Consider the following 57,671-nt stretch of genomic DNA (forward strand, 5'->3'; position numbering starts at 1 on the left):
CGAGCGGGTCGTCCGTCATGGCGGCGGAGCCTAGCCGACGCTTTGACGGAAGAAAACCGTATCCGCCGTCGATCTGCCGGTTGAGCCTCGTCGCTACGCTTGCAGAACATTGCATATTCATCAGGAAGGACAGGCATATGCGTCAGGTGACGGTTATCGGGGCAGGCAAGATCGGCGCGACCATGGCGTCGTTCCTGCAGGGGAGCGGCAATTATCGCGTGACGCTGATGGACCGCGACGCTGCGGCTCTGGACCGTCTCGACCTGTCGCCGGAGATCGAGCGTGCGGTCGTGGATATCGGTCAGGGCCTGGCCGCCGATCGACTGGGCGGGCAGTTCGCCGTGCTGTCGGCCGCGCCGTTCCAGCTGACGCGCACGGTCGCCCGGGCCGCGGCCGAGGCCGGTGTGCATTACCTGGATCTGACGGAAGATGTGGCGTCCACGCGCGATGTGCGGGCGCTGGCCGATGGTGCTCCGACGGCCTTCATCCCGCAATGCGGCCTGGCGCCGGGCTTCGTGTCGATCGCGGCGCACGATATTGCGCAGCGCTTCGACAGTCTCGACACGATCCGCCTGCGTGTCGGCGCGTTACCGCTCTTTCCGGCAAATGCGTTGGGCTACAACCTGACATGGAGCACGGATGGGCTCATCAATGAATATATCGAGCCCTGCGAGGCGATCGTGGGCGGCAGGCGCGCCACGGTGCCCGCGATGGACGGTTACGAGACGCTGGGCGTGCATGGCGTGACGTATGAGGCGTTCAACACCTCCGGCGGTTTGGGGTCGCTGTGCGAGACCTATGACGGCAAGGTGCGCGAACTGAACTACCGCACCATGCGCTATCCGGGTCATGCGGCGATCATGAAGGTGCTGCTCTCCGATCTGCGCCTGGCGGAGCGGCGGCATATCCTGCACGACATCTTCACCCATGCGCTGCCGACCACGCCGCAGGACGTGGTCGTGATTTCGGTGATCGTCACGGGGCATCGCAACGGACGCTCGGAGCAGGAGACGCTGGCGCGCAGCATCCCGGCGCAGGAGTTCATGGGCGCGCATCGCACGGCGATCCAGCTCACGACCGCGGGTGCGATCTGCGCAACGCTCGATCTTCTGGGGGAAGGCAAGATTCCCAATCATGGCTTTGTCCGGCAGGAGGACATTTCACTGGAAGCGTTCCTGGCCAACCGCTTCGGGCGCGTTTATCGCGCGAACTAACGCCCGCGTCGCGCATTACTGAATTGTTCGATATTTTTCGAAGCGGGGCCATGGTCAGTGGCCCCGTTGCAATTCGGGAGAGCGCTCGTGAAAATCGGTTTTGTCGGTCTTGGCGCCATGGGCGAGGCGATGGCCATGTGCCTTCTGAAGGCGGGTCACGAACTGGCTGTCTACAACCGATCGCCGCAGAAGGCGGACAGGCTCGTCGAAGAAGGTGCGCAACGGGCAGACAGCCCTTCGGAGGCAGCGCGTGGACGCGATATCGTGTTCTCCATGCTGCTGGACGACGATGCGGTTGCGTCGTCGACCTTCGACGAGAACGGTATTATGGACGGTCTGTCGAAAGACGCCGTTCATGTCGGCTGTTCCACGATATCGCATGCCTTGGCGATCCGTCTGCGTGACGAGCACGCCGCGCGCGGACAGACCTATGCGAGTGCGACCGTGCTCGGCCGTCCACCGGCGGCGCAGGCGGGCGAACTCTTCGTCATTCTGGCCGGGGCCGCGGCGGCACGGGAGAAGGTGCGACCTGCGCTCGACGCTTTCAGTCAGCGCATTTTCGAGGTTGGCAGCGATCCGGCCCATGCGAATATCGTCAAGCTTTCGCTGAATTTCATGATCTTTTCGACCATTCAGCAGATGGCGGAGGTCTTCTCGATCAACGAGAAGGCCGGTATCGAACCGAAAGCGATATTCGAGATTCTGACCAATAGTTTCTACACGGCGCCGGTGCACAGGAACTACGGGAAGATCATGGTGGAAAAGGACTATGACAAGCCCGGTGCGCCCATGTCGCTCGGTCTGAAGGATGCCGAGCTGTTTCTGGCGGCTGGCGGCGATCTGCGCGTACCATTGCCGACGGCCTCGCTCATCCGGGATCGTTTTCTCACGGCCCTGGCCGCGGGCGATGACCGACGTGACTTTTCGGCCCTGTTCGAATATGCGCGGCGCGACGCCGGGTTGACGGACTGATCGGGAGCGGCGCTGTCAGCCCTGCGCCCAGTGGGCGATGGCAACGGCAACCTCGCGCAGGACGGCTTCCTGCGCCGCCGTCGTCATGCCGGGCGCGTCATAATAGACGGTGGCCATGATGGTGCGACCGTCCGGCAGATGGGCGAAGGCGCAGTCGTTGCAAAATCCGTCTCCGGTGCCGGTGCGGTCGCCGACTGTCCAGTCGGGCGGGAAGCCGGCGCGAAGGCGGCGTGCGCCGACCTGGTTGCCCTGCATCCAGTCCGCCAGCTGAATGCGGGACGACGGTTGCAGGGTCGGACCCCAGAGAAGGGTCTCCAGCGTATGGGTCATAGCGTGCGGCGTGGTCGTGTCCTTGTCGCCGTCACGGTGTCCGGATTCCGTTTCGTAACGGTCGAAACGCGTTGTGCTGTCGCGGACGCGTCGGACGAAATCCGTCAGTGCAGGCGGTCCGCCGCAATGCGCGAGGAGAATATTGGCGGCGGCATTGTCGCTGAAAGCCATGATGGCATGGCACAACGCGCCGATCGGGAGCGCGCCTTCCCTGAGATGCGCCGTCGTGACGGGCGAGGCCGGACGCAGGTCGGCGGCGCGATAGGGCAGCATGGCGGCGAGCGTGTCCTGCCCATGGTCCACCCGGTCGAGCACCATGGCGGCCAGTATGGCCTTGAAGGTGCTGCACAGCATGAAACGTTCGTCGGCACGCTGGGCGATATGTCGACCGGATGCGAGGTCGCGCACATAAACGCCAAGCCGCCCGCCATGTCGGCGCTCGATCGTCGCCATGGGCGTGCGTTCCTCAGCCTGCGCCAGCGAGGGAATCGGCAGGCAGGACATGCCGCCGAGGAGAAAATGACGACGATCGATGACGGGCATGGATGCGGTTCGACTTGCCGGAAGTTGAGGCGTCACGCTGGCATGCCTGCCGCTGAACGGCAATATGACGGGATCGCATGACACGCCTGTAACGCACCCGATCGAAAGATCGCGCGTATATCCGTGTCATGAACGCATCGACCGATACCCAGGGCATGATCCGTGTGCGTGGCGCACGGGAGCATAATCTCAAGAACATCGACGTCGCCCTGCCGCGCGATCGTTTTGTGGTCGTCACGGGGGTCTCGGGTTCCGGCAAGTCGTCGCTGGCATTCGGCACGCTCTATGCCGAGGCGCAGCGGCGTTATCTCGAATCCGTGTCGCCCTATGCCCGGCGCCTGTTCCATCAGATGCCGGCGCCCAAGGTGGATGCCATCGACGGATTGCCGCCCGCCGTCGCCTTGCAACAGCAACGGGGTGGCGGTAGCGGGCGTTCGTCGGTCGGCAGTCTGACGACACTCTCGAACCTGCTGCGCATGTTGTATTCGCGAGCCGGGACTTATCCGGCGGATGTCGGACATCTGGAGGCGGAATCCTTCTCGCCTAATACGCCGATGGGTGCCTGTCCGCGCTGTCATGGCATGGGGCGCGTCTATGATGTGACGGAAAAGACGCTGGTGCCCGATGACAGTCTGACGATCCGGCAGCGGGCGGTCGCGGCCTGGCCGACGGCATGGCAGGGGCAGAATTTTCGCGACATCCTGATTACGCGCGGCGTGGATGTGGACGTGCCCTGGCGTGACCTGCCGAAAGCGACACGGGACTGGATTCTTTTCACGGATGAAACGCCCACCGAGCCGGTCTATCCGGGCCGGAATCATGCGGAGGTCGTGGCTGCGATCAAGCGCGGCGATACGCCGGATTACAACGGCACGTTCAGCGGTGCCCGGCGCTATATCCTGCACACGTTCGGCCAGTCGCAGAGTGCCAGGATGCGTGCGCGGGCAGCGTCCTTCATGGTGAGCGGGCCATGCCCGGTCTGTCACGGGCAGCGCCTGAACCCGGATGCGCTGAAAGTCACGATCGACGGGCGGAACATCGCGGAACTGGCGGCCTTGCCGCTGGCGCGCATCGTCGAGGTGCTGCGCGATGCCGCCGAGACGCGGCAGGGCAAGGATGCGACCAGTGTCGCGGCGCGCGGCATGATCGAGGCGGCGATCGAACGGATCGGGACGTTGCTGGACCTTGGGCTTGGTTATCTGCAACTGGATCGCGGCGTGCAGACGTTGTCGCCGGGGGAATATCAGCGCCTGCGGCTCGGAACCCAGATCCGTTCCAACCTGTTCGGCGTGGTGTACGTGCTGGATGAGCCCAGTTCTGGCCTGCATCCCGCCGATACGCAGGCGCTGCTGCGCGCGCTGGACGGGCTGTTGCAGGCCGGCAATTCGCTGATCGTGGTCGAGCATAATCCCGATGTCATCCGCCGGGCGCAGTGGCTGGTGGATGTCGGGCCGGATGCGGGCGAGCGCGGCGGGCGCATCGTCTATAGCGGCATGCCGGATGGACTGCGCGATATCGCTGGATCGCGCACGCGGCCTTATCTTTTCGAGCCGCCGAAAAAGCGGAAAGGGCCGCCGCGCGCTCCGACAGGCTGGCTGAAGCTGGCACGGTTGACGTGGAACAACCTGCAGGACCTGTCGCTCGCGGTGCCGTTGGGTGTCATGACGGCGGTGACGGGCGTGTCCGGCTCCGGCAAATCGAGCCTTGTCGGACAGGCGCTGGTGAGCGTGGTGGCCTCGGCACTCGGGCAGAAGGTCGAGATCGAGACCGACACAGCCGAGGATGACGTGTTGCCGCCGCTGGAAACCGGTGCGCCGCAGGGACGCGTGATCGAGGGGCTGAAATCGGTGCGGCGGCTGGTGACGATCGACCAGAAGCCGATTGGGCGGACGCCGCGTTCCAATCTGGCGACCTATAGCGGCCTCTTCGATACGATACGGCAGCGCTTCGCCGAAACGCCTGCCGCGCGGCAGCGTCGTTTCGATGCCGGCTGGTTCTCGTTCAACGTGGCGAAAGGGCGTTGTCCGAAATGCGAAGGCGTCGGCTCGGTCATGGTGGAGCTGCTGTTCCTGCCCAGCGTTTTCGCGCCTTGTCCCGAATGCCATGGCACGCGCTACAAGCCGGAGGTGTTGGCGGTTACGCTACGCGACCGATCGATTGCCGACGTGTTGGGCATGAGCGTGGATGAAGCCCGTGATTTCTTCCGCGATGATCCTGGTCTGGCGCGTGGCTTCGAGACGTTGCGGCAGGGCGGGCTGGGCTACCTGCGGCTGGGGCAGCCGGCAACGGAGCTGTCCGGTGGCGAGGCGCAGCGTATCAAGCTGGCGACGGAACTGCAGAAGCAGCGCCACGGCCACACGCTGTATGTCCTGGATGAGCCGACGACCGGTCTGCATCCCGCCGATGTGGATTTGCTGACGGCCCAGTTGCGAACGCTGGTCGAGCAGGGAAACAGCGTGGTGCTGGCGGAACACGACATGCGCGTGGCGGCGCAGTGCGACTGGCTGATCGATATGGGGCCGGGGGCGGGGGAGCAGGGCGGGCGGATCGTCGCGGCCGGTGTGCCCGCGGACGTTGCGCGTTCGGGCGAGAGCCGTACGGCACCATTTCTGGCGCCCTACCTCTAGCCGGCGATGCGACTGGTTGGGCCTCTGTTGCTCTTGTTGCTTGCGGTCGCGGTGGCAGGCCACCGGTTCTGGTTATCGCCCGCCTGGGACCCGACGCAGCCCTTCGATTTCCGTGCTCGTCCGACGCCGGTCACGCGCCTGAAGATCATGTTGCTGAACCGTGACGAGGCCTTGTGCCGTGCGGCCCTGACGACAGCGCCGCTGGCACTGCATCCGGCGCCTGTCAGCGGTGCTTGCCCCGTGCCGGACGCCGTGCGCGTCACGAATGGCGTCGTGCCGACGCGGCCGGGGAGTTTTCTGGCATCCTGCCGTTTGGCGGTGGACTGGGCGCTGTTCGAGCGTGATGTCGTGGTGCCGGAAACACGTGCGTTCTATGGTGCGGCCCCGCAGGCCGTGACGCATGTCGGCAGTTACGATTGCCGCGACGTGCGTGACAGGCCCGGTCGTCTCAGTGCCCATGCGCGGGCGGATGCCATCGATGTATCGGGCATTGTCCTGGCAAACGGGCGCAATATTCTGGTCTCGGCATGGCATGGGCCGGATAGTGCGTTCCTGCATCGTTTGCGCGATGGGGCATGCCGCTTCTTCGGCATTGTGTTGTCACCTGATTACAATGCGCTTCATGCAGCACATCTGCATCTGGAAGCTTCCGGCTGGGGCATGTGCCGCTGATGCCGCCGGAAAGTGAGCAGGACGCGGACGCCCATGGCGACAAGGCCTGCGAAAACAGGTTGGAAAACAGAAAACCCGGCCTTTCGGCCGGGTTCTGCAAGGATCAGACGGAGTAATACATTTCGAATTCCGCCGGATGCGGCGTGTGTTCGAACTTGTAGACTTCCTTCCACTTGATCTCGATGTAGCTTTCGATCTGGTCCTTGGTGAAGACGCCGCCTTCAAGCAGGAAAGCATGATCGGCTTCCAGCGCCTGAAGCGCTTCGCGGAGCGAACCGCAGACGGTCGGGATCTGCGCCAGTTCGTCTTTCGGCAACTCATACAGATCCTTGTCCATGGCGTCGCCCGGGTGGATCTTGTTGCGGATGCCGTCCAGTCCGGCCATCAGCATTGCGGAGAATGCCAGATAGGGGTTGGCGGTCGGGTCCGGGAAGCGGACTTCCACGCGCTTGGCCTTCGGGCTGTTCGCATAAGGGATGCGACAGGACGCGGAGCGGTTGGCGGCCGAGTAAGCCAGCAGGACCGGCGCTTCGAAACCCGGGATCAGGCGCTTGTAGGAGTTGGTCGACGGGTTGGTGAAGGCGTTCAGCGCCTTGGCATGTTTGATGATGCCGCCGATGTAGAACAGCGCCTCTTCCGACAGGCCCGCGTATCTGTCACCAGCGAAGGCCGGCTTGCCGTCGCGCCAGATCGACTGATGGACATGCATGCCCGAGCCATTGTCGCCCGCGATGGGCTTCGGCATGAACGTGGCCGTCTTGCCATAGGAATGGGCGACGTTATGCACGCAGTATTTGTAGATCTGCATGAAGTCGGCCGATTTCACCAGCGTGGCGAACTTGGTGCCGAGTTCGTGCTGCGACTGCGCCACTTCGTGATGGTGCTTCTCGATCGGCAGGCCCATTTCGCCCATCGTCGAAAGCATCTCGGCGCGCAGGTCGCCTTCGCTGTCGACCGGGGCGACCGGGAAGTAGCCGCCCTTGACGGTCGGGCGATGGCCCATGTTGCCTTCCGGATAGTCGAGCAGGGACGCGCCGGGGCCTTCGATGCTGTCGAGCTGATAGATGCCGAAGTTCGGGCCGGTACCGAACTTGACATTATCGAACACGAAAAATTCCGCTTCCGGGCCGAAGAATGCCGTGTCGCCAAAACCGGCGTTCTTCAGATAAGCCTCGGCCAGCTTGGCGGTCGAGCGCGGATCGCGGTTGTAGTAGCCGCCCGTGCGCGGATCGATGATGTCGCAGACGAGGATGAGCTGCGGCTTGGCCGAGAACGGGTCCATGACCGCCGTGGCCGGGTCCGGCAGCAGTACCATGTCGGACTCGTTGATGGCCTTCCATCCCTGGATGGAGGAGCCGTCGAACATGAAGCCTTCCGTGAAGGTATCGTCCTCGATGGTCGTGACCCACTGCGTCGTGTGGTGCCACTTGCCCTTGGGATCGGTGAAGCGCAGGTCGACCAGTTCGACGGCGTGTTCCTGGATCAGTTCGAAAACGCGCGCGACGGCAGCGGCATCCGGCGTGCCGGGGCGCGAGGCGTCGATCGTCTCGACGACCTTGGCGGTTTTCGCGCGCGAGGGGGTTTTGGCCGTTGCTTTCGGGGCTTTCGCCGGAGTTTTGGGGGCCGGAGCTTTTCTCGCCATCTGGGGACTACCTGTTCTGCCTGTAACCTGAGTTCGCCTAACCGCAGCCGTATTTAATCGGCTGCAAAACGATTAAGGGAGGACGGAAGCGTTGTCGAGTGCGTGATGCTTCATAAAAGAAAACCCCGCCGTGATGGGCGGGGTTTCCGGTGCGCGGTCTCCTGAGTGTAGTGATCAGAAGGTTGCGTGCATGGTGAAGAGCACCGTCGCGGGTTGCCCCGCCAGGCCATCGGCGAACAGCGAGCCGCAACCGTAGTTGCTTTTCGCCAGTCCCGCCCAGGAAGACGATCCGCTTGGCAAGCCCGCATTGCTGAAGCCCGCCGGCGTTCCGGTGAACTTGCCGCACGATCCGGGTGTAATCTGGCGATATTTGTACTGCCAGTAGAACGTGTTGAAGAGGTTCTGGATGTTGATGTCGAAGTTCAGCTTCTTCAGGGGGCCGAGATTCTTGATGGGTAGCGTGTAGTTCATGTCCAGATTGAAGATCACGTAAGGCGCGATCCCGCCGTTACGGTCGAAGACGGTCTGGCCGGTGACGAAGTTGTAGTAATTGTAGGTGCCGTAGGCGCCGCGTGCCGCTGAAATGGGGCCGAGATTGCTGTAGAGGCCGCCGACATCCGTCGTCGTGTATTGGTGGCCGGTATAATAGCCCTGGAACCGGATGTTCAGGTCGTCGTGCGGGGTGAAGGCGCTGCGATGATGATAGTCCACGCCGAACTGCGCCGTCCATTGCGGAACACCTGTGACGGGGGTGCCGCGTTGCGCCAGGCCGAACTGGTCTTCCTGCACTGTGACACTGGCCGGGTTGGTTGCGAGGTAACGCGAGCGGTTATGCGAGAAGTTGCCGAACAACTGCCATTCATGCGTCATCTGGTAAGTGACGGAGACTTCCTGGCCCTGCATCTGGCGCTTGCCGAGATTGTTGTAGTCGGACAGCCCGGCATAGGGGCCGCTCTGATATGAGAAGTATCCGAAATCGTGATCGATTTTCTGATAGTAGTAATCGGCCGAGACGGCCCAGCGGCCGGTATTGTACTTCACGCCGCCTTCAGCCATGTGGACGATCGATGCGTTCGGCGGTTCGGCCGAGACGGCTTGCGGTGTGAAGTCGGTAACGGGCGCATAGAGCGCGGACTCGCCGAAGCTGCCGTAGAGCGAAACGCCGCGCAGGGCAGGCAGCACCTTGTCGAGATCATAGGTCGCATTGACGAAAGGAAGGTAGTTCTCGTCCCATTTGCGAGCATGATAATGCCCGACGCCGCAGGAATATTGTTGGCAATATGCCGTTGCCATATCCGCCGCCGTCGGTGTGCCGCCGACGATTCCGCTGCCGGTTATGCTGGAATTCGTGCCCTGCACCGTGACGCCCGGCGTGATATGCAGCGTGTTGTGCAGCAGGTCGATCTTGTCCTGGAAATATCCCATGAAGATCGTGCGCTGCGTGCCGCCGTTATAGCCGGAAACAAGGTTTTCCGCCGTTCGTGGCACGTATTTGTCGCCACCATACCAGGTTGGCGTCGCGTTTTGCGTTTCGCGGGCGAACAGGCCGCCGATATGGATCGTGTTGCGAATGCCGAAGATATCGGGCGGTGTGATCGACAGGCGCGGCTGGATGCCGATCGTGTCGTTGTGGGTATATGAAACGTAGGAGTTGTAGCCGCAGGGCGTGGCGGAGCCGGCATTATGCCATGCCTGCACCAGCGAGGACGGGCAGTTGCCGGTGTTATTGTATTGAGCGTTGCCGTTATACGGATACATCGTTGGCGAGTAGAAATAGCCGCCGCCATAAGGATCGCTGGCCGGCATGTAGTAGCTCTGCTCACCGAACGAGGCTGCCGACTGGTTGAACGGGTTGGCGCCGTTCAGCGTGTAGGGCGTGGTGCCGCCGTTGATCGGATAGATCGACGGATCGCTCCACTGCGATGTGGTGGAATCGCTGTAACGCCAGAAGCCGGTCAGGCCGGCAGTAAGATAATCGTTGATATACGTTTCGTTCTTCAGGATCAGCGTGAAGTAATCGTTCTTCTGGCGTGTCGATTCGAGATCCGTCGGGAAATTATAATATTTGCCGTATTTCTGGAGATACGACATCGGGATCGGCTCTGGCGTGATCAGGGCATTGCCCGTGTTGTAGATGGCCGTGGCCTGGAACAGCGATTGGCCTTCGTCGTAAGGCTTGTCGAACGCGCCCTCGAAGCTGTTGTAACGCGACGGCGTATGCTCGATGTAGCCGCTGTTCTGCATGTTGTCGTATTGCACCATCAGCTTCGGTGCATCGACGCCATGCCCCAGCATGCCGTCCATCTGGCCGGTATCGGCGCGCATGCCTTCCTGCCACGTATTGTAGTTGCCGACCGCACCGAAAACGTCGAGCTGGCGTTTGTCGTTCGGGCGGGCGGTTGTGTAGGCGACCGTGCCGCCGATCGTGCCGAAGGTATTGTGGTCGGGATAGGCGACGCCGGGATAGAGCGAGACGCCATTGATCTGCGTCATGTTGAACGGGCCGCCGGCGATGTTCTGAAGGTAGCCGCCTGCGCCGCCGTTCAGCAGGTCCTGCATCGGCACGCCGTCGAGCGTGGAGGCGGTTTCCGACCCGCGCGCGCCGCGGATGGACATCACCGGTTCATTATTGCCGAGACCCTGCTGGTAGACATAGACGGAAGGCGCGTTGCGAAGCAGCGAGACCACGCTGCCGGTGGCGCCGGTCTGTCGGATTTGCGCCGCGCCGATTTCCGTAACGGCTGATGGGCTGTCCTTTTCGCGCAGCAGGCGACGCATGGCGCGGACCTGGATGCTTTCGCTACCGCCACTGACCGACCCGATGCTGGTCGATGCCTGAGCGGTGGGCGCCAGCGCCGCTGAAGCATTGGCAGGGCCGGCATTTTTATTGGCCGGCGCCGTGCCTGACGTGGCGGGGTGATGCGTTGTGTGACGATTCGTATGCTTGTGTGTGCTGGTGGTCGTCTGCGCCTGCGCTGTTGTGAATGCGGCCAGGACGGTCGCACCGAGGAGGGAGGGGCGCATGTATGAGCGTGAGTGTCGTCGCGCTCGAAGGCATTCAGAAAAGGCCAAGGGCTTTCCCTTTATGTCATGAATTTTCGGATCTCTCTCCGGAATGGCAGCGAAAATGCTGAAGCAGGACATATTCTGCAATACTACAAACATGTAACGAAATGTGTACGGTTTTCTTTGTTGCGCACTTGTCACATAAAGTGGTTTTTTCGGATTGGATGCCGTGCCAATGGTTGCTTCAGGATTGGGGGACGAGGGGCTTGGCGTCGAGGCTCGAGGCAGGGCATCATGGCGGTCTGCCGACAGACCGAGGACTGCTCATGAAATCGCCCAATAATTATCTTGCAGGTTTGCCGACGACGATCTTCACGGTCATGTCGCAACTGGCGGTCGAGCATGATGCCGTCAACCTGGGGCAGGGCTTTCCGGATACCGAAGGACCGGCGGCGTTGATCGATGCCGCGGCAGATGCCCTGCGGGACAATCGCAATCAATATGCGCCGCTGACCGGTTTGCCCGAATTGCGGGAAGCTGTTGCCCGCAGCAATGCGCGTTCCTATGGGCTGTCGGTCGATCCGGATCGGGAGGTCGTTGTCACCTCGGGCGCGACGGAGGCGATCGCGGCGTGCCTGATGGCCGTGGTCGAGTCGGGTGACGAGGTCGTGCTCATCGAGCCGCTTTACGATACTTATCTGCCGGTCCTGCGGATGATCGGCGCGACGCCGCGTTGCGTGCGGCTGCATCCGCCCGAATGGACGCTGGTGGCGGATGAACTGCGCGCGGCGTTCGGCACGAAGACAAAGGCGATTTTGCTGAACTCGCCGATGAATCCGAGCGGCAAGGTGTTCAGTGTCGCGGAGCTGGACCTGATTGCCGATCTGGTGCGGGAGTTCGATGCCTATGCCGTTTGCGACGAAGTTTACGAACATCTGACGTTCGGCGTGGCGCATGTGCCGCTGATGACACGTCCCGGCATGCGTGAACGTTGCATGCGGATCGGCAGCGCGGGCAAGAGCTTCTCGCTGACCGGCTGGAAGGTCGGGTATGTGACGGCGCCCCCGGCACTGGCGGCGCTGGTGGCGAAGGCGCACCAGTTGCTGGTCTTCGCAACCGCGCCCAATCTCCAGCGCGCCGTGGCGGTGGGATTGAATCTGGAGGAGGATTACTTCCACGAACTGGCAGACGACCTGCGGCGCAAGCGGGATCTGCTGGCCACGGGGCTGCACGCATTGGGTTTTCCCACCCTTCCGGCGGATGGAAGTTATTTCGTGGTGGCCGATATCAGTCGGCATGCCGAAGGACGGGACGACGTGGCGTTCTGTCGCGATCTGGTGCGGACGGCACGCGTCGCCGCAATTCCGGTATCCGCCTTCTATGCGCCGGATGGCCCTGAGCCGCCCCGCCATCTCATCCGTTTCGCTTTCTGCAAGCGTGAGGCGGTGTTGCAGGAAGCCCTGTCGCGTCTGGGTGGTGTGTTTCGCGGGTGATCGTGGTGAATGACGAGCCGGGGTCGTTCTGGCGGCTCCTGCTGTTCTCATACGCGACGAATGTCGTGGTCCTGGCCGTCTATATCCTGATCGCGCATGCGTTCGACGGTTTCGTCTATTCCGCCTGCCGGTGGGATTGCGGCTGGTATCTCGGTATTGCATCGCAGGGCTATGACACGGCGTTACGCTCCGGTCCGACGGATAACGGACAGGCGAACTGGGCCTTTTTCCCGGCTTTTCCCTTGCTGCTCCACGCTATCGAGGCATTGACGGGCTGGCCCGGGCAACGCTGTGGGGTCCTGCTGAACAATGCGCTTTTGCCGCTGATGGCGGCGCTGATTGCGCGGTATGCCTGGCGGCGGGCGGCGGTGGATCAGTGTCTGACGGTCCTGATCGCCGCCATGTTTCCATACAGCCTGTATTTCCGCGTTCCCTATACCGAGACGCTCTATGGGACGTTACTGATCGGCCTTTTGTTGTTGTTGCGCGCGAACCGGTTGGGCTGGGCTGCGGTCTGCGCGGCATGCTTCACCGCGACGCGCCCGACCGGCGCGCCGATCCTCGCATTGATAGGCATTGCGAAATGCTGGCAACAGGGTGTGCCGTTTTTTCCGCTGTCGAAGCATGCGCGCAGGAGCATGGCTACCATCGGGCGTTGTGTCGTGCTGGGAGCGGCCGGCGGAATCGGGCTGCTGGCGTATATGACGTATCTGCATGTGCATGTCGGTGATGCCTGGGCGTTCAAGCACATCGAGGCGGCATGGGGACGACATGGCGGCAACCCGGTCGGCAATATCCTGCAAGGCCTGCGTGCAAACGATCTGACGATACGCGCCTTCCTGCCGGGACGGGAGATGAGCCAGCGTTATCTGGCTCTCTGTTGTATTGCCGGATGTGTGCTGGTGGCGTGGGGAATTCTGACGCGCCTCTGGCTTGAGGCCGGAATTGTCCTGACAACCATGTTGCTTGCGACATCGACCTGCTTGTGGTCGTCCGCGCGGTATCTTTTCGCCAACCCTGCCATGCTGGTTCTGGTTGCCGCCGCCGCGCAGCGCCTTTCGGCGCAATGGCGTGCTGTATTCCTGTGTTTTTGCGCAATGATCCAGGTATTGTTCGTCGTTCTCTGGTATCAGGGCGCACGTTTTCTGATGTAGATCTCTGATTGCCGCATTAAGGGAAGTTATGACAGCTTATCGTCTGGATGTCGTGATCCCGTGTTTCAACGAGGACGACAACCTTCCCGTTACCCTGCCGCGGATCGTGTCCTTTCTCGATGAAGTGCAGGCCGATCCGCAAATTGAGATGACGCAATGGCGGGTTATTCTGGTCGATGATGGCAGTACGGATAAGACATGGGACTGTATTCTGGCGCACTGCGTGCCGGGGCGGATCAGCGGCATTAAGCTCTCGCGGAATTTCGGGCATCAGAGTGCCATGCTGGCGGGTCTGACGCATGCCGATGCGGATGCGGTGATTACCATGGATTCGGACCTTCAGGACGATATTCTGGTGGTTCGCGACATGCTGCTGGCATTTCAGAACGGTTTCGATCTGGCGCTTGGCGTGCGTTCGGCCCGGGATACGGATACCGCTTTCAAGCGTGGTACGGCCCGCCTGTATTATCGCCTGCTGAATGCCATGGGCACCGATGCCGTCGAGGATCACGCGGATTACCGCCTGATGTCGCAGCGTGCGCTACGCGCCTTGCTGGCGCATGATGAGGTCAACCTGTTCATCAGGGGCCTCATCCCGGCGATCGGCTTCAGGGTTTCCATCATTCCGTATGTGCGTCAGGCACGGGAAATCGGCGAGAGCAAATACACGCTGCGGAAGATGCTTCTTCTCGCCATTGATGGGATCACGTCTTTTTCCGTCATGCCGCTGCGGCTGATCGCGCTGATCGGCGTCGTCGTGTTCATGTTTGCGCTGGCGACGGGCGGTGCCGTTCTGGTGGAGCGGCTTTTCTTCGCCAATCGTGTCGTGCCCGGCTGGGCGTCGATACTCTTGCCCTTGCTGGCGTTGGGTGGGGTGCAGCTTCTTTCCCTCGGTGTGTTGGGGGAATATGTCGGCAAGATCTATCTGGAGACGAAGCGCCGGCCGCGCTTCATTATCGAGACAGTTCATGACGACACGTCGGCAGGAGACGGCGATCAGCGCCGCTGAGAATGCACCTGCGCGAAGACCGCGCCGCCTGTGGGGTTTTCCAGAGGTCTGGGCGATGTCGATCCGGCCTGCCGCTGGCATGACGGATCGAGGATTCGCATAAGGTCCTGGGCGCGGTGACGATGGAGATCGTCCGAAAAACGATAGAGCACGGTGCGTGAGGCGCGTGATGTCGTCAGCACGCCAGCCCGTCGCAATTCGCCGAGTTGCTGGCTGAGCGTGGGTTGCCGGATGCCACTGCGCGTTTCGATATCGCTGACGGGCAGTGCGCCATCGAGCAGGAGCGAAAGGATCAGCAGGCGTTGCGGCTGCGCGTAGAGCCGGAGTTGTTCGGTCAGGTCGCGGGCGCGCTCGGGTGTGATCATGGCGCGTCGTTTCGCAATTGATGGAACCATGGAGCGTTGTCGCCGGGCATGGCGTCTTGCGACAGTATGCCGGGAGAGAGAACGGGATTGCCTGGCTGCCAGCCTTCCGGGGTGAGCGCATCGCCCGGCGCCACCCGCTGCAAGGCCCGCAGGGTGCGCAGAATCTCCGAAACGGCGCGGCCGACGGTCATGGGATACCAGAAGATTGCCTGGATGATTCCGTCAGGGTCGAGGATGTATGTGGCCCGCACCGTGGCGCTGTCCCGTGCCTGGCTGTCCAGCATCCCGTAGGCGCGTGCGATGGCCATGGAAGGGTCCTCGATCACCGGAAAGGGTATCCGGACGTCCATCTGTGTGCGGATGGCATCGATCCAGGCGAGATGTGATGGCAGGCTGTCGATCGACAGGCCAATCAATGTGGCGCCGCAGGCTTCGAAGTCCGGGGCGGCGCGCGAGAAAGCAACGAATTCGCTGGTGCAGACCGGTGTGAAATCGGCAGGGTGCGAAAAGAATATGACCCAACGGCCGCGCAACGCCGATAATGATATCTGACCCTTTGTCGAGCGGGCCGTGAAGTCGGGCGCCTCGTCGCCGATCCGGAGCGTCATGGGCGTGGCAGGCATATTCGAAATGGAATCGGACATGGCGGATGTCTGTCTTTCCTTGACGCAATCGACATACAAACTTATAGAAACTCGTTAATTGATAGTTTCATAAAACATGAAACAATGGAGTGCAAGCGATGAGCGACGCCAATCTGGCCGCCGCAACGGCACAGATCGAGGCGGTGCGACGCGGTGATAAACCGGCGCCGATGATCCGCAGTTTCTTCGACGAACCCACGAATACTGCGACGCATGTCGTGCATGATCCGGCAACGCTGGAAGCGGCCGTGATCGACAGTGTCCTGGATTATGAAGCGGCGTCCGGCCGGACGTCCCACTCCACGGCGCAGCAGGTCGTGGATTACGCGCGCGGGCATGGATTGAACGTTGTCTGGCAACTCGAAACGCATGCGCATGCCGATCATCTTTCGGCGGCTCCGTGGTTGCAGGAGCAGCTGGGCGGCAAGCTGGCGATCGGCGCGGGCATCGTGGTCGTGCAGGATGTGTTCGGCAAGATTTTCAATGCGGGCACCGCGTTTCAGCGCGACGGTTCGCAGTTCGACCGGCTTTTCAACGATGGCGATCGTTTCTCCATCGGCGGGATCGAGGCGATTGCCCTGCACGTGCCCGGCCATACCCCGGCGGACATGGCCTATGTGATCGGCGATGTCGCGTTCGTCGGCGATACGATGTTCATGCCGGATTATGGCACGGCGCGCGCGGATTTTCCCGGTGGCGATGCGCGGGAGCTCTATCGTTCGATCCGCCGCCTGCTGTCCCTGCCGCGCGAGACGAAGCTGTTTCTCTGCCATGACTACAAGGCGCCGGGGCGTGACTATTACGCCTGGGAGACGACGGTCGGCGCGGAGCGCGATGGCAATCTCCACGTGCATGACGGGGTGAGTGAAAACGATTTCGTTGCGATGCGCACGTCGCGCGACGCGACGCTGTCATTGCCGAAGCTGATCATGCCGTCGGTTCAGGTCAACATGCGTGGTGGCCACCTGCCGGAAGCCGAGGATAACGGCGTTCAATACATCAAGATTCCGGTCAATCGTCTCTGATTGCTTTGTTCTGCTCTTTTCAAAAAAGGTATTGATAACAATGAAGCCTCGCTTTCTTTCCGAACGTTACGCGGTTGCCGGCCAGTTGACGCTGGCCGATGTCGAGGCGGCAAAGGCCGAAGGCTTCCGCGGGATTGTCTGCCTTCGTCCGGATGGTGAGGAGGCCGGCCAGCCAACGGCGGCGGAAATCGGCGTTGCGGCGGAAAAGGCGGGGCTGGAGTTTGTCTATATTCCGGTGCGTTCCGGCACGACGCCGAATGCCGATGGTGTGAACGCGATGCGCCGGGCGCTGGATACGATTCAGGGCAAGGTTCTGGGCTATTGCCGGTCGGGAAAGCGTGCCGAGGATATTTACGAATTGGCAAAGGCATCCCGGCCTGAGGCGCCGAAGACGCGCCGTTTCGATGTGGTGATCGCGGGCGGCGGCGCGGCGGGTATATCGACGGCGGCCAGTCTGCTGAAGCGTCGGCCGGGCACGACCGTGGCCATCATCGACCCGGCGAATGAGCATTATTACCAGCCGGGATGGACGCTGGTGGGAGCGGGCGTGTTCACGCCGGAGCAGACGCGCAGGACCGAGGTTTCCGTCATCCCGAAGGCGGCGAACTGGATTCGTGAGACGGTGACGGGTTTCGATCCGGATCATCGTCAGGTGTTGCTGGGCGATGGGTCGTCGGTCGAATACAGCGTGCTGGTGGTGGCGCTCGGGCTCAAGCTCGACTGGAACGGTATCGAAGGACTGGCGGAGACGTTGGGCAAGAACGGTGTGACGTCCAACTATCGCTACGACCTGGCGCCCTATACCTGGAAACTGGTGCAGGAGTTGCGTCAGGGCACGGCGCTGTTCACGCAGCCGCCGATGCCGATCAAATGCGCGGGTGCGCCGCAGAAGGCCATGTATCTGTCGTGCGACGAATGGACGCGGCGCGGCGTCAAGGGCGCGATCGAGGTCGAGTTCGATACCTGCACGCCGGGTTTGTTCGGCGTGGCGGATTATGTGCCGGCGCTGATGGAATACATCAGGCGGTACAATATCGCGCTGCATACGAAGTCCCGTCTGGTCAAGGTGGATGGCGCGAAGCGGATCGCGACATTCGAGCGCACGAGCGACACGGGCACGACGATCATCGAGCGGGCGTTCGACATGCTGCATGTCGTGCCGCCGCAAACCGCGCCGGACGTGGTGCGCGAGAGTGTGCTGGCTGGTGACGGCGGTTGGGTCTCCGTTGACCCGGCCACGTTGCGGCATACGCGTTATGACGATGTCTTTGCGTTGGGCGATGTCGCGGGAACGTCCAATGCCAAGACGGCGGCAGCGGTGCGCAAGCAGGCGCCGGTCGTAGCGGAAAACGTGGTGGCGACGCTGGGCGCCAGGGCTGTGAATGCGATCTATGACGGCTATGGCGCCTGCCCGCTGACGGTGGAGAAGGGACGCATCGTGCTGGCCGAGTTTGCCTATGGCGGCAAACTGATGCCGAGCTTCCCGAAATGGTTGCTCGACGGCACGAAGCCAACGCGCCTGGCCTGGTTCCTGAAGGAGAAGGTGATGCCCCCGCTTTACTGGCTTGGCATGCTCCGCGGGCATGAGTTGATGGTGAAGCCCGGGCATAAAAAGGCGGACTGACGAAGCATGTCCGCACATTGGATGCTCGAACTGGGGTCGGGCGGGATCGTCGGTTTCGCGCTCGGACTTCTGGGCGGCGGTGGCTCGATCCTTGCTGTCCCGCTGATGGTCTATGTGGTGGGCGTGCGCAATCCGCATGTCGCCATCGGCACGAGCGCCTTTGCGGTGGCGGTCAATGCATTGGCCGGGCTTGCAGGTCATGCGCGCTGTGGCACGGTAAAGTGGCGCTGTGCGGCGATTTTCGCACCTTGCGGCATTGCCGGGGCATTGGTGGGCGCCTCCATCGGCAAGGCAATCGATGGACCGCGCCTTCTTCTGGCATTCGCGCTCCTGATGATCATCGTGGCGGGGCTGATGTTGCGCAGCCGGCATGACGAGGGGGTGCCGGGTGCGGCGTGCAACCGGGATAATGCGGGCAAGGTCGGCGGCTATGGCGTGGCGACCGGGATGTTGTCCGGCATATTTGGCATTGGTGGGGGTTTTCTGGTGGTGCCGTCCTTGATGGCGGCAACGCGCATGCCGATCCTGAATGCTGTTGGCACGTCGCTGGTGGCTGTCTCGGCTTTCGGCATCAGCACGGCGGCGAGCTACGCGCTGTCTGGTCTGGTGGACTGGCAACTGGCGGCATTCTTTATCACGGGTGGCATTCTCGGCAGCCTTGGTGGCATGCAGGTGGCACGGCGTATGTGTCAGGGCTCCTCCCTAAGGTTGAAATCCGGCTTCGCCGTCGTCATCTTCGCGGTGGCCGGATATATGATCCGGCGTAGCATCTAGAGGTTCCCGCATGTCCGCTCCCGCTCAACGACTGACCGCCGAAGATCTGGCTGAGGCGGTGGAAGCCGTTGTCGGCGCCGAGACCGATCTGATCGCCAACATGGCGAATGTCTCGGCGATGATCTTCGAGGCGGTTCCGGACCTCAACTGGGCCGGGTTCTATCTCTGGAAGGATGACCAGCTTGTCCTTGGGCCGTTCCAGGGGCGTCTGGCATGCACGCGCATTCCCCTCGGCAGGGGTGTGTGCGGGACGGCCGCCGCCGAGCGTAAGACGCAGGTCGTGGCTGATGTGCATGATTTTCCCGGCCATATCGCCTGCGATGCGGCCTCGGCCTCGGAGATCGTCGTGCCGCTGGTCCATGGCGGGCGTCTGATCGGCGTGCTGGACCTCGACAGCCCGCGCAAGGCACGTTTCGGCGCGGCGGAGCAGGCGATGTTCGAGACGATTGCCGCAACGTTGCTGAAGGGCAGCGCCTTATAGTTCGGCAGACCTGAGCTTCGCCTGGCTCAGGCGCGTTTCTTCCACGATGTCGAGGAAATGCTGGAGAAGGGGCGGGACAGGCGTTGCATGGACGATGCCGATTTCCGAAAAGTTTTCTCCGAGGTCGAGACGCAGGCGTGTCACGTTGCCCGGCGTTGAATAGGCGGCGAAACGCGGCACGATGGCAACGCCCAGGTTGACGGAAGCAAGCTGAATGGCCGTCGAGAACTCGCGTATATATTTGATGCGGCCCGGAATCATGCCGGACTGATGAAAAGCGCCGAGCAACGCATCGTGAAAGCCGGGCGCGTTGTCACGGGCAAGCACGAAAATCGTCTCTTCGTTCAGACCGGCCGGATTGAGACGCGTCTGATCCGCAAGATGGTGATCATCGGACATGATGGCTTCAAAATGCTCGCGCGCGATGGCGCGGATTTGCAGATGCTCATGATAAATCGGCATGCGTACAAAGCCGAGGTCGAGATTGTGCTCCGCGATCGCTGCGAGCTGCGTGCCGGAACTCATTTCGGTGAGTTCGATCTCGACATGAGGCGATCGCTTGGTGAAACGACGGATCGCTTCGGCAAGGACTGCCGGAATGGCGGATGAGACAAAACCGATATGCAATGTTCCGATTGTACCCGTCGCGATATGGCGCGTGTTTTCGATCGTATCTGACACGTGCTGTAGAATCTGCTGTGCTTCGCGCAGGAAGTGGTGTCCGGCCGAGGTCAATGAAACGTGATGACGTGATCTTTCGAACAAACGGCAGGACAATTCCTGTTCCAGCTGTTTGATGTGATTGCTGAGCGCGGGCTGCACAATGTGCAGACGGCCCGCGGCACGCCCAAAATGCAGGGTTTCCGCCAAAACGCAGAACGAACGGAGATGTTTGAAATCCATTCACGCAGTTTGTCATAACGCCATGTGATCACCACCATCACAAAAGAGAATTGGACGCGCGGGTTGATCGCGTAAAGATGGGGTTACGCGCAGTTAATAAATTGCTGCACAAAGATGGCGAGATGTCGATCAGGTGTTTCCGCCAGCGTCGGCAGAAAGGTTTTTTCTCCCATGGCCACCCCTGATTTCGCCTCGACGGCGCGCGCGTCCGGACGCTGGATTCGTGTCATGCCGATCGTCTTCGTCACCTACAGCCTGGCATATCTCGACCGTACGAATTACGGCTTTGGCGCCGCGGCTGGTCTCAACGAGGCGTTACACATCTCACCCAGCCGATCGGCCTGGCTGGCATCGCTGTTTTTCCTCGGATATTTTGCGTTTCAGGTGCCTGCGGCGGCTTACGCCCGCAAACACAGCCCGACGCGCATGATCTTCGTGTGTATCCTCGGTTGGGGCGTTCTTGCTTCGCTGACGGGTGTCATCAACAATTTCTGGCTGCTCGCACTGGACCGGTTCCTTCTCGGCAGCATGGAAAGTCTCATCATCCCGGCGATGCTGATCCTGCTGACGGAGTGGTTCACCCGTGGCGAGCGTTCGCGGGCCAATACCTATCTGATACTCGGCAATCCTGTGACCGTCCTATGGATGTCGGCGATCACCGGTTATCTGATCGCGCAGTTCGGATGGCGGAATGTCTTTATTATCGAGGGCGCGCCGTCGATCATCTGGGCATTCGTGTGGCTGGCGACGATGTCGGATCATCCGCAACAGGCGAAATGGCTCGCGCCGGCCGAACGTGATGCTCTGGAAGCGCAGTTGGCGCGTGAGCAGAGCGACATCGTGCCGCAATCGGCGGATGTCTGGTCGGTCCTGTTCGACCGGCGCGTCCTGGTGCTCAGTCTGCAACTGCTTCTGTGGAGTGTCACGGCATACGGTTTCATCATGTGGCTGCCGGATATCATCCATCGCGGTGGCGCGCAGACGATGGGCATGACCGGATTGCTAACGGCAGGGCCATACGCAGCCTCCACCGTGTTGATGATCGTCGTCTCGTGGCTGTCCGACAAATGGCAGGTCCGCAAAAGCATCGTCTGGCCGCTGCTGGTCGTTTCGGCGATCTGTTTCCTCGGCAGTTACTGGATCGCCGATCGCAGCTTCGTCGTCGCCTATGCCTGCATGGTGATCGGCTGCGCCACGATGCAGGCGCCCCTGGGGCCGTTCTTCGCGATCGCGCCGGATATCCTCAGCCGTGAAGCCGCGGGCGTTGCGATGGGTATCATCAACAGCGCCGGCGCATTGGGCGGTTTCCTTGGCTCCTGGATCATCGGCTACATCCAGTCCACGACGCATAGCCTGAGTTTGAGTTTCGTCGCCATGTCCAGCTTCATCTTCGCTGCGGCGATCCTGATGGCGACCTTTGATGCCCGCCCGCCTGCGTATGCACGCAAACACGGCATTGTGCCTGCGAAGGGCGGGGCGCCCATCGCCTGATTTCCGGACCGATCATAAAAATAGGATAGCGAAAATGTTGCTGAAACGCTCACAGATCAATGCCAGCATCGAACTTGCCATGAAAACGTTCCGGGAATACGGCATCAGCCTTCCCGGCTTCGCTTACTGGACGGTCGACGACTGGAAAAACAAGGGTCATGAGGCCGATGAAATTCGCGATTGCATGCTGGGGTGGGATGTCACCGACTTCGGGCAGGGCGATTTCACGAAAATCGGCCGAACGCTGTTCACATTACGTAACGGTTCGCTCCGGCGTTCCGGTTACGATAAATCCTATGCGGAAAAACTGATTCTCGATCCGGAGGGCCAGCGTTCGCCCGCGCATTTTCATCGCACGAAAATGGAAGACATCATCAACCGTGCGGGCGGGAATATTCTCGTGCAACTCACGAAGGCCAATGCATCTAACGAACGAAGCAACGAGCACTTCACGATCAAGGTCGATGGCGTTGTGCGGGACATGGCGCCGGGCGATATCGTTCGGCTTGAGCCGGGGCAGGGTGTCTGCATCCCGCCACGCACGATCCATCAGTTCTGGGGTGAGGACGGAACGGGCCTGACGGTAAGTGGGGAGGTGTCGTCGCTTTGTGACGACCATGCCGACAACTGCTTCCTGGAGCCTTCCGCACGCTTTCCGGAAATTGACGAAGACGAGCCGCGGCGTTACTTTCTGTGTCACGAGTATCCGGCAGTCTCTCAGGACGCAGCGCTGGAAACGGTGTCGGTTGGAGCGCTCTGAATTGATTGTAATTCGTTGCTGACATCCCAAGAAGATCGGGCGGTATTGCGCGATCGCCATCCGCCCCGACCTATGACGACGCATCTTTGAAGGACGCGTCGTTGAACGCCACTATGATTAGTGACGACCATGCAGACAATCAGCCAATCCAAGTATCTCCGGGCCGCTCTTTATGTTTTGATCGGCGTGACCGGACTGTCGCGCCCGGCATCCGCGCAATATCGCGGGCCCATTTCGGCCGTGGCGCCCTCGTTCTCCCTCGACACGCCGACGGCTTATGAGAACACGCCATTCACGCCGGCCGTCGAACATATGTATCAGCCCTGGGGCGACCTTCTGAAAAAGTGGAACAAGAAGGGGATCGGACTGGTTTTTGACTATACCAGCGAAAGTGCGTTGGCGCTGGATGGCGGCAATGCGGGTGATGCCGGTTACGCACATCAGATTGGCGCTGAGCTGGATATCGACTGGGAACGGTTGATCGGCTGGAAGGGATTTCGCAGTCATGCTGTCGTCGTCAACCGCGCGGGGCACAACATGGCCACCGATTTCGGCGATCGTTCGCTTAACGGTTTTCAGGAAATCTACGGCGGCGGCGGCAATGTTGGCGTGAAGCTGGTCTATGTCTATGGCACGCAGGATCTGTTGGGTGGGCGCGTGCAGATTGCGTTCGGGAAAATGTCGGTCAACACCGATTTCTCGGCCTCGCCGCTCTATTGTACGTTCATGAACAAGTCGATCTGCGGCAATCCGAAGTCGTTGACCCGTGGCGATTCCGGATTTGGCACTTATCCTGGGTCGACATATGGCACCCGCGTGCGGGTCTGGCCGCTGCATGGCGTTTATGCGCAATTCGGGCTCTATGGCACCAATCCGGACCTGTCGAGTAATGCCTATGACCGCAGCGGTTGGAATTTCAGCACCAACCGTTATACTGGGATGTATATCCCGGTGGAGGTCGGCCTGATTCCGTCCTTTGGGCCGCATAACCTCGTCGGGCACTATAAGCTGGGTGTTGCTTACGATACCGCGAATTATGCGGACAATCTTTATGATGTCGACGGTGGCTTCCTGGCGCTGACGCATCGCTCCGCTCGTCAGGACAACGGGAAAACCCAGCTATGGATCGAGGGCGATCAGATGCTGGTTCGCAATGGTAGTGGGCCGCTGCATGGTCTTTACGTCATGGCGGGGCTGGTGCGTAACACGCCGCAGAGCAGCCCCTATCTCTATCAATATTATGCCGGGTTCGTTGATCGTGGCCCAGTGCCGTGGCGACCGAAGGATACGTTCGGCATCATCATGACGCGCGCGACGGCGAGCCCGGATCTCGTGGCGACGCAGCGGATCGATTACGCATTGGGCAAGAAGCTGCCGGCCAATGCGACCTATCCGCAAAGCCACCTGACCGTTCTCGAGGTGTCCTATAACATTCACGCCTGTGAAGGGCTGTCCATTCAGCCGGATTTCCAGCGTATCATGCGGCCGAACCTCCAGCGCAACAAGGCGAGCATCGATGCGCTGGGCCTGAAAATCCACGCGGTATTCTGAGTGCCGCTATTCCGCGTCTTTGTCCATGATGCGATCCATGACGGCCATCAGGACGCCGGAAGCGACGAAGGCAAGGTGGATTCCGACACTCCAGGCGAGGTCACGGTTCGGAATCTGACCGACACGAATGAAGTTGGCCAGGACGTGGATGGCGGACATGGCGACGATGGACGCCATGAGCTTGATCTTGATATCGCCAAACGTCACGTGTCCGATCCATTTCGGATAGTCATCGTGCTCTCGCACGTCGAGGCGTGAGACGAAGTTCTCATAGCCCGCGAACATGACGATGAGCATCAGGTTGGCGAGGAGCATCAGGTCGATCAGATCGAGCACGCCGACGAAAAGGTCGTCGAACTCCAGAACGAAGACGTGTCGCCACAGGCTCCAGATGGTCTGGAAAAACTTGATGGGCACGAGCACAAGGGCTGCGACGAGCCCGAAATAGAGCGGAGCGGTAAGCCATCGCGAGCTGAAAAAGAGGCGTTCGAGGCGGTGTTCTGTTTTCATAAGTGATTAGTGTCTCTGTTCATGAGTTTTTCAAAAAATAGTTGCAAACCGAATCATTATATTTCATAGTAAGAAATCATTTTTATTATTTTGTTCCGACTTCTTTCTTTGATTGTTTCCAACGGGGCATAGCAATGGGATTGATAGCAGAAAAAGAAGAAAAGTGGTTACAAAATAGACTGAAATACCTATCGTGGGATTATTTCAATCATGCGTCGGACGAAGAAAGAATAAATCAATCTGCTCTACAACATGTTCTTAGGAAGCACGCAGGCGCGCAGTTTTTCGGAGATTGTTTTGTTTCCGAGGATGCGAAAATATACACGGAAGTGATGCACCTTCGTAATAAAACCTTCATATGCGGAGGTGCGATTATAAGGCATCAACTGTATACGGGCGATGATTGTTGTATTGGCAGTTATTCGCATCTTGCGGGTGTCGTCCGTCTTGGTTCTCACGTTATGATCGGCGGTGGGGTATCGATTTTCGGTTTTAATCATGGAATCGAGATAGATCGTCCAATGGCACACCAGGCGTGTCAGTCGCGCGGTATTATTATAGGTGACGACTGCTGGATAGGCGCTAATGCGACAATTGTTGACGGGGTAGAAATAGGAGCACATTCAATTGTCGCTGCTGGTGCGGTAGTAACGAAAAACTTTCCGGAGTGGTCTGTTATTGGAGGTGTGCCTGGTCGTTTGATACGAAACAGGATGGTTCCAAATGATGAGATAATGCTGATGAGTAATGGAGTATTGGCCGCGAGCATGATGGAAAATGCCAACCCGTAAAAGGAGAAATAATTTCATATCAAATAATGCAGTTTATATGTCACTTATAAATCATAATAATAAATTTACATGCCATATTGAACTTCATAAATGAAAAACTATAAAAGAAATCATTACATAAGATAAATAATATTATTTATACTATGATAGCGATGGCCAATTGGTAAATCCGAAGGGTTTTTCAATTGGCTCTGAGAGCCAAAAATTTACCTGAATAGACTCATTGCCGCCATATCCCGCTCGAATTGCTCGAACTGCAATTCCAGCGCCAGTTGTAGCCGCGCCTTCTCGCTGGCTTTCATGAAGCTGGTACAGGTGTAACTCTGGCGGGCCTGACAACGCGTGATGACGTTGTCGCCGTTCCACAGGCTCTCTCCGCCCAGGAAAGCATAGGTCAGGCCATTCCGGGAAATGGACTTGAGATCATCGTAACTCAGGTTCCAGGCGGTGACGGCGCGCTGATATTCCTGCGTCAGATCGCCGCGTGAGACGCCTTCGTCATCCGTGGAGAGAACCGTCGGGACATTTGCCGCGCGATATAGGGAAAAGGGGTGCGCTGCGCCGCGTATGCCCAGGATTTCCTCGTTGCTGGTCAGGGCGATTTCGACGGCGACATGTTTGCGCGCCATATCCTGAAGCAGGGCCGAGGGATCGTGTTCCCATGCGATATCCACGCCATGACCGATGCGCTCGGCACCGGCGATGGCGATCGCATCGCGGATATGATGATCGAGCCCGTCTTCCGGGACCAGTCCCGGTGTCAGTTCGCCGGCATGAAGGCTCAGATGCACGTCGGGATGAACGGCTTTCATGGCCCGGAACATGCGCATATGCAGGTCGTAATCACGCATGGCCGTCGCATCGTCCTCGGGTCCGACAATATTGAGGCCGGCGAAACGCGGATCGGCATGCACGAGTTCGAAGCCCACATCGAGCTGGGCAAAGACCGCTGGCGCGGGCACGACGCGGATGGCCTGAAAAAGGTAACGCGCGGTCACCGCGCAACCGGGGCGGGCCTGCGGCGTGCCGCATTGGAGAATCTCGTGCGCGCGCGCTTCCATGACGTCCGTTTCGTGCCGGGCCTGTGCGGCCAGTCCCGGCAGTTCGGGCGCCAGGGCGGCACGTGCCGCGGCGAAATCCTCGTTCTTCAGCGGATGGTGCATCCCGGATGTAATCATCGGCGCAAGGGCTGGCGAGATCATGAATTCGGCGTATACGACATGGTCGCGTGCGGCCTGTTCCAGGGCATCGGCCAATGCTTCGCCCTGATGGCGGTCTTCAACGGGGGCGAACCGCTCGAACGTGCCGAAGAAGTGGTCATGGCCGGATCGGTCGTCACTACCGGGCCTGAAATTGCGCATGGAGAGCGCGTCGATCATGTCGTTGCGGGCATCTTCATCGCCGGCCAGATCGCGCGCGGACATCTCGCCCGTCCGGGCGCGGCACTGCGTGGGGAGAATCCGCGCCTGCGCGGTGGAGATGCACAGGCCGTCCTGCGCGGCCCATTCCAGCCAGCGTTCGGCATAGACGGCGCCGACAAGATGATTATGGAGATCGGCGCCTTTGGGAAAGCGTCGCAGGAACATCGCGAGCCGAACGGGGTCGTGCCGGATGCGCTCGAAGATTTGGGCCGTGGTTTCGGCGGCATTCGGTGAAGCTGTCGGGCTGGGCGGGGCGGCGACAGGGGCGTCGTTCGCCGTGTTGGCATGCGCCGCTCCGACCAAGGTGAGGGCGGCGAAAAGGAAAAAAGAAGAACGGAACATCCCGCCAGCGTGACGAATGAGCGTCACGCTGGCAAGGGGGCTTATCTTTTCGGTGTCGTTGCGACATCCAGCCAGACGGCCAGCAGAAGGATCACGCCCTTGACGATCATCTGCCAGTAGGTATCCACGCCCAGCATGGACATGCCGTTATCGAGCGTCGCCATGATGAGCGCACCGATGAGCGCGCCGAAAACGGTGCCCGCGCCGCCGCGCATCGACGTGCCGCCGATGATGCAGGAGGCGATGGCGTCGAGTTCCTGCAGGGAGCCGGCGGAGGGCGATCCCGCTGCAAGCCGGGCGGTCGTCGCGATGCCGGCCAGTGCTGCCATGACGCCCATGAGTGCGAAGACGCAGAGCTTGATCAGTTGCACGTTGACGCCGGACAGTCGCGTGGCTTCCAGATTGCCGCCGATCGCGTAGATGCGCCGGCCGAAGACGGTGCGTCGCGCCATGATGGTGAAAGCGCCCAACAGGATGACGACGAGCAGCACGGGCAACGGCACGCCGCGATAGGCGTCCAGCACGCCGAAGAACGCGACGATGGCGACGGCGAGACCGGCCAGTTTTGCGAGGTCGAGCGCCATGGATGGGACCGTCAGCCCATATTCGGCACGTTTGATCCGGTTGCGGAACATGGAGAAGGCGAGCGTGCCGAAGACGATCAGGCCAAGTGCGTAACTGGCGAAGTCCGGCAGATAGCTCTGGGCGATCATCACGAAGCCCGGTGAGATGGGCGTGATCGTCATGCCGCCGGTAATGCCCAGCAGGACGCCGCGCCAGGCCAGCAGACCGGCAAGCGTGACGATGAAGGAGGGAATTCGCAGATAGGCGACCCAGTAACCATTGAAGGCGCCGATCAGCGCGCCGAGCAGCATCACGAGCGGCACGTTGGCATAAAGCGGCAGGTGATACTGGTTGTCGAGGATTGCCGCCAGGCCGCCGAGCAGGCCGAGCAGGGAGCCGACGGAGAGGTCAATCTCTCCGGAAATGATGACGAAGACCATGCCGCTTGCCAGCATGCCGGTGATGGCCATCTGGCGCAGCAGGTTGGACAGGTTGCGCGCCGTCAGGAAGTCGCCTTCCGTCTGGTAGGTGAAGAAGGTCCAGATCAGCGCGATGGCGACGAGCAGTGCCAGGATCTTGTACCGCGCGAACAGGGCCTTGAGGTGTTCCGTACGCAGCATGCCCCGCCGTTCGGCACGAGCGGCCTGGGCGGCGGTGGCGGGGGTATCGTTGATGGAATGAGCTTCGGACATTGGGGGCGTTCCGGGCGTAGGGGCTGTCAGGCAGCCTGCCGCAATGGCGTGATGGCGGCCGTGAGGATGCGTTCCTGGGTCAGGGTCTCGTCGTTGATGAAGTCGCCACGCAGTTCACCTTCGCCGATAACAAGAACGCGGTCGCTGATGCCGAGTACTTCCGGCAGTTCGGAGAACACCATGATGATCGACATGCCTTCCTTCACCAGTGCGAACATCAGCTTGTAGATTTCGTATTTCGCGCCGACATCCACGCCGCGCGTCGGTTCGTCGAGGATAAGGACGCGTGGTTTGGGCTCGAGCATCTTCGAGATGACGGCTTTCTGCTGGTTACCGCCGGAGAGGTTCGCGATGGCGAGCAGGGGGCTTGCCGTCTTGATGCGCAGGCGGTCGATGGCGGTGCCGATCGTCGAGAATTCGCGGTTTTCGTCGATCAGGCCACTTTGGGTGAAGTCGTCGAGCACCGAGAGCGTGATGTTATGCCCAACCCCAAGGCCAGGCACGATGCCGTGCAGTTTCCGGTCTTCGGGCACCATGCAGATACCATGGCGGACCGCTTCGCGTGGGGAGCGGATGCGTAGCGTCTTGCCTTCGAGGCGCAGTTCGCCCGAATGCTGTCCGGGGTATGCGCCGAAGATGGCGCTGACCAGTTCGGTCCGGCCGGCGCCGACGAGCCCGGCGATGCCGAGGATTTCGCCCTGGCGCAACGAAAACGAAACGTTGTTGACACGCTTGCGCGTCGGGTTGTCGATGTCCAGGCAGGTGATGCCGATTGCCTGAAGAACGACGTCGCCAATCGGGTGCGGCTCACGCGGGAACAGATTGCTCATGTCGCGCCCGACCATCATGCGGATGATATCCGGAATGGCGAGTTGTGCGATCGGTGCTTCACCGACGAAGCGACCGTCACGGATGACCGTCACGCTGTCGGCGATCTCCTTGATCTCCTCGAGCTTGTGCGAAATGTAGACGCAGGCTGTGCCGCGCGATTTGAGGTCCTTGACGAGGCGAAGGAGAATAGCGGTTTCGGATTTCGTCAGGGAGGATGTCGGTTCGTCGAGAATCAGGAGTTTGGCGTTCTTGCTGAGCGCCTTGGCGATTTCGATCAATTGCTGTTCGCCGCCCGCGTAATGCGAGACGGGAAGCATGACGTTGATATGTCCCATGCGAAGGTCGGACAGCAGTTTCTGCGCATCGATGTTCATGCGGTCGAAGTCGATCAGACCGCTTTTCGTGCGTGGCTCGCGACCGAGGAAGATATTTTCCGCAACGGTGAGTTGCGGCACCAGCATCAGTTCCTGATGGATGATGACGATCCCGGCGGCTTCGGTTTCACGAATGGAGCCCGCGCGCAGTTCCTGCCCTTCCCACAGGATCGTGCCGCCCCATGTGCCATATGGATACACGGCGGAAAGCACTTTCATCATCGTCGATTTACCGGCGCCGTTCTCCCCGCACAGGCCGACGCATTCGCCGGACCGCACGCGGAGATCGATGCCGTCAAGGGCTTTCACGCCGGAGAAACTCTTGGTGATGCCCTGCATTTCCAGAAGATAATCGGACATCGATCAGTATTCCTTGTGGCCGGGGGGAACTGCCCTCCCGGCCCCTGTCGTTATTTCGCGTCGATCTGGGCCTGCGTGTAGTAGCCATCCTTGACCACCTGATCGACATTCGCCTTGGTCAGCGCGATCGGCGTGAGCAGGATCGTGTTCACGTCCTTGGCGCCGTTGTTCATCTTGCTGGTGTAGGTCGGCGTCTCACCCTTCGCGAGTTGCACGGCGACCTTTGCGGCTGTCGAGGCGATCAGCTTGAGCGGCTTGTAGACCGTCATGGTCTGCGTGCCGGCAATGATACGCTGCACGCCGGCGAGGTCCGCGTCCTGACCGCAGACAGCCGTCTTGCCGGCAAGGCCCTGCGCCTGAAGTGCCTGAATGGCGCCGCCAGCCAGACCGTCGTTCGAGGCGACGACGCCGGAGATGTTGTTCTTGTTCGCGGTCAGGGCGTTTTCGGTGATGGAGAGTGCGTTGGTCGGGCTCCATTCCGGCACCCACTGGGCGCTGACGATCTTGATCTGTCCCTTGTCTACGAGCGGCTTGAGCACGTTCATCTGCCCCTGGCGGAACAGCTTGGCGTTATTGTCCGTCGGCGCGCCGCCCAGCAGGAGGTAATTCCCTTGCGGTGCGGCATTGACCACACCCTGCGCCTGCATTTCGCCGACCCGCACGTTGTCGAACGACACATAGGCATCGATATCGGTGCCGAGGATCAGGCGATCATAGGCGATCACCTTGATGCCGGCCTGTTTCGCCTCATTGACGGCATTGGTCAGGACGTTGCCGTTGAAGGGCACGATGACAATGACGTCCATGCCACGCGAGATCAGGTTCTCGATCTGTGCATTCTGCCGACTTTCGCTGGCATCTGCCGATTGGACGTTGACGGTGGCGCCCATCGATTTCGCAGCGGCGATGAAGTAATCGCGGTCGTGCGACCAGCGCTCGACGCGGAGATCGTCGATCGAGAAGCCGATTTTCGGATGGGCGGGCGAGGCCACGGCGGGCATTGCCGCGACAAGGCCGAGAGACAGGACGGTGCCGGTAAGCAGGCGGCGGGTCCAAACTGAGTGATGAGACACGAAGAGGTCCTCCAGGTCGCGAATGCTCGAATCCTTGGGGCGAGCTTGGCGACGCTGAAACGGACATGAACATTCCCGGCGGCTTTTCGCAATAGATGACCTAAACACTACGCAGAAATTACAAACGCTCCATAAATAGGAGATGATTGACGTTAGGCACTGAGAACAATGAGTAATTTCTCAAGGGCATCCATAATTCGATCTATCTTTAACATTAACAAATGATTGTGATTGTTTGGCCGTCCGTTGCTGGAGGACGCACGGAACGGGTCCATTGTCGCGGATCGAGCCGACAACAGGAGAAAGAGCGGCTGCTTTACCGGATGTTAACGATTCGCAAGGAAAATGCAGCCGGACTGATCGATGGAAGGATTTCGATGTTCAGCCTTACATCAGCACCGCTATCGTTTATCGACCGTTTTTTCACGACATTCCTCTCCGCCGGTTCGAAAGCGGGTATGACGGCGGGGACGGCAAGCCCACCGGTCACCGCGCCAGCCATCGAGAAAAGTGTGTCCACACCTTCCGCGGACATACCCGATTTCATCGTGCGGGGGCGGCATATCGATCTCGTTGTCTAGATGCGCGCCGGATCAGCGTTCGTGGGACAGTGCGCCGCTCCGATCGAGCGCCTGAATACGGTCGGCTGTGCGCAGGGCGATGGCGGTGATGGTCAATGATGGATTGACGCCGCCTGTCGTCGGGAAAACCGAGCCGTCGCAAATCCAGAGGTTGGGAATGTCCCAGCTTCGGCAATCCGCATCGACAACGCTTGTCTCGCGTTTGAAACCCATGCGCGCGGTGCCGGCGAGATGATTGGTGTCGTTCTCCTGGCGCCAGATATCGCGTGCGCCGACCAGTTCCAGGCTGCGCTGCATTTCGCCGAGCGCATGCTGGATCATGGTTTTATCGTTTTCCTGCCAGCTATATGTGACACGGGCAATGCGAAGTCCATACTGGTCGGTCTCGTCGGCGAGTGTAACGCGGTTATCGAGGCTCGGGAGCATCTCGCCGACCATCTTTAATCCAACCTGATGGTTGTAGTCGCCCATCTTCTCGCGCAATCTTGCGCCCCAGAGTTTTCGCGACCCGGATACGGCGGTGGACCATTCAACGGGCAACGGTCCCTGCGCCATCCAGCAATATCCGCCGTGGAAGTCCTTTTTGTCCTCGTAATTCCAGTGCTCGGTGATGGTGAGCGAAGGCGGTCCCTGGTTTCAGCGGACCATGTCGTCCATGACGCCATAGGCAGCCTGATTGGACTGCGTCATGAGGTAGCGGCCAACCAGTCCGGAACTGTTGGCCAGCCCGTCCCGAAAGCGATCCGTCGCGGAACTGAGCAGGAGGCGCGGCGTCTCAATGGCATAACCCGCGACGATGACGTTTTTCGCACGCTGGAAATGCCAGTGGCCGTTGCGATGATAATGAACGCCGGTGGCGCGTCCCTCGACATCGACCTCGATACGACCGACCATGGCAAGGTCGCGGATTTCGGCGCCGGCTTTCAGGGCGCGGGGAATATAGGTGACGAGCTGGCTCTGCTTGGCGTTGGTCGAGCAGCCGACGCGGCAGAAGCCGCGATAGACACAGGATGGCGAGTTGCCGCGTGGGGCGGACACGGTGGCGAGCGGCGTTTCCGTCCAGCGATAGCCCATCGCCTCCGCGCCGCGTGCCAGCAGGGCCGCCGCGCCGTTGATCTCATGAGCGCGATAGGGATAGCGGGGGCGTCGTGGGCCCCACGGATAGGAGACGGGACCAGCGATCGCGAGATCGCGCTCGGCACGCGAATAATATTGCCACATCTCCCGCCAGTCGAGAGGCCAGTCGGCGCCGTAGCCGAGCTTGCTGCGCGATTTGAACCATTCCGGACGGAATCGCAGTGAGACCATGGCGAAGTGCACGGTGGAGCCGCCCACGGCCTTGCCGCTGTTATTGCTGCCCATCTTCAGCGGATTGGCGCCGTCCACCAGTCGCTCGTCAGTCCAGAACAATTGGCTCTGGCTCGTTTCGTCAGATGCGAAATCCTCCAGCGGCCGGAAATAGGCACCCGCGTCGAAACCGATGACGGAATATCCCATTTCCGCAAGTCGCGCGATCAGCGGGCCGCCGCCCGCGCCTGTGCCGATCACCACGAAATCCACAGCGTCGTGCTCCGCGAACTGCTTCATCGGCACCCAGCCGCCAGCGTGGAACACGTCCGGCGCGCGTCCGTCCGTTGCCCGGGGTGCGCTGAGCGGACTATCGGACATGCTGGTTCTTTCGCCGGATCTTTTCCTCGTCGCCGGGGCCAGCCTCGACGGGCTCCCACGGATCGCGGCGATTGTTTTGCATCCGCACGTAGCCTCGTGGGCTGGCGGGGCCGCCGAAGCCGATCTCGTTCCAGCTTGTCGGGTGTGCGTAATAGGTCGCGATGATATCGGCCATGATCCGCTCATTGAAGAACAGTTGGCAGTCCATGCCGCGCCACGCCGGATGGTGCAGCCGACCATCCTCGGCGCGATGGAGGAGGTCGTCCTGTTGATCGGCCGCGAGTCGATCGAAAGCTGTGTCGTATGCGTCGAGGGCTTCGGCGTTCAGCGCGTGCAGGCCGCGCTTCCAGGCCTCACCCTGCGGCGGCAGTGCCGCGTTGCGGAAGCCGACCCGGATGTCATCACGCATGCGCTGGTCGATATAACCAGCCAGTGGGACAGGAGGGCGGTCGGCAGGTTGTGGCATGATGCGGTCGCAGACAGCCGCGAGGATGCGCCATTCTTCCTGCGTGAAGAGATCAGGGTCGCGTGAGACGGCGAGGCGCGCGTCGATGACCTTGCGTGTTGCATCGTTCCACGACGGTGTGTGGCGCTTGTTCAGTACGTCGTAGCCTGGATAGCGTTCGCGTTCAGGCATCGGGGTCGTCTTCCAGCAAATCGAGTGCCGCGAGGCCCGCGAGCGCCAGACCGGTGAAGGCGGGCGGCGCCGGGATCGGTGGGCCATTGAGGATATTCTGCTGCCAGTTGCGCCAGCCGCCCATGTCACGCCCGACGCCGGTGGCGTGGAACGCCGTGCCGGAAATGCCAAGCAGGGCAGTGGCGCGTAGCCACCAGCGCGTCGCGTCGCGGCGTGCGCGTGCTCGGCCGAATGCTGCGTCTGTCAGACACGCTGCCGCGATGGGCGGGATGGTGACGGGTAGATACATGAACGGGTCGTGGAAGCTGCCGCGAAAATGGAGCAGCCCGGCTTCGGACGTGGTTCCGGCCAGACCGAGACCTGCCGCCGCGCCGACCACCCGTCCGGCGGGGAGCCCCGCGATCCGTGGCACGCGACCGCTTGGCGTATCACGCACGCGTTCGGACAGAAAACCCAGCAGGCCTGACAGGCCGATGGCCATCGGTGCGCCGATCGGCGCACTGTAGAACAGGTTCTGCCACGACCATCTGCCCGGCTTCTTGCGTATATTGAACAGATGGAATCCGGTTCCAATGAGACCGACGACAGATGTTATGGCATATACCGTGTCACGCAGGACGTGCGACGCCTGTCGACGATCCGCCGTGCCGTGCGCGCTGACGGCCAATGCCAGCGCCGCCGTGACGATGGGCGTATACATGGCCCTGTTCTCGAACTGACCGCGATAATGTTCGATGGCGCTATCGAACAGGACCGAGGCCGCCAGTGTCCCGGCGGCTTCGTTCAGGCGACGCGCCGACCGGTTGGCTGAAGCCGGATCGGGCACCGGGGCGCAGGCGCCTGGCCGTCGCGGCGGGGGATGTTTGCCTCTGCGCGCTGCCGCCATCATGGCGGCAAGCGTCAGCGACCCGATGAAAGCCAGCATGGTGCGTGCCGCACCTGTCGGGCTGCGTGTGTCGGCCATGCCCCGCATTCCTGTCGCTCAGGACTTCTTTTTTCCTGGAAGCACGGAGGCGAGCATTTCCTTGGCAGAGCCGAGGATCACGCTGGCCAGTTCCGGTTCGGTGGGCAGGGAGGAGAGGAAAGCCTTGGCCTGCTTGAGCGTGATATGCGGCGGCAGGGGCGGCACGTTGGGGTCTGTCCGTGCTTCCAGAATGACCGGCCGATCGGCGCTCAGGGCTTCCTCCCAAGCGGCGCCGACCTGATCGGGATTGTCGACGTAGATGCCTTTCAGGCCCAGCAGTTCCGCATATTTATGATAAGGGAAATCGGGGATCGCCTGTGTCGATTCCGTTTTGCCTTCACCAAGCTGGACGCGTTCCTCCCATGTCACCTGGTTGAGATCCTGGTTGTTCAGCACCAGCACGATCAGTCTGGGGTTAGACCACAGCTTCCAGTATTTGGAGATGGTAATCATGACGTTCAGGCCGTTCATCTGCATCGCGCCGTCGCCCATGCAGGCGATGACGGTGCGTTCCGGATAGGCCATCTTGCCTGCCATGGCATACGGTGTTCCGGCACCGAGCGATGCCAGACCGCCGGAGAGAGATGCTTTCATGCCGCGCCGCATCTTGAGATCGCGGGCATACCAGTTGGCGACGGAGCCGGAATCGGCGGTGATGATGGCGTTTTCCGGCAGTCGGGGTGACAGTTCCCAGAAAACGCGCTGCGGGTTGAGCGGCTCCGCGGTGGTCATGGCGCGGGCTTCGAGCACCTTCCACCAGTCGGCGACTTCCTTCTCGATCCGTGTGCGCCACGAGCGATCGTTGTTACGTTTGAGCAGCGGGATCAGCGCGCGCAGCGTCGCCGCGCTGTCGCCCTGGAGATTGACGTCCATCGGGTAGCGCAGGGACAGGTTGGCGGGATTGATGTCGATCTGCACCCCACGGGCGTTGCCGGGCTTGGGCAGGAACTCGCTGTAGGGGAAGGCGGAGCCGACCATCAGGAAGGTGTCGCATTCCTTCATCAGGTCCCAGGATGGTTTGGTGCCGAGCAGGCCGATCGAGCCGGTGACGAAGGGCAGTTCGTCCGGCACCGCCGCCTTGCCGAGCAGGGCCTTGGCGATCCCTGCGCCGAGAATTTCCGCGACTTCCAGCAGACCGTCGGTGGCATCGAGCGCGCCTGCGCCGGCCAGGATGGCGACCTTTTTGCCGGCATTGAGAATTTCGGCCGCGGCGCGCAGTCCGGCGTCATCCGGCACCTTGCTGCCGATGGTGATGCCGATGCCGGTATGGGTGGCACCGTGTGTCATCGGCGGGTCGCTATACGGCATTTCCTGCAGGTCGTTCGGCACGATCACCACGGTCGGCGCCCGCCGGTCGCGTGCGATTCGCACAGCGCGGTCAATGGCGTGACGCATCTGGGACGGTTCGGTGACGGTGACGATGTATTCGCTGGCAACGTCCTTGCACAGCGATTGCAGGTCAACTTCCTGCTGGTAACTTGCGCCGATCGCGGTGCGGGCCTGCTGTCCCATGATGGCCACGACGCCGACATGGTCGAGCTTCGCGTCATAGAGACCATTCAGCAGATGGATCGCGCCCGGGCCGGAGGTGGCGAAGCACAACCCGACCTGGCCGGTGAATTTCGCATGGGCGGTGGCCATGAACGCGGCCATCTCCTCATGCCGCACCTGGATATATTCGACGCGCCCGGCATCGACTTCGCGTTGCAGCGCAACGTCAATGCCACCGGCGCCGTCTCCCGGGTAGCCATAGGCCCGCTTGAGACCCCACTCCTGAAGGCGTTTCCAGAGGAACTCGCTGACATTCATGGACATTGCGGCCACCTTGACGATTTTCCGATTGGTGGTGCGCTAACGTAAGGCTGTCCGAGGTGGTTTGTCTCCGGTTGAAGAATAAAGGCATGTGTTCACGCAAACGTCAGGAAGCATGTTTCTTTATCGAAACAAAATGGAGAAGGAAAAAGCCGCGCCCGTTTCGCGCGGCTTTTCCGGGACGCCTTACTTGGCTGAAAGGCTGTCCTTGACGTTCTTCGCCGGAGAGAAGGCGAGCTTCTTGGAAGCGGCGATCTCGATGGTTTCACCGGTCTTCGGGTTGCGGCCCTGGCGCGCGGCAGTCTCGCGAACCTGGAACTTGCCGAAACCTGGGATGGAGACGTCGTCGCCCTTGGCAGCGGCTTCGACGATGCTGGTGAAGACCGTGTCCAGCGCGGTCTTGGCATCGGCCTTCGTGCCGCCGGTCGCCGTGGCGATACGATCGATCAGGTCGGTGGACTTCATGTCGTTCCTCTTCACATGTAACGTGGCCGAGAGCCATAAGCGGAGATCGGGGCCAGAACAAGGCGCAAAATTGGCTCTGGCCGCCGATATATCTCGATAAACGCGTGCATTGCGCCATTATCATGAACATCATGTTAAGAACTGCAGGGCAATACAGCAGGACGAGGAGGATCGATGCGCCGGAGCGTCCGCTTCTATCTGGGTGACGAACGATGCGACCTGACCGACTTCCCGCCGGGGCTGACGCTGCTGGACTGGCTGCGGGAATGGCGGAGCCGTACCGGGACGAAGGAGGGCTGCAACGAGGGCGATTGCGGCGCCTGCACGGTGCTGGTGGTGCGTCTGGACAGCGGAAAGCCGGTCTGGCGGGCGCTGAATGCCTGCATCCAGCTTGTCGGAATGATGGATGGCGCGCAGATCTTCACGGTGGAAGATCTGCGGTCGGCAGACGGGCGGTTGCATCCTGTGCAGACGGCGATGGTCGAGCAGCACGGTGCGCAGTGCGGTTTCTGCACGCCGGGATTCGTGATGTCCATGGTCGCCTATCGCAAGGCGCCGGGGGCGATGGACGATGAAGCACGAATCGATGAGGCACTGGCCGGAAATCTGTGCCGCTGCACCGGCTATGCGCCGATCGTGCGTGCGATGCGGCAGGCCATGGCGACCGGTCCGGATCGCTTCGACGGTATGGTTGACGATATCACGCAACGTCTGGCCTCTTTGGCCGATGGGCAAGGCGTGCAGGTCGATCATGCGCTGGGGCGTTTCAGCATTCCGGCCGATGTGGACATGCTGGCGCACATAATGGCGGAGGATCCCGGTGCGACGCTTGTTGCGGGGGGTACGGATGTCGGGCTCTGGATCACCAAGGGGTTGCGTGACCTGCCGCATATCGTGGCGATCGGCCGGATCGACGATTTGCGGCATATCGGGGTGAGGGCCGGAGAGCTGAGGATCGGTGCGGGGGTGACGTATGCCGAGGCGCGGGAGGTGCTGGCGGACTGGCTGCCGGGGGCCGATGCGGTGATCGGGCGGATCGGCGCGGTGCAGGTGCGCAATGCCGCGACCATCGGCGGCAACATCGCCAACGGCTCACCGATCGGGGACGGGCCGCCGGTATTGATCGCGGCGAATGCGACGCTGCATCTGCGCCGGGGTGACAGCCGTCGCGCGATACCGCTGGAGGCGTTTTTCCTTGCCTATGGCAGGCAGGATCGCGCGGCGGGCGAATTCGTCGAAGGCGTTTCGATCCCGCCGCTTCCCGAAGGCGCGGTGCTGCGCGCCTATAAAGTCTCCAAACGCATCGATCAGGATATCTCGGCCGTTCTGGGCGCTTTCGCGCTGACGTTCGACAAGGAAGGCGCGATTGCCACGGCGCGGCTGGCCTTCGGCGGCATGGCCGCCACGCCCCGTCGTGCGGCGAATGCGGAAGCCGCTTTATTGGGGCGGCATTGGGATCGTGCGGCGCTCGACGCGGCGCGTGCCGCGCTGGCCAGTGACTTCACGCCGCTATCGGACATGCGGGCCAGCGACTGGTACCGCCGAACCGTTGCCGGCAATCTTCTGGTTCGTTTTTTCGAGGAAACGGCAGGCGGGGCGGCAGTAAGGATCGACCGGACAGGGGAGTGGACGGATGCTTGAGCGGCTACCGGAATCTGCCGTCATCGAAGGTGGCGCCTCGCGCAGCCTGAAGCATGAAAGCGCCGAACTGCATGTCTCCGGAACGGCGGCGTATCTGGATGACATCCCGGAACCGCGCGGCACGCTGCATGTCGTGCCGGGCCTGAGCACGCGCGCCCATGCCAGGCTTGTCTCGATGGATCTGGACGCCGTGCGCGCCGTGCCCGGGGTGGTGCGCGTGCTGACGGCGGCGGACGTGCCGGGCGATAATCAGGTCAGTCCCGTGCATGCGCTGGATGAGCCGATCCTGGCCGAGGATCGCGTGTTTTACTGGGGGCAGCCGCTGTTCGCGGTCGTGGCGACTTCCCGCGCGGTGGCGCGCCGGGCAGCGCGGCTGGCGAGGGTCGAATATGAGGACATGCCCGCGATCCTGGACGTGGCGCAGGCGCGGAAGAATGGCGGCGTGACGGTATGGCGTCCGCTGACCATGACGCGTGGCGATGTGGATGCAGGGCTGGTCGCGGCGCCGCGCCGGCTGTCCGGGCGGATCACCATCGGCGGGCAGGAACATTTTTATCTCGAAGGGCAGGCGGCGCTCGCGCAGCCGGGCGAAGCCGGGGAGATGCGCGTATGGTCCTCGACGCAGCACCCATCCGAGACGCAGCATCTGGTGGCGGCGATGCTGGGCCGGCCGCATCATCTGGTGACGACCGAAGTGCGGCGCATGGGTGGCGGTTTCGGCGGCAAGGAGACGCAGGCGAATACCGTCGCCTGTCTTGCGGCATTGGCCGCGGCGGTGACGGGACGCGCCGCGAAGCTACGGCTGGATCGCGACGACGATATGATGATGACCGGCAAGCGGCATGATTTCGTCGTGGATTACGATGTCGGCTTCACGGATGACGGCATGCTGCTGGCCGTGGACATGGTGTTGGCGGCACGCTGCGGCTGGTCGGCGGACCTCTCGGGCCCGGTGATCGACCGGGCGTTGTTTCATGCGGATAACGCCTATTTCTACCCCGATGTGCGTTTCCGGTCCGAAGCGCTGAAGACTAATACGCAGTCCAATACGGCGTTTCGCGGTTTCGGTGGCCCGCAGGGCATCGTCGCGGCCGAGCGTGTGATCGAGGAGGTCGCTTTCGCGACGGGCCTCGACCCGCTGGACGTGCGGTTGCACAACGTCTACGGCATGGGGTCGCGTGATGTGACGCCGTATCACATGACGGTCGAGGACTCGATTGCCGCGGAGATCATGAGCGATCTGGCCGGGCGCGCCGATTATCGTGCCCGCCGCCGCGCTATTCGGGCGTCGAACGCGGACAGCCCCTATATCCGTCGCGGTATTGCGCTGATGCCGGTGAAATTCGGTATTTCGTTCACGGCCACCCATTACAATCAGGCCGGCGCGCTTGTGCATGTCTATACCGACGGTTCCGTGCAGGTGAACCACGGCGGGACGGAGATGGGGCAGGGGCTGCATACGAAGATGGTGCAGATCGCCATGCGCGAATTCGGGCTTGGCGAGGACCGCGTGCGCATCACGGCCACGACCACCGGCAAGGTGCCGAATACGTCCGCCACGGCAGCGTCTTCCGGCGCGGATCTGAACGGAATGGCGGTGCTGGATGCAATCCGCCGTATCAAGGGACGCATGATCGCCTTCGCGGCGGAGAAATGGGCGGTCGCGGAAGACGAGATCAGTTTCGAGGCCGATGGGGTGCATATTGGCGAAACGGTGCTTCCCTTCGCGAAGCTGGCCTGGGAAGCCTATTTCGCGCGGATTTCGCTCTCGGCCACCGGATTTTACAAGACACCGAAAATCTCCTGGGACCCGGCCACGGGCCGGGGAAGGCCCTTCTTTTATTTCGCCTATGGTGCCGCCTGTGCGGAAGTCGCCATTGACCTGTTGACGGGGGAGATGGCGATCGAGCGCGTCGACATCCTGCACGATGCCGGGCAATCGCTGAATCCGGCCATCGATATCGGGCAGATCGAAGGCGGGTTCGTGCAAGGCGCGGGTTGGCTGACGACGGAGGAGCTGGTCTGGGATTCGTTCGGGCGGCTTCGCACGCATGCGCCGAGCACCTACAAGATACCGGCCTGTTCCGACCGACCGCGCATTTTCAACGTATCCCTGCTGGAGAATGCGCCCAATCGGGAGGCGACGATCTTCCGTTCCAAAGCCGTTGGGGAGCCGCCGTTCGTGCATGGTGTTGCGGTCTTGCAGGCAATCTCGGATGCGCTGGCCAGCCTGGACGACTATCGCACATGCCCGCGTCTGGATGCGCCGGCGACGCCCGAGACGATTTTGCGCACGGCGGCACGGATGAAGGGAGAGCCCGTCTGACGGCGCTTGAGGCTGTTCGTCGCTGGCGCAGCGGCGGGCAGGCCGTGGCGCGGGTCACGATCGTCGCGGCACGTGGTTCGACCCCGCGCGAGTGTGGGGCATTCATGCTTGTGACGGCGCGGGAACAGAGCGGCACGATCGGGGGCGGGCGGCTTGAATGGGATTGCGTGGCGGCGGCGCGGTCGTTGCTGGTATCGGGCGGCGATGCTGTCGAGCGCGATATCGTTCTGGGCCCGCGGATCAACCAATGTTGTGGCGGCGCGGTGCGGGTGAGGATCGAGCGGCTTCATGATCTGGCGGCGCTGGAAACCGACATGGCACAGCTGGTGGCTGCACTGCCGCAATTGTTTCTGTTCGGTGCGGGGCATGTCGGGCGGGCATTGGCCCGCGCCTTGTCCCTCCTGCCGCTACGCCTGAACTGGATCGATGCGCGGGAGGAGGAATTTGGCGATGTTCCGAAAGGCGTGGCCACGTTTGTGACCACGGACTGGGAGCGCGAACTGGCGCGGGCGCCGGCCGGCAGCGGCGTGATCGTGATGACGCAGAGTCATACGCTGGATGCGCTGATTGTGGCGGCGGCGCTGTCGCGCGGGGACCTGCGTTATGTCGGGCTGATCGGCTCGACAACCAAGCGCCGCCGGTTTGTGCAAGGGTTTCGGGAGATCGGCATTCCGGCGGAACGGGTTGCGGCGCTGGTCTGTCCGATCGGCGATCGCGGGGTGCGCGACAAGCGACCGGAGAGCATTGCCGCGCTTGTCGCTGCCGAAATGGTTGAGCGGTTTCTGAATTAGGGCATGCACTGGTGCTCAGTCGCAAGGTGCATGCGTTTCGTATGCTTTGTGGTGATGAGAGCCGGGAGGGCTGCCTCTTTTTTCGGCGAACGGTTCGTAAGGTTGCAATAACCGCGTCGTAATCGGCTGGCTGTCGGGCGTGGAACTAAGATTCATATGGTGACCCGCAATGTCATTGCCGCGCGCGAGACCCGATCGGGCACATACTCGACCGGGTCAGCAGAATTTTACTGGCTCGCCGTTCACGACGATCTCTGTGCCATCGCTTTTCCCTTGCCGTCTGTCTCTCTGGGAGCTTCAGGACACTGGTGAGGAGGCCGGGGTTTATTGTGGCCGCGCCTCCTCCGTCGGAACCGGCAAGGGAGCCGGGCCGAGTTCGTGCAGCAGTTTTGCCATCTGGCCGTAGGCATTGTTGCGATAGGCCACCAGCGCCTGCGCCTGTTCCGGCGTCATCTGGCCGCGGAAGCCTTCGCCGCTCTTGGTGCCGAATTTTCCGGCTTCGACCAGGGCACGCAGACTGTCGGGCGCGGCCAGCCGCTCGCCGAAGGCCTGCTCGAACGTCCTGAAGCAGTTCAGATAGACATCCAGCCCGGCCATGTCGGCGATGGCGAACGGGCCGAAGAAGGGCAGGCGAAAGCCGAAAGTGGAACGCACGATCGTATCGACGCCTTCTGTCGTGGCGATGCCTTCCTCGACGATGGCGCAGGCTTCCTTGAACAGCACATATTGCAGACGATTGAGCACGAAGCCGGGCGTGTCCGCTACTTCGGCGGCCTGATGGCCGGCGCGATGGATCATGTCCTTGACGACCGGAAGGATCGCCGGATCGGTCTTCTCGCCGCAGACCAGTTCGATGCCGGGGATGAAGGGCGCGGGATTGCTGAAATGCACCGTCAGGAAGCGGGCGGGATTCGAGACGGCCGGCGCGAGCGTGTGCACCGGCAATGTCGAGGTGTTGGTCCCGATGATGGCGTCCGTACACGCGGTGGTACTGATGCGCGTGAGCAGTTCGCGTTTGAGGTCCGGGATTTCCGGAACGGCCTCTTCGATGAAGTCCACGTTCCGGACCGCATCCTCGATCGTTTCCGCGATGGCGAGATTGGCCTCGATACGCGCTGCCGCGCCTTCGCGGAAGAGGCCCTGTTTTTCGTATGTGGCCGCTTCGTGCAGCAGGCGGGCATGGGCCGCGACGGTTGCATCCGGCGATGCGTCCACCAGCGTGACGCGGATGCCCGCATCCGCGAGGCTTTGCGCAATGCCGCCGCCCATATATCCCGCGCCGACGACGGCCACGGTCTCGATTGTTCTGATCGCCACGACAAATACCTCCATGGTCGGTTGCGGCGCTTTCTTCTGTTCGAAATCCGGTCACGCAACCTTGTCCGGCGGCACGCTAGTTTCGTGATCGCCAGCGCGTCCAATCGCGTTATGAGAGCGATCGTTATGGGTTTCGATATGCATTGCTCATGAAGCCGCCTCATCTTTCCACGTCGTGGTTCGTGGGCGCGCGTCTCAAACTGCGTCATCTTCAGCTGCTCGCGGCGTTTTCGCGTCATTCGACATTGCATGATGCCGCTGCGCATCTCGGCATGTCCCAGCCAGCCGCATCGAAATTACTGAACGATCTGGAAGCATTGATCGGCATCGTCCTGTTCCGGCACGAAGGGCGGCGGCTGGTGCCGAATTATTTCGGTGAGGTGCTCACCCGCCGCGCCATCACGATCCTGAACGAACTCGACCGCACGCGGGAGGAACTCAACGCGCTGCTCGACGGCCATGCGGGTCGGGTCTGTATTGGGGCGATCGATGGACCGGCGGTCGATATCCTGACGCGTGCGATATCGGTGCTTCAGACCGATTATCCGCAGATCGATCTGGATATCCGCACGGGGTCGAGCGCCAGCCTGCAACAGGATCTCGGCCTGGGGCATATCGAGATCATGATCGGTCGCCCTGCCGGAGACATGTCCGACCGGCAGTTCCGATATGAGGAGATCGGCCATGAACCTCTGATGGTCATGGCGCGTCCCGGGCATCCGCTGGCGGAGGCGCAAGCGTCGTCGCTGGCCGAACTGACGCGATTCCCCTGGATTCTGCAAAGCCGTGGCAGCCGTTCGCGACAGCGTTTCGACGCGATCTTTCGGGATGCGGGGGTTTCCTTGCCCGCGCGGGTCGTCGGTAGCGATTCGCTCGTGGTGACTCTGGCCTATCTGATGCGGTCCGATGCGCTGACCGTGTTATCCGGACCTGTGGCGCGGCAGCAGATGGCGACGGGGCAGATCGTGGAAATTCCCAACAGCCTCGACCTGCGTCTCGATCCGTATGGCTTTCTGCTATCGCGAGAAGCTCTTCCGAGCCCGGCTGCCGTCACGGTCATGGCCGTGCTGCGCGATGCAAGCCGCAAGCTGGTGCCACCCGCCTTGTCGGCGATGTCGTCGAACGACCGTGCTTGATTCCCTTAAAATCCAGAATCGGCTGAAACTGCGCCATTTGACGCTGCTGATCGCGCTGGATGAATCGCACAGCCTGCACAAGGCGGCCGAGCGCATGAATCTTTCGCAGCCGTCGCTGTCGAAGATGTTGCAGGACGTGGAACATGCGCTGGAAACGCCGCTGTTCGATCGCACGCCGCATGGGGTTCATCCGACGGCGAGCGGCGTGCTGGCGGCACGTTATGCGCGCCTGATCCTGAACGACCTCGATCGGATGCAGCGCGATATCGATCACATGCGCAATGGCGTCGCGGGCAGCGTGCGGCTGGGGGCCATCGTGGCCGGGTTGCCGCGCATCGTGTCACCCGCCATGGCGCAGGTCGCGGTGACGGCACCGCATATCGCCATGTCGTTGCATATGGACACCAGCGACGCGCTGATGGTCGGGTTGCGTTCGGGGCGATATGATTTCGTCATCGGGCGAACGCTGGGGCTCGACCGTAATCCGGGTCTGACCTGCCTTGAACTGGGCGCGGAGCCGCTCTGCGTCGTCGTCGGTCGCGATCATGCGCCGGAGGATGCGGGCAATCTGACGCTTGCCGATCTGGTGACGTGGAACTGGGTGCTGCAAACGGCGCCCAGCCCGATGCGGCGCGCGGTGGAGGCGGCTTTCACCATGGCCTTGCTGCCGGCGCCGCTCTGTCCGGTCGAGGTGTCGTCGATGTTCGCGACAGCCGACCTGTTGCGACATGCGCCGTTGCTGTCGGTCATGCCGTGCGACGTTGCCGAGCATTATGAAAATTCCGGCATTATCAAAAAACTGTCCGTCCCCATGCCGGATCTGCTCGGGCATTTCTTCCTCATTACGATGGATGAACGCCCGCTGACACCGGCGGCATTGCATGTGCGCGGGGCAATTCTGGCGCAGGTGATCGGAAATCCTGATCGCCCGTTTCCAATCTGCTCCTAGGCAAGGCGGACTTATTCGGGAAACGTCCGGCCTAACGGTTACATGATACGAACATAACGTTATCATGTGATGAATGGGTGTCTGGAGCGTGGTTCATGCATTTTCTCATCATTGGCGCGGCTGGCATGATCGGTCGCAAATTTGCCGAAAGTCTGGCTTCCGATGCCATCCTGGGCGGGAAGACGGTCGATCGTCTGACGCTTGCCGATGTCGTGTCGCCGCAGGAGCCGGCCGGTTTCCGTGGCGACGTTTCATGTCTGACCGCCGACCTGTCCTCACCCGGGGCTGCGGAACAACTGATCTCCGGCCGACCGGATGTCATCTATCATCTGGCGGCGATCGTCTCCGGCGAGGCCGAGGCGGATTTCGAGAAGGGTTATCGCATCAATCTGGATGGCACGCGGAATCTCTTCGAAGCGATCCGAAAGGCCGGCGGCGAGGAAGGGTGGAAGCCGCGCGTTGTCTATGCGTCATCCAATGCAGTCTATGGCGGCGATTTCCCGGATGTGATTCCCGATGATTACATTCTGACCCCGCAGACGAGTTACGGCACGCAGAAAGCGATCGGTGAACTGCTGCTGGCGGATTACACGCGGCGCGGCATCTTTCAGGGTATCGGCCTGCGCCTGCCCACCATCTGCGTGCGGCCGGGCAAGCCGAACCGGGCGGCATCGGGGTTTTTCTCCGGCATCATCCGAGAGCCGCTCGTGGGGCTCGATGCGGTCCTGCCGGTGCCGGATACCGTCCGCCACTGGATGACCAGCCCGCGCTCGGCCATCGGGTTCCTGCGTCATGCCGCGACCCTAGATCCGGCGCAGGTCGGTGATCGTCCCAATCTGACCATGCCGGCGCTGTCGGTGACTGTCGGTGAACAGATCGAGGCCCTGCGCAGGATCGCGGGCGATCGGGTGGTGGCGCATATCCGGCGTGAGCCTGACCCGCTGATCGCGCGGATCGTGAACGGCTGGGCGCGGGCTTTCGATCCGCAGCGCGCGCTGTCGCTCGGCTTCACGACCGAGACGCGGTTCGAGGACATCATTCTCGCGCATATCGAGGGTGAACTGGGTGGCCGCATTCCCGAGAGGCACGCGGCCTAAGGCCCGTTGTCGGAGATATTCACCATGCAGAAAGCCGATCAGAGGCCGCCGGCCGAGGACGATCCCGTGCGGGTGCGCGCCACGGAGAAGGCAGCGAAGCATCTGCTGCCGTTCCTGATCCTGATGTACATGATCGCGTTTCTCGATCGCTCGAATGTCGGGCTGGCGAAGCAGGCGCTGCACGCCGATCTCGGGATTTCGGATGCGGTTTTCGCGTTCGGCGCCGGGGTGTTTTTCGTGGGCTACGCCCTTTTCGAGGTGCCGAGCAACCTGATCCTCTATCGCGTGGGCGCGCGCCGCTGGATGGCGAGGATCATGGTGACATGGGGGCTGGTTTCCGCGGCCACGATGTTCGTCCGGGGCGATCATTCCTTCATTGCGCTGCGGTGCCTTCTGGGTCTGGCGGAGGCCGGGTTCTTTCCCGGCGTCATGCTCTATCTGACATTCTGGTTTCCCCAGAAGGAACGCATGCGCGTGCTGGGGCTCTACTATTTCGGCTATCCGCTCGCCATGACGCTCGGCAGTCCGCTCTCCGGGGCATTGTTCGCGCTGGACGGGGTCATGGGCCTGCGGGGTTGGCAATGGATGTTCCTGATCGAGGGTGGCCTGGCCGTCATCGTGGGCATCATGACATTGTTCGTGCTGCCGAATGGCCCCGCCGATGTCACGTGGCTCGACGACGAGGAGAAGGCCACGCTGTCGCGGGTATTGTCGGCCGAGGAGAAGACCAAGACCGCCCATGGCCATGGCGATATCTGGAAATTGCTGCGTTCGCCCAAACTGCTTCAGTTCCTGGCGCTCTATGCCTTGATGCAGGTCGGCAGCTATGGCGTCGTGTTCTATCTGCCGGAACAGGTGTCGGGCATCCTGCATCAGAAGATCGGGTTCTGGGTGAGCACTGTCAGTGCCGTTCCCTGGGCTTGCGCCGTCATTTCCACCATTCTGGTGCCACGCCTCGTGCAGAAGCTGAACGCGCCGCGCGCAGGGCTGATCGTCTGTCTCGTGACATCCGCCGTAGCACTGGTGGTGTCCGGCTCCGGCATGGCGGCACCCGCGCTACTGGGGCTCTGCCTTGCGGCGGCATCCGTCGTGACGGTGCAGGCTATTTTCTGGAATTTCCCGCTGGCAGCTTTTTCCGGGCTGGAGGCCGCCGGAGCGATCGCGCTCATCAATTCCGTCGGCAATCTGGGGGGCTTCGCGGCACCGAACATCCGCTCCCTTGCCGATCATCTGTGGCGCACGCCGTCGGCCGGGCTTTACGCCGTCGCGGCGGCCGGCGTGCTGGCCTTGAGCCTCGCGGCCTTTCTGCCGCGTCGCGGGCAGGCAACGCAGCCTGCCGTCTGATTTTTTCATCTGAGGAGACACAAGCATGTCCGACCGCACGACATCTTTCAATCGCACCAACTGGCCCATAGCAGCGGCGATGATCCAGTATCCGAATATCCTGCCCGATGGATCGTCCGTGCAGGATCAGGCGCCCGAAGGGTGGGCGGCGACGCTGGCCGATGTGACCGATGCCGGATTTACCGAACTCGACCCGACGGATTCGTGGGTACGCCTGGCCGATCTGTCCGCATCGCGGCTGGAGACGTTCATGGGGCTGGTTCGGGACGCCGGGCTGACGGTTCCGGCGATCTCCACGGCACGCCGGTCCGTCATCGATCCGGAACGTGGCGACGAGTTTCTGGCCTATAATCACCGGGTGATCGATACGGCGGCGCGCGTAGGGGCGAAGGAGGTTTCGTTTGGACTGTTCTATCCGCTGACCGAAGCGCAGAAACGTGCCTTGTGGTTCTGGACGGCGCAGGGGCAGGTGAGCCCGGACGACCCTTCGGTATGGCGTCTGGCGGTCGAGCGTATTCGCGAACTGGGGCGGCATGCGCGGGAGGTGGGAATCGGCATTTCGCTTGAGATGTACGAGGATACCTATCTCGGCTCTGCCGAGAGTTCCGTGCGGTTCGTCGAGGATGTGGATTTGCCGAATGTCGGCATCAACGCCGATCTGGGTAATCTCGTGCGGCTGCATCGTCCGATGGAACATTGGTCGTCGATGATGCGAAAAGTGGCGCCTTATGCACGCTACTGGCACGTCAAGAATTACTTCCGCACCGAGGACGAGACGAGCGGTCTGGTCGTGACGGCCCCCGCGCCGCTGGAGTTCGGGGTTATCAGCTATCGTGCGGCCATCCGCATGGCGCTGGAGCATGGCTTCAACAGTGCGTTTCTCGTCGAGCACTACGGTGGCGACGGTTTGAGCGTCAGTGCCACCAATCGCGAATATCTGCGTCGTATCCTGCCGAAATAAGAACTGACGAAAATGCTCCCGACCTGTCGGTGCGGGAGCATTTTTCTGTTCAGGTTTTTCTTGCGGTTAAGCAACGTGGCATGTGGCGCACAAGGCTACTGCTGGGTATAAATACTTCGTGGAAGAAAAAATAATCAACACAAGCAAGGATTTGCTTTGGTTCGGGGCAGGTATTTGGGTATTATTTATTGAAACTAATCGCGTTCACAGTAACGACTTTTTTCTGTCACGGAATCATAACGAGACACAGTCAGACATGAAAACTAGGTTCCGCAGCGTTATCTCCCTCCCGAACCCGAGGGCCTCGTCATGGGGCATCACGCTGTATGAAAAAAACCAAGTTTCTTCTTCTTGCAACCTGCGTCGGTTCCCTGTTTCTCCATGACGCCATAACACGAAGCGTTGCAGCGCAGCCCAAGCGGGTTGCCGCAAAGGGGGCCAAACAGGGCGTTCAGAGCAAGAAGGATTCTGCGGACACCATGACGTCGGGCCGCAGCACGCGTAGTGCGCAGGCTGAGTCAATCGTCGTCCTGGGAGCAGGTGCTGCGCGTGAAACGCAATCGCTGTCGCATCTCGCGCTTCAGGAAGTGGCACCGGGGACCAGCCCGCTCAAGACCCTGTCCAGATTGCCCGGCGTGATGTTCACGTCTTCCGATCCGCTGGGATCGTATGAATGGTCGCAACAGATCATTATCCGCGGCTTCGACCAGAGCCGTCTTGGGTTCACCATGGACGGCATTCCGCTCGGTAATCTGGCCTATGGCAACGACAACGGCCTGTCGATCGGGCGTGCGTTGCAGACCGAGAACAACGGTACGGCGACCCTGGTGCAGGGCGCGGGTGCCGTCGGCGTTGCCGCCTCCAACGATCTGGGTGGCGCGCTGGAATTCACGTCCATCGATCCAAGCGAGAAATTTGGTGTCGATGTTGCCGGAACCGTCGGGTCTTATGGCACCTGGCGCACGTTCGCGCGGGTGAATTCCGGCACGATGAAGGGGGGCGGTCGCCTCTACGTGTCTTACGATTATCAGGATGCCAATAAATGGAAGGGCGATGGCATCCAGCAGCAGCAGCAGGCGAACGCCAAGTTTGTGCAGCCCCTGGGCGACAAGGTGAAACTGACGCTCTTCGGCGATTACAGCCAGCGCGCGGAAAACGATTATCAGGATCTTTCGAAGCAGCTGATCGCCACCAAAGGCTACAACGTCGATAACATCACGGATAATTACGGGTTAGCCAAGCAGATCGCGACGGCCTATCAGAACGGCACACCCTTCCCGGCAGGCATCGCCAATCAGGACCAGTCCTATTACAATTCCGCAGGATTGCGGCAGGACGTGCTCGGCTACAGCAAGCTCGATTTCCATATCACCGATCGCCTGAAAGGCTTCGCTACCGTTTACGGCCATACCAACACGGGTGAAGGCATTTATGCGACGCCCTACACGCCGACCCCGGCGGCACTGGGTGGCTCGCCAATCTCGGTACGCACAACGGAATACGATATCCATCGCGAGGGGTTCATCGGCAGCCTGTCCTATGATATCGGCCACCATACGATCGAAGGCGGATTCTGGTTCGAGGACAATAATTTCGAACAGGCCAGGCGTTTCTATCCGCTGAGCATCGATAAATATACCGGCAGCTCGGTTCACTGGTTCAGGGGCAATGCTTTTGAGACCCAGTGGCAGAGCGCGTTCAATACCAAGACATATCAGTTCCATATTCAGGATACGTGGCAGATCACGCCTGCGCTGAAGTTTAATTACGGCTTCAAATCGCTGGTGGTGGACAATCACGGACGCCAGTTGGAAGGCAATATTCAGGGCGTGCCGACGGCGAACCCGTATGCGTCCGGCGCCATCGTTTCGGCGAACGGTTTTCTGCCGCAGTTGGCCGCCAATTATCGCATCAACAGCCATAACGAGATCTTCGGCGATTTCGCCCGTAACATGGCCGCGTTCGACAATTCCACCACGGGTGCGACAAGCCCGTTCGCGATGACGAGCGCCGCCTACGCCGCGGCGAAAAACACGCTGCATCCGGAAATGTCGTATAGCGAGGAGGTCGGCTACCGCTTCCATAACAGGCACATCCAGGCGTCCGTCACGGGCTATTATATCGAGTTCGAGGACCGTCTGGCGTCCATCACGCCGGTTTCCAGCGGCACCAACGTTCAGGGTTATCCGAGTATCCTGACCAATGTGGGTGGCGTGACCGCGCGTGGTATCGATACGGCTTTTAACTATCGTTTCGCCGGCGACTGGTCGATCTACGCCTCCTACGCATATAACGACTCCGTCTATAACGACAACCTGACGACGGGCGGCGTCCCCTACGGCACGAAGGGCAAGAGCGTGGTCGCCATGCCGCACAATCTGGCCAACGTCGAGCTTGCCTACGACGACGGCACGATCTGGGGCAATGTCGGCATGCAGTATCAGGGTCGGCGAACCTACACCTACACCAATGACCAGTGGGTCAAGCCGAACGATATCTTCAACCTCAATCTCGGCTACCGTTTTCACGCGCATAACTGGGTGCTCAACGGGCTGGATGCGCAGATCAACGTCACCAACCTCTTCGACAAGCGCTATGTCGCGACGGTGGGCAGCACCGGCTTCGCGGTCAGCGATCCCACCGGCAGCTTACAGACCCTGCAGGCAGGTGCCCCGCGCATGGTGTTCTTTACACTGCGCAAGCACTTCTTCTAAGGCTGGAAACCCCACATTCCGGATCATTGCGCCGTGCCCGTTCGTCCCAATCGTCGTCAGTTCCTGAAAGCCGGCGCTGCCGGAGCAATCGGTGCCGTATTGCCGGAAAACCTGCGCCGTGCGCTGGCCATTGCGCCGCGCCGGGTGACGGGCACGATACAGGATGTGGCGCATGTGGTGATCCTGATGCAGGAGAACCGCTCTTTCGATCACTATTTCGGTTGTCTTCAGGGAGTTCGCGGTTATGGCGATCCCCGTGCGGAGCGGCAGGCGGACGGCCATTCGGTTTTTGCGCAACCCGATGGGCATGGTGGCTTCGTCATGCCGTTTCGTTTCGATACGGTTCACACGTCGAGCGCGTGTCTGGCCAGCCTCGATCATAGCTGGAAAAAATCGCAGACGGCGTGGGACGCATGGAATATCTGGGTTCCGCGCAAGACCGCGATGACGATGGGACATTTCACGCGTCGGGAAATTCCCTATTACTATGCCCTGGCCGATGCCTTCACGATCTGCGACGCCTATCATGCGTCCATCTTCGGTCCGACCAATCCGAACCGCCTGTTTCTTTTTAGCGGGACGAGTGGCCTTGCGGTCGGGAATGACGGCCAGCAGGTCGTGCAGAATGTGGATGACGGCAACTGGTCCGCCGACATGGCGCATGATCGGGCCGATTTCACGCCTTTCGACTGGACGACCTACCCGGAGAAGCTTCAGGCGGCGGGCGTTTCCTGGCGCGTTTATCAGGAATACGACAATTTCGGCGATAATCCGCTGGCGTCCTTCGCGCCGTTCCGCAACGTCCCGCATGATTCCTGGGCCTATCGGAATGCGCGGCAGGTCGTTCCCGGATCGAACGCGCAGAATATGCAGAGTTCGGAAGGGCGCTATCTTCTCGATGCTTTCGAGCATGATGTCGCGAACGATACGCTGCCGGAAGTTTCATGGATCGTGCCGTCGTCGGCGTTGTCGGAGCATCCCGATGCGCCGCCCGGCTATGGGGAACACCTGATTTCGCGCCTGATGGATGTTTTCGTCCGGCACCCCGATATCTGGGTCAGGACGGTCTTCATTCTCAATTACGATGAGAACGACGGTTTTTTCGATCACATGCCGCCTCCGGTTCCGGCACTGGACCATACGCAAGGCGCAAGTACGGTCTCGACCGCGGGTGAGGTCTATCATGGCGTGCCCGTCGGGCTGGGGCCGCGTGTTCCGGCGATCGTCGTTTCGCCGTGGACCAAGGGCGGCTGGGTCAACTCGCAGGTGTTCGACCATACCTCTGTCCTGCGTTTCCTCGAAGCGCGGTTCGGCGTGGCGGCACCGAACATCACGCCATGGCGTCGCGCCGTTTCAGGCGATCTGACATCGGTTTTCGATTTTGCCCAGACCGACCGGTCCTGGCAGGCGGATTTGCCGAATACCGATGACTACCTTGCGGAGACGCGCCGCTCATGCCGGTTACCCAAACCGGTTCTGCCGGCTCAGCCGCAGTTGCCGCGTCAGGAAAAGGGACAGCGTCCGGCACGTGCGCTGCCCTATGTGCTGCATGCGTCGCTTGAGGGGGCCGAGGCGTTGCACCTCGCCAATTCGGGGCGGCAGGGTGCGGTGTTTCGCATCATCGACGCGCAGGGTATCCGCCATGTCACGCTTGGCGCCGATCGCCAGATGGACGTGGCAGTGACATTGCCGGTTGTCGTGCATGGTCCGAACGGGTTTTTCCGCGAGTTTGCCCGGGAGGCAGCACAGCTTGCCGTGGCGTTGCGGGAAAACCCCGGGGACCATGCTGTCGAACTTGTCCTGTCCAGCCATGGCGACGACTCTGGCCCGTTGCGTGTCGCGGATGCTTACGGTCAGTCGGAACAGTCGCTCGTCCTGCATCCGGGAGAGACATCGGTGCTTGTGTGGCCCGTTGCGGCGTCGGATCATTGGTACGATCTGGCGATTTATCGCCCTCAGGATACCCGGCCGATCGCGCATGTCGCCGGGCATATGGAAACCGGTTTCCCCAGCCGGACGGACCCGCATATGGCGACGTCCCTCACCTGAGTTGCGGCGGCCGGGCCGGGGCGCCCTGTCAGGGCATTCGGATCATAATTGATATTCGGCTTCGAGCCGTCGCCTGACCTGCGCGAGCAGGACCGGATCGCCTTCAGGGCCGAGCGATGCAAGGCGTCTGTCCATCGCCTGAAGGATGTCCGACGTCGCGTTGTCTGCGGCACGGCGCCACCATCGCAGCGCGGCTTCCTTATCGCCCTGTTCCAGTAATGCCGTGGCATAGTTGTGTTGCCCGCGATAATCCCCGCCTTCCGCCGATCGGCGATACCAGTCGCGCGCGGCGATCGGGTCCCTGGCCGTCTCCCAGCCTTCTTCCGTGAAGCGCGCGACGAGATTCATGGATTTGGCATGGCCCGCATCCGCCGCCACGCGAAAGAGCGACAGGGCGCGGCGCAGGTCGGTTGTGACACCCAGACCGCGCATCAGCAGGATGCCAAAATTATAATGGCCCCACGGGTCGCCGAGTTGGCCGGCGATTTCGTAACGCCGGGCAGCCTGCGTGAGATCGACCGGGCAGCCCCAACCGAAGTGATGGCAACGCCCGATCATATTGTGCGCCGGTGCATAGCCCGCCTTCGCGGCGATCAGAAACCATTGGCGCGCGCGAACGGGATCACGTGGAAGATAGACGCTGTTGAGCAGGATATCGCCCCACTGCACCTGGGCCAGCACATGGCCCTGCTCCGCGCGGAGACGGATCGTGTCGATCTCCTCTGGCAAGGCGGGGGTATTCGGCGTTTGCGCGCGGGTGCGGCGCAGGAGACGTGACACGGCGGAAGCGATCATCGGAAATTTCAATCGGTGACGGGAAGCATGTTCCGAGGAAAGCGCTTTTTTGTCTTTTTTGCAATTGAGAATTGTTCTCGATTGCGATAGGTGGACCCATATTGAAACCTCTTTTTGTTGCAGGATGTCATGAATCGTTTCATTCGTTGCTGTCTTACGCCGCTCCCCGTTGTGACGGGACTGGCGCTTTCCGGGGCGTCCGGTCTTGCGGCGGATGGCAAGGAGAAAGCCGACCAGGGTCATCGGCATCGCCACCGGCACGAAGGGGAAGACGAGCGTTATCGGCGTCGCGATAACGCTGCGTCGCCGTCATTGTCGGATAATGACGAGCATCTGACGGTTATCGGGCACGGCTTCAATACGCTGAACCAGCCGATCGGGCTGTCACGCATGCCGCAGGATGTCCTGCACACGCCGCAGAACATCAACGTGGTGCCGCAGGCGTTGATGAAGCAGCAGAACGTCAAGTCTTTGGATGAAGCCCTGCGCGACGTGCCGGGCGTTACGTCCTCCATCGGCGAAGGTGCCGGCGGCATGAACGGCGACCAGTTCCTGATCCGTGGCTTTCAGGCACAGAATGACATCTATGAGGATGGCTTGCGTGATTTCGGCGTCTATAGCCGTGACGCATTCAACATGGAGACGATTTCGGTCATCAAGGGGCCATCGTCGGAGGTTTTTGGCAACGGGACGACCGGTGGCGCCATCAATATGGTGACCAAGACGCCGGGGCTTGCCAATCGCTATGCGGCAGACTTCAGCGGCGGTTCGGGCGGGTATTATCGCGGCACGCTCGACGTCAACCAGCGGCTGAATGCCACGACGGCCTTCCGCATTGAAGGCATGGGGAACGAGAACAATATCGTCGGTCGCGACTTCATCTATTCGCATCGCTGGGGCATTGCGCCCTCCATCGCTTTCGGGCTCGGCGAGCGCGCGACGCTGGTGTTGCAGTACATGCACCAGCAGGAAAATTCCGTACCGGATTTCGGCGTGCCAGTCGTGAAAAAGCCCGGCACGGCCTATGCCTTGCCGATCACGCAGTACGGCATTCCGCGCACGAACTGGTATGGAACGAACAACGACCAGAACGCGACGAACGACAATATGGAGACCGCGCGTTTCTCGTATAAACTGAACAGGCACATCACGTTCTATGATGATCTGCGCGGCGGTGAATTCTATCGAACCTTCGCAGCATCGAAGGCCACGTGCGACCAGACCTGCGTCAACAACTACTTCCTCGGCAATCCGGCATCGGCGCTCGTTGCACGGTCCGGCCCGGTCGGTGCCGGCAAGGGTGTGGGGCCGGGCACATATATGGCGCCTTTACCTTACCAGCAGACGAGCTGGTCGGTTCAGAATGTCGGCTCCATGGTGGCTGATTTCGATACGGGCTTCCTGAAGCATCAGGTCGTGGCGGGATTCGATCTGGAACGGGTCAACGACGTGCGTTCGCAGTCCACCTATACGCGTGCCAAGCCTTACGCCAGTCTCGTCAATCCCAATCCCTATGTCGGCAACCTGAACCTTATTCCCGGTGATCTGAATCCCGGCGGACTGGTCAGTCTCGCCGGAATCGGGGCGAAAGATCATACGAACGGCTATGCATTCGATACGGGACTGTTTCTTTATGACCAGATCTGGTTTACGCCCTGGCTGTCGATCAAGGGCGGCTTCCGCTGGGACCGGTGGCAGACAAGCTATAATGCCACGGGTGGGGATACGGCGACCAATCCGGACGTGCATTTTCATAATGTCAGCAGTGTCTTCAATCCGAATGCGAGCCTGCTTATCACACCCGACAGCCATCAGACCTATTATTTCACTTGGGCGACGTCCACGACGCCCACGGGCATGTATGTCACGAACGGTTCGGTGCCGATCCGGCCGCCGGGCAACACCATTGCGGATCCTGAAAAGGCACGTCTCTACGAACTGGGCGCCAAGTACAGCGCATTCCATGATCGGCTTGGCTTCTCGGCGTCGTTGTTCCGGCTGGAAAAGAACAATGCGACCAATTCCGATCCGGTCACCGGGCAGATCGTGAGCACGGGTGATACGCAGCGCAACCAGGGGCTGGAAGTCTCCGTCGGCGGTCTGATCACGCGGGGATGGAATATCAGCGCGACGTACGCCCTTTACGATAGCGACACGACGGCATCGTTGACCAAGGCCAATGTCGGAAAGAACGTTCAGTATGTTCCGCATAACCAGGCGACGTTGTGGTCGGTCTACGATGCATTTTCGGGCAAGCCGTATAACATCGCCTTCGGCGGCGGGGTGACGTGGCGGCAGCATGTCTGGCTGGATGCGGCCAACACGGCGCGTGTTCCGGCCAATCTGGATTTCAGCGCGGTGATCTCGCATCGTTTCAACAGCCATTGGAAAGTGGCGATGAACGGCTACAACCTGGCCAACCGCCTGAATTACCAGAGCCTGTTCTCCAATCGTGCAACGCCCTCGGCGGGCCGGACTTTTCTGGGGCAGTTGAGCTACAGCTACTGAGGGCCGACCATGCTGCTGCATATTCCCGACGTGCTGACGCCTGAAGAGCTCGCCCTCTGCCGGAAGACCCTTTCGGAAGCGGACTGGTCCGATGGCAAGGCGACGGCGGGGCAGCAATCGGCCAAGGCGAAACAGAACCTGCAGGTGCCGCTGGATCATCCGGCGCACCGCGCCTTAGGTGACCTTGTCTTGCGCGCGTTGGGACGCAACGTGCTTTTCAACAGCGCCGTGCTGCCGTTACGCGTGGTGCCGCCCCTGTTCAATCGCTACGATGTCGGCATGCGCTTCGATGCGCATGTCGACAACGCCATTCGGCCCATTCCGGGCGCTGGCGGCATGCGCGTCCGCACGGATGTCTCGTCCACGTTGTTTCTGACGGGGCCGGATGAATACGAGGGCGGCGAATTGCTGCTGCACGACGCATCCGGAACGCAGGAGATCAGGCTGCCGGCGGGCGATATGATCGTCTACGATACGACGCTGCTGCACAGTGTCGCGCCAGTGACCAGCGGCAGCCGGTGGGCGTCGTTTTTCTGGACGCAGTCCATGGTTCGCGAGAGCAGCCGCCGACAGATACTTTTCGATCTGGATCAAGGTATCATGAACCTGCGTCAGCGTCTGGCGGATGATGATGAGGCTGTTCTCGGCCTGGTCAACACGTATCATAACCTGATGCGG

General features: G+C 61.2%; 49 protein-coding genes (2 of these 49 only partly in view). 28 read left to right on the plus strand and 21 right to left on the minus strand.

The features are described from left to right. On the minus strand, window positions 1-19 hold the beginning of the coding sequence (locus A0U93_RS12430) for an Lrp/AsnC family transcriptional regulator (protein WP_077808510.1). The gene continues 410 nt to the left of window position 1, outside the view; the window shows 19 of its 429 coding nt (coding positions 1-19); the start codon lies at window positions 17-19; its stop codon lies off the left edge, out of view. 118 nt (window positions 20-137) lie between these two features. On the opposite strand from A0U93_RS12430, the gene A0U93_RS12435 reads away from it, so the two are divergent. Both A0U93_RS12435 and A0U93_RS12440 read left to right on the plus strand, forming a co-directional pair. After that, window positions 138-1,214 (plus strand): saccharopine dehydrogenase C-terminal domain-containing protein, encoded by a 1,077-nt coding sequence (locus A0U93_RS12435; protein ID WP_077807621.1) that lies wholly within the window; start codon window positions 138-140, stop codon window positions 1,212-1,214. An 87-nt stretch (window positions 1,215-1,301) separates the two neighbouring features. Continuing rightward, window positions 1,302-2,186 (plus strand): NAD(P)-dependent oxidoreductase, encoded by an 885-nt coding sequence (locus tag A0U93_RS12440; protein ID WP_077807622.1) that lies wholly within the window; start codon window positions 1,302-1,304, stop codon window positions 2,184-2,186. A 15-nt stretch (window positions 2,187-2,201) separates the two neighbouring features. Here the strand turns inward: A0U93_RS12440 and bla are convergent, their stop codons facing one another. Beyond that, entirely contained in the window at window positions 2,202-3,059 is an 858-nt protein-coding gene (gene bla, locus A0U93_RS12445; RefSeq protein ID WP_077807623.1) for a class A beta-lactamase, read from the minus strand. A gap of 128 nt (window positions 3,060-3,187) precedes the next feature. Here bla and A0U93_RS12450 point away from each other — a divergent pair, with 128 nt between their 5' ends. Then, entirely contained in the window at window positions 3,188-5,686 is a 2,499-nt protein-coding gene (locus A0U93_RS12450; RefSeq protein WP_077807624.1) for an excinuclease ABC subunit UvrA, read from the plus strand. Window positions 5,687-5,713: 27 nt separating this feature from the next. Next, entirely contained in the window at window positions 5,714-6,358 is a 645-nt protein-coding gene (locus A0U93_RS12455; protein ID WP_169852766.1) for an extensin-like domain-containing protein, read from the plus strand. 103 nt (window positions 6,359-6,461) lie between these two features. On the opposite strand, the gene glnA is transcribed toward A0U93_RS12455, so the two are convergent. Both glnA and A0U93_RS12465 read right to left on the minus strand, forming a co-directional pair. Then, the gene (gene glnA / locus A0U93_RS12460; protein ID WP_245825199.1) at window positions 6,462-7,844 is read right to left on the minus strand and encodes a type I glutamate--ammonia ligase; all 1,383 of its coding nucleotides are present in this window, start codon (window positions 7,842-7,844) and stop codon (window positions 6,462-6,464) included. Window positions 7,845-8,174: 330 nt separating this feature from the next. After that, entirely contained in the window at window positions 8,175-11,024 is a 2,850-nt protein-coding gene (locus A0U93_RS12465; protein WP_147150974.1) for a TonB-dependent receptor, read from the minus strand. 308 nt (window positions 11,025-11,332) lie between these two features. Here A0U93_RS12465 and A0U93_RS12470 point away from each other — a divergent pair, with 308 nt between their 5' ends. From A0U93_RS12470 to A0U93_RS12480, 3 genes are read left to right on the plus strand one after another with little or no spacing between them, the layout of a single operon-like run. Then, entirely contained in the window at window positions 11,333-12,499 is a 1,167-nt protein-coding gene (locus tag A0U93_RS12470) for an aminotransferase (RefSeq protein WP_077807626.1), read from the plus strand. A 5-nt stretch (window positions 12,500-12,504) separates the two neighbouring features. Beyond that, window positions 12,505-13,653: a hypothetical protein gene (locus A0U93_RS12475; protein WP_147150976.1), complete on the plus strand. Its 1,149-nt coding sequence runs from the start codon at window positions 12,505-12,507 to the stop codon at window positions 13,651-13,653. A 28-nt stretch (window positions 13,654-13,681) separates the two neighbouring features. Beyond that, a complete protein-coding gene (locus A0U93_RS12480; protein ID WP_077807628.1) occupies window positions 13,682-14,662 on the plus strand; it encodes a glycosyltransferase family 2 protein in 981 nt (326 codons plus the stop codon). Here A0U93_RS12480 and A0U93_RS12485 read toward each other — a convergent pair. Both A0U93_RS12485 and A0U93_RS12490 read right to left on the minus strand, forming a co-directional pair. Then, window positions 14,650-15,027 (minus strand): ArsR/SmtB family transcription factor, encoded by a 378-nt coding sequence (locus A0U93_RS12485; RefSeq protein WP_077807629.1) that lies wholly within the window; start codon window positions 15,025-15,027, stop codon window positions 14,650-14,652. The genes A0U93_RS12480 and A0U93_RS12485 overlap by 13 nt on opposite strands. Beyond that, a complete protein-coding gene (locus tag A0U93_RS12490) occupies window positions 15,024-15,671 on the minus strand; it encodes a peroxiredoxin (protein ID WP_077808513.1) in 648 nt (215 codons plus the stop codon). The genes A0U93_RS12485 and A0U93_RS12490 overlap by 4 nt, the downstream gene beginning before the upstream one ends. A gap of 98 nt (window positions 15,672-15,769) precedes the next feature. Here A0U93_RS12490 and A0U93_RS12495 point away from each other — a divergent pair, with 98 nt between their 5' ends. The 4 genes from A0U93_RS12495 to A0U93_RS12510 are packed head-to-tail and all read left to right on the plus strand — an operon-like array spanning window position 15,770 to window position 19,575. Beyond that, window positions 15,770-16,696, plus strand: a complete 927-nt coding sequence (locus A0U93_RS12495) for an MBL fold metallo-hydrolase (protein ID WP_077807630.1) — start codon at window positions 15,770-15,772, stop codon at window positions 16,694-16,696. Between the two features lie 40 nt (window positions 16,697-16,736). Continuing rightward, window positions 16,737-18,320, plus strand: coding sequence for a bifunctional protein tyrosine phosphatase family protein/NAD(P)/FAD-dependent oxidoreductase (locus tag A0U93_RS12500; RefSeq protein ID WP_077807631.1), 1,584 nt, complete (start codon window positions 16,737-16,739; stop codon window positions 18,318-18,320). A gap of 6 nt (window positions 18,321-18,326) precedes the next feature. Beyond that, a complete protein-coding gene (locus A0U93_RS12505) occupies window positions 18,327-19,094 on the plus strand; it encodes a sulfite exporter TauE/SafE family protein (RefSeq protein ID WP_077807632.1) in 768 nt (255 codons plus the stop codon). A gap of 10 nt (window positions 19,095-19,104) precedes the next feature. Continuing rightward, complete coding sequence (locus tag A0U93_RS12510) at window positions 19,105-19,575, plus strand: GAF domain-containing protein (RefSeq protein WP_077807633.1); 471 nt, start codon at window positions 19,105-19,107, stop codon at window positions 19,573-19,575. Here A0U93_RS12510 and A0U93_RS12515 read toward each other — a convergent pair. After that, on the minus strand, window positions 19,570-20,478 hold the full coding sequence (locus tag A0U93_RS12515) for a LysR family transcriptional regulator (RefSeq protein WP_077807634.1): 909 nt from the start codon (window positions 20,476-20,478) through the stop codon (window positions 19,570-19,572). The two genes, A0U93_RS12510 and A0U93_RS12515, sit on opposite strands and share 6 nt — an antisense overlap. 83 nt (window positions 20,479-20,561) lie before the next feature. Continuing rightward, the gene (locus tag A0U93_RS16650) at window positions 20,562-20,726 is read right to left on the minus strand and encodes a hypothetical protein (protein ID WP_211274011.1); all 165 of its coding nucleotides are present in this window, start codon (window positions 20,724-20,726) and stop codon (window positions 20,562-20,564) included. Here A0U93_RS16650 and A0U93_RS12520 point away from each other — a divergent pair. The 3 genes from A0U93_RS12520 (at window position 20,707) to A0U93_RS12530 (ending at window position 24,280) form a co-directional block, all read left to right on the plus strand. Continuing rightward, window positions 20,707-21,969 (plus strand): MFS transporter, encoded by a 1,263-nt coding sequence (locus A0U93_RS12520; protein WP_170233451.1) that lies wholly within the window; start codon window positions 20,707-20,709, stop codon window positions 21,967-21,969. The genes A0U93_RS16650 and A0U93_RS12520 overlap by 20 nt on opposite strands. 34 nt (window positions 21,970-22,003) lie before the next feature. Further along, window positions 22,004-22,729 carry a D-lyxose/D-mannose family sugar isomerase gene (locus A0U93_RS12525; protein ID WP_147150980.1) on the plus strand — a complete coding sequence of 242 codons (726 nt, stop codon included), beginning with the start codon at window positions 22,004-22,006 and terminating at the stop codon, window positions 22,727-22,729. 129 nt (window positions 22,730-22,858) lie between these two features. Next, on the plus strand, window positions 22,859-24,280 hold the full coding sequence (locus A0U93_RS12530) for a carbohydrate porin (protein WP_245824879.1): 1,422 nt from the start codon (window positions 22,859-22,861) through the stop codon (window positions 24,278-24,280). Between the two features lie 6 nt (window positions 24,281-24,286). Here the strand turns inward: A0U93_RS12530 and A0U93_RS12535 are convergent, their stop codons facing one another. Then, entirely contained in the window at window positions 24,287-24,790 is a 504-nt protein-coding gene (locus A0U93_RS12535; protein ID WP_077807636.1) for a TIGR00645 family protein, read from the minus strand. Between the two features lie 134 nt (window positions 24,791-24,924). Between A0U93_RS12535 and A0U93_RS12540 the strand changes: the two genes are divergently transcribed. Next, on the plus strand, window positions 24,925-25,581 hold the full coding sequence (locus tag A0U93_RS12540) for an acyltransferase (protein WP_077807637.1): 657 nt from the start codon (window positions 24,925-24,927) through the stop codon (window positions 25,579-25,581). A 206-nt stretch (window positions 25,582-25,787) separates the two neighbouring features. Here the strand turns inward: A0U93_RS12540 and A0U93_RS12545 are convergent, their stop codons facing one another. From A0U93_RS12545 to xylF, 4 genes are read right to left on the minus strand one after another with little or no spacing between them, the layout of a single operon-like run. Next, window positions 25,788-27,344, minus strand: a complete 1,557-nt coding sequence (locus A0U93_RS12545) for an adenosine deaminase family protein (protein WP_077808516.1) — start codon at window positions 27,342-27,344, stop codon at window positions 25,788-25,790. A gap of 41 nt (window positions 27,345-27,385) precedes the next feature. Then, the gene (locus A0U93_RS12550) at window positions 27,386-28,600 is read right to left on the minus strand and encodes a sugar ABC transporter permease (protein WP_077807638.1); all 1,215 of its coding nucleotides are present in this window, start codon (window positions 28,598-28,600) and stop codon (window positions 27,386-27,388) included. Window positions 28,601-28,626: 26 nt separating this feature from the next. Further along, a complete protein-coding gene (locus A0U93_RS12555) occupies window positions 28,627-30,165 on the minus strand; it encodes a xylose ABC transporter ATP-binding protein (protein WP_077807639.1) in 1,539 nt (512 codons plus the stop codon). Window positions 30,166-30,215: 50 nt separating this feature from the next. After that, entirely contained in the window at window positions 30,216-31,238 is a 1,023-nt protein-coding gene (gene xylF, locus A0U93_RS12560; RefSeq protein ID WP_245824881.1) for a D-xylose ABC transporter substrate-binding protein, read from the minus strand. 377 nt (window positions 31,239-31,615) lie between these two features. Here xylF and A0U93_RS12565 point away from each other — a divergent pair, with 377 nt between their 5' ends. Beyond that, window positions 31,616-31,819, plus strand: coding sequence for a hypothetical protein (locus tag A0U93_RS12565; protein ID WP_147150982.1), 204 nt, complete (start codon window positions 31,616-31,618; stop codon window positions 31,817-31,819). 12 nt (window positions 31,820-31,831) lie between these two features. Here the strand turns inward: A0U93_RS12565 and A0U93_RS16850 are convergent, their stop codons facing one another. The 6 genes from A0U93_RS16850 to A0U93_RS12590 form a co-directional block, all read right to left on the minus strand. After that, window positions 31,832-32,374, minus strand: a complete 543-nt coding sequence (locus tag A0U93_RS16850; RefSeq protein ID WP_245824883.1) for a GMC oxidoreductase — start codon at window positions 32,372-32,374, stop codon at window positions 31,832-31,834. Between the two features lie 81 nt (window positions 32,375-32,455). Continuing rightward, a complete protein-coding gene (locus A0U93_RS16855) occupies window positions 32,456-33,487 on the minus strand; it encodes a GMC family oxidoreductase N-terminal domain-containing protein (RefSeq protein ID WP_245824884.1) in 1,032 nt (343 codons plus the stop codon). Continuing rightward, window positions 33,477-34,124, minus strand: a complete 648-nt coding sequence (locus A0U93_RS12575; protein ID WP_077807642.1) for a gluconate 2-dehydrogenase subunit 3 family protein — start codon at window positions 34,122-34,124, stop codon at window positions 33,477-33,479. Before A0U93_RS12575 ends, A0U93_RS16855 begins: the two co-directional genes overlap by 11 nt. Further along, window positions 34,117-35,088 (minus strand): hypothetical protein, encoded by a 972-nt coding sequence (locus A0U93_RS12580; RefSeq protein ID WP_077807643.1) that lies wholly within the window; start codon window positions 35,086-35,088, stop codon window positions 34,117-34,119. The genes A0U93_RS12575 and A0U93_RS12580 overlap by 8 nt, the downstream gene beginning before the upstream one ends. An 18-nt stretch (window positions 35,089-35,106) precedes the next feature. After that, the gene (locus tag A0U93_RS12585; RefSeq protein ID WP_077808517.1) at window positions 35,107-36,897 is read right to left on the minus strand and encodes a thiamine pyrophosphate-requiring protein; all 1,791 of its coding nucleotides are present in this window, start codon (window positions 36,895-36,897) and stop codon (window positions 35,107-35,109) included. 189 nt (window positions 36,898-37,086) lie between these two features. Then, window positions 37,087-37,380, minus strand: coding sequence for an HU family DNA-binding protein (locus A0U93_RS12590; protein ID WP_255318286.1), 294 nt, complete (start codon window positions 37,378-37,380; stop codon window positions 37,087-37,089). Between the two features lie 159 nt (window positions 37,381-37,539). On the opposite strand from A0U93_RS12590, the gene xdhA reads away from it, so the two are divergent. The 3 genes from xdhA to xdhC are packed head-to-tail and all read left to right on the plus strand — an operon-like array spanning window position 37,540 to window position 42,123. After that, window positions 37,540-39,006, plus strand: a complete 1,467-nt coding sequence (xdhA, locus tag A0U93_RS12595) for a xanthine dehydrogenase small subunit (RefSeq protein ID WP_077807645.1) — start codon at window positions 37,540-37,542, stop codon at window positions 39,004-39,006. Beyond that, on the plus strand, window positions 38,999-41,332 hold the full coding sequence (gene xdhB, locus A0U93_RS12600; RefSeq protein ID WP_077807646.1) for a xanthine dehydrogenase molybdopterin binding subunit: 2,334 nt from the start codon (window positions 38,999-39,001) through the stop codon (window positions 41,330-41,332). The genes xdhA and xdhB overlap by 8 nt, the downstream gene beginning before the upstream one ends. Continuing rightward, window positions 41,254-42,123 carry a xanthine dehydrogenase accessory protein XdhC gene (gene xdhC / locus A0U93_RS12605; protein WP_077808518.1) on the plus strand — a complete coding sequence of 290 codons (870 nt, stop codon included), beginning with the start codon at window positions 41,254-41,256 and terminating at the stop codon, window positions 42,121-42,123. The genes xdhB and xdhC overlap by 79 nt, the downstream gene beginning before the upstream one ends. Window positions 42,124-42,447: 324 nt before the next feature. Here the strand turns inward: xdhC and A0U93_RS12610 are convergent, their stop codons facing one another. Next, window positions 42,448-43,440, minus strand: a complete 993-nt coding sequence (locus tag A0U93_RS12610; RefSeq protein WP_211274012.1) for a 3-hydroxyacyl-CoA dehydrogenase family protein — start codon at window positions 43,438-43,440, stop codon at window positions 42,448-42,450. Between the two features lie 149 nt (window positions 43,441-43,589). Between A0U93_RS12610 and A0U93_RS12615 the strand changes: the two genes are divergently transcribed. The 7 genes from A0U93_RS12615 (at window position 43,590) to A0U93_RS12645 (ending at window position 53,690) form a co-directional block, all read left to right on the plus strand. Next, complete coding sequence (locus A0U93_RS12615) at window positions 43,590-44,576, plus strand: LysR substrate-binding domain-containing protein (RefSeq protein WP_077807647.1); 987 nt, start codon at window positions 43,590-43,592, stop codon at window positions 44,574-44,576. Beyond that, window positions 44,569-45,525, plus strand: a complete 957-nt coding sequence (locus tag A0U93_RS12620) for a LysR family transcriptional regulator (RefSeq protein ID WP_169852767.1) — start codon at window positions 44,569-44,571, stop codon at window positions 45,523-45,525. The genes A0U93_RS12615 and A0U93_RS12620 overlap by 8 nt, the downstream gene beginning before the upstream one ends. A gap of 95 nt (window positions 45,526-45,620) precedes the next feature. After that, complete coding sequence (gene denD / locus A0U93_RS12625; RefSeq protein ID WP_077807649.1) at window positions 45,621-46,622, plus strand: D-erythronate dehydrogenase; 1,002 nt, start codon at window positions 45,621-45,623, stop codon at window positions 46,620-46,622. A 24-nt stretch (window positions 46,623-46,646) separates the two neighbouring features. Continuing rightward, window positions 46,647-47,966 carry an MFS transporter gene (locus tag A0U93_RS12630; protein WP_077807650.1) on the plus strand — a complete coding sequence of 440 codons (1,320 nt, stop codon included), beginning with the start codon at window positions 46,647-46,649 and terminating at the stop codon, window positions 47,964-47,966. 25 nt (window positions 47,967-47,991) lie between these two features. Further along, on the plus strand, window positions 47,992-48,927 hold the full coding sequence (locus A0U93_RS12635) for a sugar phosphate isomerase/epimerase family protein (protein ID WP_077807651.1): 936 nt from the start codon (window positions 47,992-47,994) through the stop codon (window positions 48,925-48,927). Window positions 48,928-49,253: 326 nt separating this feature from the next. Next, window positions 49,254-51,641: a TonB-dependent receptor gene (locus tag A0U93_RS12640; RefSeq protein ID WP_245824886.1), complete on the plus strand. Its 2,388-nt coding sequence runs from the start codon at window positions 49,254-49,256 to the stop codon at window positions 51,639-51,641. Between the two features lie 33 nt (window positions 51,642-51,674). Then, window positions 51,675-53,690 (plus strand): phosphocholine-specific phospholipase C, encoded by a 2,016-nt coding sequence (locus A0U93_RS12645; protein ID WP_077807652.1) that lies wholly within the window; start codon window positions 51,675-51,677, stop codon window positions 53,688-53,690. A gap of 42 nt (window positions 53,691-53,732) precedes the next feature. Here A0U93_RS12645 and A0U93_RS12650 read toward each other — a convergent pair whose 3' ends face one another. After that, a complete protein-coding gene (locus tag A0U93_RS12650; protein WP_077807653.1) occupies window positions 53,733-54,485 on the minus strand; it encodes a tetratricopeptide repeat protein in 753 nt (250 codons plus the stop codon). 129 nt (window positions 54,486-54,614) lie between these two features. On the opposite strand from A0U93_RS12650, the gene A0U93_RS12655 reads away from it, so the two are divergent. Then, window positions 54,615-56,993 (plus strand): TonB-dependent receptor, encoded by a 2,379-nt coding sequence (locus tag A0U93_RS12655; RefSeq protein WP_077808521.1) that lies wholly within the window; start codon window positions 54,615-54,617, stop codon window positions 56,991-56,993. A gap of 9 nt (window positions 56,994-57,002) precedes the next feature. Next, window positions 57,003-57,671, plus strand: partial view of a Fe2+-dependent dioxygenase gene (locus A0U93_RS12660; RefSeq protein ID WP_077807654.1) — the 5' portion only. It continues 18 nt past the right edge of the window; 669 of the gene's 687 nt are visible here — the first part of the coding sequence; the start codon lies at window positions 57,003-57,005; its stop codon lies off the right edge, out of view.

The organism is Neoasaia chiangmaiensis, from assembly GCF_002005465.1.
Lineage (GTDB): Bacteria > Pseudomonadota > Alphaproteobacteria > Acetobacterales > Acetobacteraceae > Neoasaia > Neoasaia chiangmaiensis.

Bases quoted from the DNA above. Each gene is read 5' to 3' on its own strand.
- A0U93_RS12435 (WP_077807621.1), top strand. From the start codon at position 138: ATGCGTCAGGTGACGGTTATCGGGGCAGGCAAGATCGGCGCGACCATG.
- bla (WP_077807623.1), bottom strand. From the start codon at position 3,059: ATGCCCGTCATCGATCGTCGTCATTTTCTCCTCGGCGGCATGTCCTGC.
- A0U93_RS12450 (WP_077807624.1), top strand. From the start codon at position 3,188: ATGAACGCATCGACCGATACCCAGGGCATGATCCGTGTGCGTGGCGCA.
- A0U93_RS12465 (WP_147150974.1), bottom strand. From the start codon at position 11,024: ATGCGCCCCTCCCTCCTCGGTGCGACCGTCCTGGCCGCATTCACAACA.
- A0U93_RS12470 (WP_077807626.1), top strand. From the start codon at position 11,333: ATGAAATCGCCCAATAATTATCTTGCAGGTTTGCCGACGACGATCTTC.
- A0U93_RS12480 (WP_077807628.1), top strand. From the start codon at position 13,682: ATGACAGCTTATCGTCTGGATGTCGTGATCCCGTGTTTCAACGAGGAC.
- A0U93_RS12485 (WP_077807629.1), bottom strand. From the start codon at position 15,027: ATGATCACACCCGAGCGCGCCCGCGACCTGACCGAACAACTCCGGCTC.
- A0U93_RS12490 (WP_077808513.1), bottom strand. From the start codon at position 15,671: ATGTCCGATTCCATTTCGAATATGCCTGCCACGCCCATGACGCTCCGG.
- A0U93_RS12495 (WP_077807630.1), top strand. From the start codon at position 15,770: ATGAGCGACGCCAATCTGGCCGCCGCAACGGCACAGATCGAGGCGGTG.
- A0U93_RS12500 (WP_077807631.1), top strand. From the start codon at position 16,737: ATGAAGCCTCGCTTTCTTTCCGAACGTTACGCGGTTGCCGGCCAGTTG.
- A0U93_RS12505 (WP_077807632.1), top strand. From the start codon at position 18,327: ATGTCCGCACATTGGATGCTCGAACTGGGGTCGGGCGGGATCGTCGGT.
- A0U93_RS12510 (WP_077807633.1), top strand. From the start codon at position 19,105: ATGTCCGCTCCCGCTCAACGACTGACCGCCGAAGATCTGGCTGAGGCG.
- A0U93_RS12515 (WP_077807634.1), bottom strand. From the start codon at position 20,478: ATGGATTTCAAACATCTCCGTTCGTTCTGCGTTTTGGCGGAAACCCTG.
- A0U93_RS12520 (WP_170233451.1), top strand. From the start codon at position 20,707: ATGCCGATCGTCTTCGTCACCTACAGCCTGGCATATCTCGACCGTACG.
- A0U93_RS12525 (WP_147150980.1), top strand. From the start codon at position 22,004: ATGTTGCTGAAACGCTCACAGATCAATGCCAGCATCGAACTTGCCATG.
- A0U93_RS12530 (WP_245824879.1), top strand. From the start codon at position 22,859: ATGCAGACAATCAGCCAATCCAAGTATCTCCGGGCCGCTCTTTATGTT.
- A0U93_RS12535 (WP_077807636.1), bottom strand. From the start codon at position 24,790: ATGAAAACAGAACACCGCCTCGAACGCCTCTTTTTCAGCTCGCGATGG.
- A0U93_RS12540 (WP_077807637.1), top strand. From the start codon at position 24,925: ATGGGATTGATAGCAGAAAAAGAAGAAAAGTGGTTACAAAATAGACTG.
- A0U93_RS12545 (WP_077808516.1), bottom strand. From the start codon at position 27,344: ATGTTCCGTTCTTCTTTTTTCCTTTTCGCCGCCCTCACCTTGGTCGGA.
- A0U93_RS12550 (WP_077807638.1), bottom strand. From the start codon at position 28,600: ATGTCCGAAGCTCATTCCATCAACGATACCCCCGCCACCGCCGCCCAG.
- A0U93_RS12555 (WP_077807639.1), bottom strand. From the start codon at position 30,165: ATGTCCGATTATCTTCTGGAAATGCAGGGCATCACCAAGAGTTTCTCC.
- A0U93_RS12565 (WP_147150982.1), top strand. From the start codon at position 31,616: ATGTTCAGCCTTACATCAGCACCGCTATCGTTTATCGACCGTTTTTTC.
- A0U93_RS16850 (WP_245824883.1), bottom strand. From the start codon at position 32,374: ATGGCGCAGGGACCGTTGCCCGTTGAATGGTCCACCGCCGTATCCGGG.
- A0U93_RS16855 (WP_245824884.1), bottom strand. From the start codon at position 33,487: ATGTCCGATAGTCCGCTCAGCGCACCCCGGGCAACGGACGGACGCGCG.
- A0U93_RS12575 (WP_077807642.1), bottom strand. From the start codon at position 34,124: ATGCCTGAACGCGAACGCTATCCAGGCTACGACGTACTGAACAAGCGC.
- A0U93_RS12580 (WP_077807643.1), bottom strand. From the start codon at position 35,088: ATGGCCGACACACGCAGCCCGACAGGTGCGGCACGCACCATGCTGGCT.
- A0U93_RS12585 (WP_077808517.1), bottom strand. From the start codon at position 36,897: ATGAATGTCAGCGAGTTCCTCTGGAAACGCCTTCAGGAGTGGGGTCTC.
- xdhA (WP_077807645.1), top strand. From the start codon at position 37,540: ATGCGCCGGAGCGTCCGCTTCTATCTGGGTGACGAACGATGCGACCTG.
- xdhB (WP_077807646.1), top strand. From the start codon at position 38,999: ATGCTTGAGCGGCTACCGGAATCTGCCGTCATCGAAGGTGGCGCCTCG.
- xdhC (WP_077808518.1), top strand. From the start codon at position 41,254: ATGCCCGCGTCTGGATGCGCCGGCGACGCCCGAGACGATTTTGCGCAC.
- A0U93_RS12615 (WP_077807647.1), top strand. From the start codon at position 43,590: ATGAAGCCGCCTCATCTTTCCACGTCGTGGTTCGTGGGCGCGCGTCTC.
- denD (WP_077807649.1), top strand. From the start codon at position 45,621: ATGCATTTTCTCATCATTGGCGCGGCTGGCATGATCGGTCGCAAATTT.
- A0U93_RS12630 (WP_077807650.1), top strand. From the start codon at position 46,647: ATGCAGAAAGCCGATCAGAGGCCGCCGGCCGAGGACGATCCCGTGCGG.
- A0U93_RS12635 (WP_077807651.1), top strand. From the start codon at position 47,992: ATGTCCGACCGCACGACATCTTTCAATCGCACCAACTGGCCCATAGCA.
- A0U93_RS12640 (WP_245824886.1), top strand. From the start codon at position 49,254: ATGAAAAAAACCAAGTTTCTTCTTCTTGCAACCTGCGTCGGTTCCCTG.
- A0U93_RS12650 (WP_077807653.1), bottom strand. From the start codon at position 54,485: ATGATCGCTTCCGCCGTGTCACGTCTCCTGCGCCGCACCCGCGCGCAA.
- A0U93_RS12655 (WP_077808521.1), top strand. From the start codon at position 54,615: ATGAATCGTTTCATTCGTTGCTGTCTTACGCCGCTCCCCGTTGTGACG.